This is a genomic window from Variovorax sp. J22R115, assembly GCF_030317005.1.
GTDB lineage: Bacteria > Pseudomonadota > Gammaproteobacteria > Burkholderiales > Burkholderiaceae_C > Variovorax.
In genome coordinates this window covers 457,003-512,531 of the sequence record NZ_JASZYM010000001.1, presented here as the reverse complement: position 1 = coordinate 512,531, position 55,529 = coordinate 457,003, and the positions used below count along the sequence as shown (strand labels likewise).

General features: G+C 65.7%; 58 protein-coding genes (1 of these 58 running past the window's edge). 20 read left to right on the top strand and 38 right to left on the bottom strand.

All coding sequences use genetic code 11. From position 1 onward, the window contains the following. Positions 1–258, top strand: the 3' end of a protein-coding gene (locus QTI04_RS02240; protein WP_286614021.1) for a hemerythrin domain-containing protein. 300 nt of this gene lie to the left of the window's left edge; 258 of the gene's 558 nt are visible here — the last part of the coding sequence; its start codon lies off the left edge, out of view; its stop codon occupies positions 256–258. Between the two features lie 183 nt (positions 259–441). Here QTI04_RS02240 and QTI04_RS02235 read toward each other — a convergent pair whose 3' ends face one another. The 11 genes from QTI04_RS02235 to QTI04_RS02185 form a co-directional block, all read right to left on the bottom strand. Beyond that, positions 442–864, bottom strand: a complete 423-nt coding sequence (locus tag QTI04_RS02235; protein WP_286604534.1) for a universal stress protein — start codon at positions 862–864, stop codon at positions 442–444. Positions 865–982: 118 nt separating this feature from the next. After that, a complete protein-coding gene (locus QTI04_RS02230) occupies positions 983–1,612 on the bottom strand; it encodes a 3'-5' exonuclease (protein WP_286614020.1) in 630 nt (209 codons plus the stop codon). Then, entirely contained in the window at positions 1,609–3,429 is a 1,821-nt protein-coding gene (locus QTI04_RS02225; protein ID WP_286614019.1) for a putative nucleotidyltransferase substrate binding domain-containing protein, read from the bottom strand. Before QTI04_RS02225 ends, QTI04_RS02230 begins: the two co-directional genes overlap by 4 nt. 21 nt (positions 3,430–3,450) lie before the next feature. Further along, a complete protein-coding gene (locus tag QTI04_RS02220; RefSeq protein ID WP_286614150.1) occupies positions 3,451–5,136 on the bottom strand; it encodes a cation acetate symporter in 1,686 nt (561 codons plus the stop codon). A 32-nt stretch (positions 5,137–5,168) separates the two neighbouring features. Then, positions 5,169–5,477 (bottom strand): DUF485 domain-containing protein, encoded by a 309-nt coding sequence (locus tag QTI04_RS02215; RefSeq protein WP_286604538.1) that lies wholly within the window; start codon positions 5,475–5,477, stop codon positions 5,169–5,171. Between the two features lie 2 nt (positions 5,478–5,479). Further along, complete coding sequence (gene acs, locus QTI04_RS02210; RefSeq protein WP_286614018.1) at positions 5,480–7,465, bottom strand: acetate--CoA ligase; 1,986 nt, start codon at positions 7,463–7,465, stop codon at positions 5,480–5,482. Positions 7,466–7,681: 216 nt separating this feature from the next. After that, positions 7,682–8,428: a response regulator transcription factor gene (locus QTI04_RS02205; protein WP_286614017.1), complete on the bottom strand. Its 747-nt coding sequence runs from the start codon at positions 8,426–8,428 to the stop codon at positions 7,682–7,684. Next, the gene (locus QTI04_RS02200; protein ID WP_286614016.1) at positions 8,425–10,398 is read right to left on the bottom strand and encodes a PAS-domain containing protein; all 1,974 of its coding nucleotides are present in this window, start codon (positions 10,396–10,398) and stop codon (positions 8,425–8,427) included. Before QTI04_RS02200 ends, QTI04_RS02205 begins: the two co-directional genes overlap by 4 nt. 153 nt (positions 10,399–10,551) lie before the next feature. Next, positions 10,552–11,451: an NAD(P)H-hydrate dehydratase gene (locus QTI04_RS02195; RefSeq protein ID WP_286614015.1), complete on the bottom strand. Its 900-nt coding sequence runs from the start codon at positions 11,449–11,451 to the stop codon at positions 10,552–10,554. 5 nt (positions 11,452–11,456) lie between these two features. After that, positions 11,457–12,296: a histidine phosphatase family protein gene (locus QTI04_RS02190; protein ID WP_336621867.1), complete on the bottom strand. Its 840-nt coding sequence runs from the start codon at positions 12,294–12,296 to the stop codon at positions 11,457–11,459. Between the two features lie 106 nt (positions 12,297–12,402). Then, on the bottom strand, positions 12,403–12,750 hold the full coding sequence (locus QTI04_RS02185; protein ID WP_286614014.1) for a hypothetical protein: 348 nt from the start codon (positions 12,748–12,750) through the stop codon (positions 12,403–12,405). A 267-nt stretch (positions 12,751–13,017) separates the two neighbouring features. Between QTI04_RS02185 and QTI04_RS02180 the strand changes: the two genes are divergently transcribed. Beyond that, the gene (locus tag QTI04_RS02180; RefSeq protein ID WP_286614013.1) at positions 13,018–14,298 is read left to right on the top strand and encodes an ABC transporter substrate-binding protein; all 1,281 of its coding nucleotides are present in this window, start codon (positions 13,018–13,020) and stop codon (positions 14,296–14,298) included. Between the two features lie 20 nt (positions 14,299–14,318). On the opposite strand, the gene QTI04_RS02175 is transcribed toward QTI04_RS02180, so the two are convergent. Next, on the bottom strand, positions 14,319–15,284 hold the full coding sequence (locus QTI04_RS02175; RefSeq protein WP_286614012.1) for an ABC transporter substrate-binding protein: 966 nt from the start codon (positions 15,282–15,284) through the stop codon (positions 14,319–14,321). Positions 15,285–15,591: 307 nt separating this feature from the next. Here QTI04_RS02175 and QTI04_RS02170 point away from each other — a divergent pair, with 307 nt between their 5' ends. Next, positions 15,592–16,224 (top strand): ankyrin repeat domain-containing protein, encoded by a 633-nt coding sequence (locus tag QTI04_RS02170; protein ID WP_286614011.1) that lies wholly within the window; start codon positions 15,592–15,594, stop codon positions 16,222–16,224. 173 nt (positions 16,225–16,397) lie between these two features. Continuing rightward, complete coding sequence (locus tag QTI04_RS02165; protein WP_286614010.1) at positions 16,398–16,733, top strand: hypothetical protein; 336 nt, start codon at positions 16,398–16,400, stop codon at positions 16,731–16,733. A 53-nt stretch (positions 16,734–16,786) separates the two neighbouring features. Here QTI04_RS02165 and QTI04_RS02160 read toward each other — a convergent pair whose 3' ends face one another. After that, positions 16,787–17,290: a PA2169 family four-helix-bundle protein gene (locus QTI04_RS02160; RefSeq protein ID WP_286614009.1), complete on the bottom strand. Its 504-nt coding sequence runs from the start codon at positions 17,288–17,290 to the stop codon at positions 16,787–16,789. A 410-nt stretch (positions 17,291–17,700) separates the two neighbouring features. On the opposite strand from QTI04_RS02160, the gene QTI04_RS02155 reads away from it, so the two are divergent. From QTI04_RS02155 to QTI04_RS02130, 6 genes are all read left to right on the top strand, one after another. After that, the gene (locus tag QTI04_RS02155) at positions 17,701–18,618 is read left to right on the top strand and encodes a L,D-transpeptidase family protein (protein WP_286604558.1); all 918 of its coding nucleotides are present in this window, start codon (positions 17,701–17,703) and stop codon (positions 18,616–18,618) included. A gap of 36 nt (positions 18,619–18,654) precedes the next feature. Then, positions 18,655–19,167, top strand: coding sequence for a M23 family metallopeptidase (locus QTI04_RS02150; RefSeq protein ID WP_286614008.1), 513 nt, complete (start codon positions 18,655–18,657; stop codon positions 19,165–19,167). Between the two features lie 175 nt (positions 19,168–19,342). Next, the gene (locus QTI04_RS02145) at positions 19,343–19,771 is read left to right on the top strand and encodes a VOC family protein (protein WP_286604562.1); all 429 of its coding nucleotides are present in this window, start codon (positions 19,343–19,345) and stop codon (positions 19,769–19,771) included. Between the two features lie 115 nt (positions 19,772–19,886). After that, positions 19,887–20,555, top strand: a complete 669-nt coding sequence (locus QTI04_RS02140) for a glutathione S-transferase family protein (protein ID WP_286604564.1) — start codon at positions 19,887–19,889, stop codon at positions 20,553–20,555. Between the two features lie 3 nt (positions 20,556–20,558). Next, on the top strand, positions 20,559–21,149 hold the full coding sequence (locus tag QTI04_RS02135; protein WP_286614007.1) for a chemotaxis protein CheB: 591 nt from the start codon (positions 20,559–20,561) through the stop codon (positions 21,147–21,149). A gap of 153 nt (positions 21,150–21,302) precedes the next feature. Next, entirely contained in the window at positions 21,303–21,845 is a 543-nt protein-coding gene (locus QTI04_RS02130; protein WP_286604566.1) for a DUF4256 domain-containing protein, read from the top strand. Between the two features lie 42 nt (positions 21,846–21,887). Here QTI04_RS02130 and QTI04_RS02125 read toward each other — a convergent pair whose 3' ends face one another. Further along, positions 21,888–22,736: a hypothetical protein gene (locus QTI04_RS02125; protein ID WP_286604568.1), complete on the bottom strand. Its 849-nt coding sequence runs from the start codon at positions 22,734–22,736 to the stop codon at positions 21,888–21,890. Between the two features lie 84 nt (positions 22,737–22,820). Here QTI04_RS02125 and QTI04_RS02120 point away from each other — a divergent pair, with 84 nt between their 5' ends. Next, positions 22,821–23,741, top strand: a complete 921-nt coding sequence (locus QTI04_RS02120; protein ID WP_286614006.1) for a DUF3616 domain-containing protein — start codon at positions 22,821–22,823, stop codon at positions 23,739–23,741. Between the two features lie 118 nt (positions 23,742–23,859). Here QTI04_RS02120 and QTI04_RS02115 read toward each other — a convergent pair whose 3' ends face one another. The 8 genes from QTI04_RS02115 to QTI04_RS02080 all read right to left on the bottom strand — a co-directional run bounded on the left by QTI04_RS02115 (position 23,860) and on the right by QTI04_RS02080 (position 33,438). Then, a complete protein-coding gene (locus QTI04_RS02115; RefSeq protein ID WP_286614005.1) occupies positions 23,860–26,277 on the bottom strand; it encodes a DUF6351 family protein in 2,418 nt (805 codons plus the stop codon). Between the two features lie 147 nt (positions 26,278–26,424). Next, positions 26,425–26,676 carry a LuxR C-terminal-related transcriptional regulator gene (locus QTI04_RS02110; protein WP_286614004.1) on the bottom strand — a complete coding sequence of 84 codons (252 nt, stop codon included), beginning with the start codon at positions 26,674–26,676 and terminating at the stop codon, positions 26,425–26,427. A gap of 80 nt (positions 26,677–26,756) precedes the next feature. Then, a complete protein-coding gene (locus QTI04_RS02105) occupies positions 26,757–27,578 on the bottom strand; it encodes a MipA/OmpV family protein (RefSeq protein ID WP_286604574.1) in 822 nt (273 codons plus the stop codon). Between the two features lie 152 nt (positions 27,579–27,730). Beyond that, positions 27,731–28,651: a 5-dehydro-4-deoxyglucarate dehydratase gene (kdgD, locus tag QTI04_RS02100; protein ID WP_286614003.1), complete on the bottom strand. Its 921-nt coding sequence runs from the start codon at positions 28,649–28,651 to the stop codon at positions 27,731–27,733. A 60-nt stretch (positions 28,652–28,711) separates the two neighbouring features. Continuing rightward, positions 28,712–30,301 (bottom strand): galactarate dehydratase, encoded by a 1,590-nt coding sequence (gene garD / locus QTI04_RS02095; RefSeq protein ID WP_286614002.1) that lies wholly within the window; start codon positions 30,299–30,301, stop codon positions 28,712–28,714. Between the two features lie 24 nt (positions 30,302–30,325). Continuing rightward, on the bottom strand, positions 30,326–31,477 hold the full coding sequence (locus QTI04_RS02090) for a mandelate racemase/muconate lactonizing enzyme family protein (protein WP_286614001.1): 1,152 nt from the start codon (positions 31,475–31,477) through the stop codon (positions 30,326–30,328). A gap of 37 nt (positions 31,478–31,514) precedes the next feature. Next, positions 31,515–32,474, bottom strand: a complete 960-nt coding sequence (locus QTI04_RS02085; protein ID WP_286604580.1) for a tripartite tricarboxylate transporter substrate binding protein — start codon at positions 32,472–32,474, stop codon at positions 31,515–31,517. Positions 32,475–32,514: 40 nt separating this feature from the next. Beyond that, a complete protein-coding gene (locus QTI04_RS02080; protein WP_286614148.1) occupies positions 32,515–33,438 on the bottom strand; it encodes a tripartite tricarboxylate transporter substrate binding protein in 924 nt (307 codons plus the stop codon). Positions 33,439–33,855: 417 nt separating this feature from the next. On the opposite strand from QTI04_RS02080, the gene QTI04_RS02075 reads away from it, so the two are divergent. Next, positions 33,856–34,857, top strand: a complete 1,002-nt coding sequence (locus QTI04_RS02075) for a LacI family DNA-binding transcriptional regulator (protein WP_286604584.1) — start codon at positions 33,856–33,858, stop codon at positions 34,855–34,857. Here QTI04_RS02075 and QTI04_RS02070 read toward each other — a convergent pair. Further along, positions 34,854–35,627, bottom strand: a complete 774-nt coding sequence (locus QTI04_RS02070; protein ID WP_286614000.1) for a FadR/GntR family transcriptional regulator — start codon at positions 35,625–35,627, stop codon at positions 34,854–34,856. The two genes, QTI04_RS02075 and QTI04_RS02070, sit on opposite strands and share 4 nt — an antisense overlap. A 149-nt stretch (positions 35,628–35,776) precedes the next feature. Between QTI04_RS02070 and QTI04_RS02065 the strand changes: the two genes are divergently transcribed. Then, on the top strand, positions 35,777–36,175 hold the full coding sequence (locus QTI04_RS02065) for a hypothetical protein (protein WP_286613999.1): 399 nt from the start codon (positions 35,777–35,779) through the stop codon (positions 36,173–36,175). Here the strand turns inward: QTI04_RS02065 and QTI04_RS02060 are convergent. Both QTI04_RS02060 and QTI04_RS02055 read right to left on the bottom strand, forming a co-directional pair. Beyond that, positions 36,168–36,560 carry a DoxX family protein gene (locus tag QTI04_RS02060; RefSeq protein ID WP_286613998.1) on the bottom strand — a complete coding sequence of 131 codons (393 nt, stop codon included), beginning with the start codon at positions 36,558–36,560 and terminating at the stop codon, positions 36,168–36,170. The genes QTI04_RS02065 and QTI04_RS02060 overlap by 8 nt on opposite strands. Next, the gene (locus QTI04_RS02055) at positions 36,557–36,808 is read right to left on the bottom strand and encodes a DUF4287 domain-containing protein (protein WP_286613997.1); all 252 of its coding nucleotides are present in this window, start codon (positions 36,806–36,808) and stop codon (positions 36,557–36,559) included. The genes QTI04_RS02060 and QTI04_RS02055 overlap by 4 nt, the downstream gene beginning before the upstream one ends. 47 nt (positions 36,809–36,855) lie before the next feature. Between QTI04_RS02055 and QTI04_RS02050 the strand changes: the two genes are divergently transcribed. Next, on the top strand, positions 36,856–37,503 hold the full coding sequence (locus QTI04_RS02050) for a TetR/AcrR family transcriptional regulator (RefSeq protein ID WP_286613996.1): 648 nt from the start codon (positions 36,856–36,858) through the stop codon (positions 37,501–37,503). 91 nt (positions 37,504–37,594) lie between these two features. Here QTI04_RS02050 and QTI04_RS02045 read toward each other — a convergent pair whose 3' ends face one another. Next, entirely contained in the window at positions 37,595–38,248 is a 654-nt protein-coding gene (locus tag QTI04_RS02045) for a glutathione S-transferase family protein (protein ID WP_286613995.1), read from the bottom strand. 155 nt (positions 38,249–38,403) lie between these two features. Between QTI04_RS02045 and QTI04_RS02040 the strand changes: the two genes are divergently transcribed. Beyond that, positions 38,404–38,736, top strand: a complete 333-nt coding sequence (locus QTI04_RS02040; protein WP_286613994.1) for a hypothetical protein — start codon at positions 38,404–38,406, stop codon at positions 38,734–38,736. A 67-nt stretch (positions 38,737–38,803) separates the two neighbouring features. On the opposite strand, the gene QTI04_RS02035 is transcribed toward QTI04_RS02040, so the two are convergent. Further along, entirely contained in the window at positions 38,804–39,445 is a 642-nt protein-coding gene (locus QTI04_RS02035) for a hypothetical protein (protein ID WP_286613993.1), read from the bottom strand. Between the two features lie 138 nt (positions 39,446–39,583). Continuing rightward, positions 39,584–40,522, bottom strand: coding sequence for a LysR family transcriptional regulator (locus tag QTI04_RS02030; RefSeq protein WP_286613992.1), 939 nt, complete (start codon positions 40,520–40,522; stop codon positions 39,584–39,586). 103 nt (positions 40,523–40,625) lie between these two features. On the opposite strand from QTI04_RS02030, the gene QTI04_RS02025 reads away from it, so the two are divergent. Further along, a complete protein-coding gene (locus tag QTI04_RS02025) occupies positions 40,626–41,612 on the top strand; it encodes a tripartite tricarboxylate transporter substrate binding protein (RefSeq protein ID WP_286613991.1) in 987 nt (328 codons plus the stop codon). Positions 41,613–41,638: 26 nt separating this feature from the next. Next, a complete protein-coding gene (locus QTI04_RS02020; RefSeq protein WP_286613990.1) occupies positions 41,639–42,658 on the top strand; it encodes a 4-hydroxythreonine-4-phosphate dehydrogenase PdxA in 1,020 nt (339 codons plus the stop codon). Between the two features lie 88 nt (positions 42,659–42,746). On the opposite strand, the gene QTI04_RS02015 is transcribed toward QTI04_RS02020, so the two are convergent. The 9 genes from QTI04_RS02015 to QTI04_RS01975 form a co-directional block, all read right to left on the bottom strand. Further along, a complete protein-coding gene (locus QTI04_RS02015; protein WP_286613989.1) occupies positions 42,747–44,108 on the bottom strand; it encodes a benzoate/H(+) symporter BenE family transporter in 1,362 nt (453 codons plus the stop codon). Between the two features lie 8 nt (positions 44,109–44,116). Next, positions 44,117–45,499: an MFS transporter gene (locus QTI04_RS02010; protein WP_286613988.1), complete on the bottom strand. Its 1,383-nt coding sequence runs from the start codon at positions 45,497–45,499 to the stop codon at positions 44,117–44,119. A 50-nt stretch (positions 45,500–45,549) separates the two neighbouring features. After that, positions 45,550–46,338, bottom strand: coding sequence for a benzoate diol dehydrogenase BenD (gene benD / locus QTI04_RS02005; protein WP_286613987.1), 789 nt, complete (start codon positions 46,336–46,338; stop codon positions 45,550–45,552). Next, positions 46,335–47,351: a benzoate 1,2-dioxygenase electron transfer component BenC gene (gene benC / locus QTI04_RS02000; RefSeq protein ID WP_286613986.1), complete on the bottom strand. Its 1,017-nt coding sequence runs from the start codon at positions 47,349–47,351 to the stop codon at positions 46,335–46,337. The genes benD and benC overlap by 4 nt, the downstream gene beginning before the upstream one ends. 23 nt (positions 47,352–47,374) lie before the next feature. After that, positions 47,375–47,860, bottom strand: a complete 486-nt coding sequence (benB, locus tag QTI04_RS01995) for a benzoate 1,2-dioxygenase small subunit (RefSeq protein WP_286604617.1) — start codon at positions 47,858–47,860, stop codon at positions 47,375–47,377. Next, entirely contained in the window at positions 47,860–49,245 is a 1,386-nt protein-coding gene (gene benA, locus QTI04_RS01990; RefSeq protein ID WP_286613985.1) for a benzoate 1,2-dioxygenase large subunit, read from the bottom strand. Before benA ends, benB begins: the two co-directional genes overlap by 1 nt. A gap of 145 nt (positions 49,246–49,390) precedes the next feature. Continuing rightward, a complete protein-coding gene (locus QTI04_RS01985) occupies positions 49,391–50,311 on the bottom strand; it encodes a dioxygenase (RefSeq protein ID WP_286613984.1) in 921 nt (306 codons plus the stop codon). Positions 50,312–50,359: 48 nt separating this feature from the next. Then, the gene (gene catC, locus QTI04_RS01980) at positions 50,360–50,650 is read right to left on the bottom strand and encodes a muconolactone Delta-isomerase (protein WP_286604623.1); all 291 of its coding nucleotides are present in this window, start codon (positions 50,648–50,650) and stop codon (positions 50,360–50,362) included. A gap of 8 nt (positions 50,651–50,658) precedes the next feature. Further along, positions 50,659–51,813, bottom strand: a complete 1,155-nt coding sequence (locus QTI04_RS01975; RefSeq protein ID WP_286613983.1) for a muconate/chloromuconate family cycloisomerase — start codon at positions 51,811–51,813, stop codon at positions 50,659–50,661. A gap of 122 nt (positions 51,814–51,935) precedes the next feature. On the opposite strand from QTI04_RS01975, the gene QTI04_RS01970 reads away from it, so the two are divergent. Continuing rightward, positions 51,936–52,853: a LysR family transcriptional regulator gene (locus tag QTI04_RS01970; RefSeq protein ID WP_286613982.1), complete on the top strand. Its 918-nt coding sequence runs from the start codon at positions 51,936–51,938 to the stop codon at positions 52,851–52,853. Positions 52,854–52,863: 10 nt separating this feature from the next. Here the strand turns inward: QTI04_RS01970 and QTI04_RS01965 are convergent, their stop codons facing one another. Continuing rightward, on the bottom strand, positions 52,864–53,949 hold the full coding sequence (locus tag QTI04_RS01965) for a LysR family transcriptional regulator (RefSeq protein WP_286613981.1): 1,086 nt from the start codon (positions 53,947–53,949) through the stop codon (positions 52,864–52,866). 111 nt (positions 53,950–54,060) lie between these two features. Between QTI04_RS01965 and QTI04_RS01960 the strand changes: the two genes are divergently transcribed. Together QTI04_RS01960 and QTI04_RS01955 are read left to right on the top strand one after the other, a co-directional pair. Then, positions 54,061–54,573: a nuclear transport factor 2 family protein gene (locus QTI04_RS01960; protein WP_286613980.1), complete on the top strand. Its 513-nt coding sequence runs from the start codon at positions 54,061–54,063 to the stop codon at positions 54,571–54,573. Between the two features lie 221 nt (positions 54,574–54,794). Beyond that, a complete protein-coding gene (locus QTI04_RS01955) occupies positions 54,795–55,295 on the top strand; it encodes a hypothetical protein (RefSeq protein ID WP_286613979.1) in 501 nt (166 codons plus the stop codon). Positions 55,296–55,529 lie beyond the last annotated feature (234 nt).

The window sequence follows — 55,529 nt, the reverse complement described above, 5'->3', positions numbered from 1 at the left end:
GCCATGGCCGAAGGCGTGGTCCTGCGTTCATCGATCGAAGCGTCGGCGGCCCTGTACCTGACCTACTACCGTCACCATCTCGCCACCGAGGAGCGGCAGATCGTCCCGATGGCCGCGCGCCTTCTCACCCCGCAGGACTGGGACGCCGTGGCGAGGTCGAATCCGTCGGGGTCGGACCCGGTGGCCGCGGCGGCGTGCAACGACGCGTACCGGGCGTTGCGCGAGCGGATGGCGACTCGGGCCACGACGACGCCGTGAGGAGCGGCCGCCCGATGGTAGCCATCGGCGGCCGAGCGAGGAAGCAGTCGAAGCGCCGCAACTCAGCGCTGCGAGAGCTCGAACCAACCGATCCGCAGGCCCTGGCCGCCCTCGCCCAGTCCCGCAGCCACCAGGATCACGGTCGCGAGCAGGGTCGCAGCGACGAACAGGATCGCCTTCATTTCAGCGCACCAGCAAGACCGGCACCGCGCATTTCGCGAGCACCTTGGTCGCGACCGAGCCCAACACCAGGTTCTTCAGGGCGCCGACGCCGTGCGACCCCATGACCAGGAGGTCGAACTTTCCCGATTCGGCGTACGACGCGATCTCCTCGGCCGGATGGCCCACCTTGTGAACCGCCTTGGCGTGAATCCCGTGCTCCGCGAGGAGCGCGCGGACCGGTTCGAGAACGACCCGCGCATCATCTTCGTAGTAGCCATGGACGAGGTCCGGCCCGGCGAACGCAGCCGCCCGGTGCGGGACCGGGAGGACCGCGTAGAAGACCGTGAATGAATGGCCCGTCACCCACAAGTCCTTGTGTGCGCCGAGGTAGGAGATCATTCGTTTCGTGTAGTCGCTGCCATCGACGGCAAGAAGAATCTTCATGGTGGTCTCCTGTCGAGAAGTCTGGATGACCCGATGTTCGTCGCTGCCTCGGTGGTCTGGTTTGAGCCAGATCAAGCTCTCGATGAGCCGGCCTGCCGCCACCATCGAACTGAAGTGCTTACAGAAGGCCTCGCAACTTCACGAACGCCAAGCCCGCCATGACGGCATCGTCCAGTGCATCGTGCGCACCGCGAAGCGGCAGCCCCAGGTCATTCATCATCGTCGCGAAGCGCAGGTCGATGGTGCCGCCGCGCAGGGGCGCGGGCAGCTGCCGGTTCTTGTAGTCGTAGTACATGGCCGACACCTCGATCTTCGGCTGCGGCAATCGCAGGCCGAGCAAGGGCCAGATCTCGCGATTGAGCATGGCGACGTCGAACTCCAGGTAGTAGCCCACCAGCGGACGGCTGCCGATGAAGTCCATCAGCCGGCGCATCGCCTGCGCCGCATCGATGCCGAGCGCAACGTCCTGCTCGCGCAGGCGATGCACCCGCACGTTGTCGGCCGTCATCGCCCGCTCGGGCCGCACCAGCAACTCCAGGCGCTCGCTGGTCAACAGCCGGTTGCCGACGATGCGCACCGCGGCGATCGAGATGATGCGATCGTGGCGCACGTCCAGGCCGGTGGTCTCGCAGTCGACCGTCACCCACTCGCCTTCGGGCGGCGCGTCGTACATGAACGCAAAGTGCGGGTCGGCCAGGTGATAGAGCAGCCATTGGCGGCGCAACGCACCCGCCCAACGCAGCCTCATACGCCCCCCAGGTGGAATTGATGCCGCACCAGCGCCTTGAAGCGCTTGACCACTGCGAGCGCATCCTTCAGCAGATCGCGCTCCAGGCTGCTCAAGCGTTCGACCCGCACGCTGCCGCTGACCGCTTGCCCGGCATCCCATTCGGCCAGGCCGGCCTTGAGCTTGAGTCCCATCAGGAAGTGAAGACTGTCGGCCAGGTCGTTGGCCAGTTCGGCCGGCAACCGGCCGTTGGCCACCAGTGCGTCGAGCCGCGCGGTCGTGCCCGTGGCCTGCACGTGATCGCGCAGTGCCAGGCTGCGCACGCCGTGCACGATCGGGAAGATGCCTGCCCTCTTCAGGTCGAGCGACTGCCGCTCGTGCTCGCCGAGAAGCAGCAGGCGGCTCCACCAGCCGCTCGGCGCGTCGGGGAACAGATCGACGGCCGCCGCAAATTGTCCGAGCAGCGCGTCATTGGCCACCACGAGACGATCGATCTCGGCGCGCACCTCGCCGAGCAGCGAAGCGTCGCCGGCGACGGCGTGGGCATCGATGAAGGTGGCCAGCGCCATCAGTCCTTCGGCATCGGGCAGGAGCAGCCAGCGCCGGACCACGGCGCGGAAGTCGCTCGCGCCGTGCCGCCAGGCCGGGTTGCTGACCATGATCCCCCCGGGGCACTCGGGGTAGCCGAAGTCGCGCAGCGCCGCCGAAAAGCGCAGACAGGTCGATTCGACGACGGCATCGCTGACCGGCGTGCCGTCCCGCAGGATCAGCCCATTGTCCTGGTCGGTCTTGAGCAATTGCTCGCCGCGTCCCTCGCTGCCCATGACGAACAGGCAACTGTCGGCCAGCAGCTCAGGGGGCGCGATCAGTTGCCAGGCTCGCTCGAAGAGCTTGGCGTTGAGCGCCTGCACCAGCCTGCCGATCTGGCCGACGCGCGTCCCGCCGCGGTACAGCAATGCGATGAAGTCCGTGATCTTCCCGGCCTCGGAGCGCAACTCGTCGAGACTCTGCGCGCGCACGACCCGCACGGTGATCAGGTACGAATGGTTCGACAGGAAGCTCAACAGATCGAGTTGCTCCAGCAAGCCCACAACGCGCGAGCCATCGGCCACCACGAGCCGGTGGACCTGATGCCGGATCATCAGCGCCAGCGCGTCGAACAGGGGCGCATCCGGCGCGATGCTCACCAGTGCGAAGGTGGCCAGCTCGCGCACCGGCCGCCGGTCCAGCGGCTGGCCCTCGACCACTGCGCGCTGCAGGCCCGTGTTGGTGAAGATGCCGAGCCGCTCGCCGTCGCGGACCAGCACGCTGCTCGAATGCTCGGCGTGCATCAGCCGGGCCACGGTCACGATGTCGGCGGCTCCGTCCACGACGTGCGCCGGTCGCAGGAATGCTTCCTCGACCCGCGACATCGTCAACGCATGCATCTCGCGCTGCTCGTGGCGCTGCGCCAGGGTCTCGAGCTTGTTCGACAGGTCCGCGAACAGGAGCGAGCCGAAGGTCGCGTTGCGGGCGATCAGGGCCATGACGGCGGCCTTGGCCAGCAGGTAGGCGACCACCTCCTCGGCGGCCACGAACCGGCTGCCGGCGCGCCCGGCCATCAGCGAACGGCCGTCGAAGCAATCGTTGGGCCCGTAGCCTGCCACCGCCTCGCCCGCGTCCAACTGCGAGACGTGGCCCTTGATGATGACGAAGAGGTGCGCGGGTTCGACGCCCGGCTCCAGCAGCGCTTCACCCTCGCGAAAGTAGGCGATGTCGACGTGGTCCCGCACCAGCTTGCGCTCGTCCTCGTCCAGGCAGTCGAAGGGCGAGGCCGAGAAGTCGAAGGCGTTGGGCATGGCCGATCGATGCGAAGGGCCTCAGTGTCCGGATGCACCCTCCGCGCCGATGCCGGTCTCCGAACGCACCTGCTGCGCGAGGAACCCCGCCCGGTCCTTGGCCGCGCGCGGGCTCTTGTCGAGGATCGAGAACAGCCAGATTCCGACGAAGCCGATGGTCATGGAGAACAGCGCCGGCGACTGGTAGGGGAACAGGGCCGAGCCCTTGGGGTTGCCCAGCGTCGCCTCCCACACGGCCGGCGACACCACCGTCAGCACCACCGAGGAGACGAGCCCGAGAAACCCGCCGATGACCGCGCCGCGCGTGGTGCAGTCCTTCCACAGCACCGACATCAGCAGCACGGGGAAATTGGCAGACGCGGCGATCGCAAAAGCCAGACTCACCATGAACGCGATGTTCTGCTTCTCGAACACGATCCCGAGCACGACCGCGACGACGCCCAGCGCGACCGTCGTGATGCGCGACACCTTCAGCTCGGCCACGCTGTCCGCCTTGCCCTTCTTGAACACGGTGGCATACAGGTCGTGCGACACCGCCGATGCACCGGACAGGGTGAGGCCCGCCACCACGGCCAGGATGGTCGCGAAGGCCACTGCCGAGATGAAGCCGAGGAACACGTTGCCGCCCACCGCCTTGGCCAGGTGGACCGCTGCCATGTTGCCGCCGCCGAGCAGGCCCCCCTTGGGGTCAAGGAACTGCGGATCGGTCAGCACGAAGGTGATCGCGCCGAAACCGATGATGAAGGTCAGCACGTAGAAGTAGCCGATCCAGGTGGTCGCCCACAGCACGGACTTGCGCGCCTCCTTGGCGTTGGGCACCGTGAAGAAGCGCATCAGGATGTGCGGCAGCCCGGCCGTGCCGAACATCAGCGCCATGCCGAAGCTGATCGCCGAGATCGGATCCTTGATGAAGCCGCCCGGCCCCATGATCGAGAAGCCTTCCGCGGCAGCGGCCTCGGGCGGCTTGCCCGCGGCGGTCGCGATGGCCGTCTTCACTTCGACCGCCTTCGCGAACATCGCTTCGGGGCTGAAGCCGAAGTTCCACAGCACCATGAAGGCCATGAAGGTCGCGCCCGCGAGCAGCAGGCAGGCCTTGATGATCTGCACCCAGGTGGTCGCCGTCATGCCACCGAACAGCACGTACACCATCATCAGCGCGCCGACGATGACGACCGCGATCCAGTACTCCAGCCCGAACAGCAGCTTGATGAGCTGCCCCGCGCCCACCATCTGCGCGATCAGGTAGAAGGCCACGACCACCAGCGTGCCCGACGCCGCGAACACGCGCACCGGCGTCTGCTCGAAGCGGAAGGCCGCGACATCGGCAAAGGTGAACTTGCCCAGGTTGCGCAGCCGCTCCGCCAGCAGGAAGGTCACCACCGGCCAGCCGACCAGGAAGCCGATCGAATAGATCAGGCCATCGAAGCCGCCGACCATCACCGCCGCCGAGATGCCGAGGAACGAGGCGGCCGACATGTAGTCGCCCGCGATCGCCATGCCGTTCTGGAAGCCGGTGATGCCGCCGCCGGCCGTGTAGAAGTCGGCCGCGCTCTTGGTCTTGGCCGCGGCCCATTTGGTGATGAAGAGCGTGCCGACGACAAAGGCGGCAAACATGCCGATCGCCGTCCAATTGGTGGCCTGCTTGTCGAGCTGGCCGAGATCGGCGCCCGCGGCCTGCGCGGCTTGCGCTGCCGCCAGCAGGACCATCAGCCCCAGCGCCTTCGCAACGAGGGAGCGGCTCATTTCAGGACCGCCTTGGCGATCTCGTCGGTCAGCCTGTCGTACTCGCCATTGGCGCGGTGGACGTAAATGCCCGTGATGACGATGGTGAAAACAATGACCCCGAGCCCGAGCGGCATGCCGATCGTCGTGACGCCGCTGCCCAGCCGGGTCGCGAGGAAGGGCTTGTCGAAGGCCACCAGCAGGATGAAGCCGTAGTACACGACCATCATCGCCGCGGTCAGCCACCAGCCGAAGCGCGAGCGCTTCGACTTCAGCGCCTGATAGTTCGGGTCGCGCAGGATCCTCGATGTCAGATCGTTTTCCACTGTCAGTTCCTTTCCATGAGCTGCTCGAGGACGGCCGGGTTCTCCAGCGTCGAGATGTCCTGCGTGATCGCCTCGTCCTTCGCGATCGAGCGAAGCAGGCGTCGCATGATCTTGCCGCTGCGCGTCTTGGGCAGGTTGTCGCCGAAGCGGATGTCCTTCGGCTTGGCGATGGGGCCGATTTCCTTGGCCACCCAGTTGCGCAACTCCGTCGCGATCCTCCTGGCCTCGTCGCCCGTGGGACGCACGCCTTTCAGCACGACGAAGGCGCAGATCGTCTCGCCCGTCGTCTCGTCCGGACGACCCACCACGGCGGCCTCGGCCACCAGCGTCGTGCAGGACACCAGTGCCGATTCGATTTCCATCGTCCCCATGCGGTGGCCTGACACGTTGAGCACGTCGTCGATGCGGCCGGTGATCGTGAAATAACCGGTCTCGGCGTCGCGGATCGATCCGTCGCCCGCCAGGTAGTAGCCCTTGAGCTCCGGCGGAAAGTAGCTGACCTTGAAGCGCTCGGGATCGCCCCAGATGTTGCGGATCATGCCGGGCCAGGGTTTCTTCACCACCAGCAGCCCGCCTTGACCGTTGGGCACATCGTTGCCGGTCTCGTCGACGACCGCGGCCGCGATCCCGGGGAAAGGCAGCGTGCAGGAGCCGGGCACCAGCGGCGTCGCGCCGGGCAAGGGCGTGATCATGTGGCCGCCGGTCTCGGTCTGCCAAAAGGTGTCGACGATGGGGCAACGGCCGCCGCCCACGTGCTGGTGATACCACTCCCAGGCCGCAGGATTGATCGGCTCGCCCACCGACCCCAGGATGCGCAGGCTGCCCAGGTCGTAGCTCTTGGGATGCACCGCGTCATGGGCCTCGGCGGCCTTGATCAGCGAGCGGATCGCGGTGGGCGCGGTGTAGAACACGCTGACCTTGTGATCCTGGATCATCTTCCAGAAGCGGCCCGCATCCGGGTACGTGGGCACGCCTTCGAACACCACCTGCGTCGCGCCGACGGCGAGTGGACCGTAGGTGATGTAGGTGTGACCGGTGACCCAGCCAATGTCGGCGGTGCACCAGAACACATCCTCGTCCTTCAGGTCGAAGGTCCAGGTCGTGCTCACTGCTGCATGCACCAGGTAGCCGCCCGTCGAGTGCTGCACGCCCTTGGGCTTGCCAGTGGAGCCCGAGGTGTAGAGGAGGAACAGCGGGTGCTCGGCACCGACCCATTCGGGTTCGCAGGTGTCGGCCTGCCCTTGCGTTTCGTCATGCATCCAGCGGTCGCGGGAGGGCTCCCACGCGATCTTGCCGCCCGTACGCCGATAGACCATGACATCCTTCACCGACTCGCAACCGCCGAGCGCGATCGCCTCCTCGACGATGGCCTTGAGCGGCAGCTGCTTGCCGCCGCGCAGCTGCTCGTCGGCCGTGATCACCATCACCGCACCCGCTCCCGCGATGCGATCGCGAAGGCTTTGCGCCGAGAAGCCGCCGAACACCACCGAATGCGTCGCGCCGATTCGTGCGCAAGCCTGCATCGCGACCACGCCCTCGACGCTCATCGACATGTAGATGACGACGCGGTCACCCTTCTTGACGCCCCGCGCCTTCAGCGCATTGGCCAGGCGACAGGTGCGCGCCAGCAGGTCGCTGTAGGTGACGCGGCTGACCTGGCCGTCGTCGGCCTCGAAGAGGATGGCCACCTTGTCGCCGCGGCCACTCTCGACATGGCGGTCCAGGCAGTTGTAGGAGGCATTCAACGTGCCGTCCTCGAACCACTTGAAGAAAGGCGCGCCGCTTTCGTCGAGCGACTTCGTGAAAGGCTTCTTCCAGCTCACGAACTCGCGAGCCAGACGCGCCCAGTAGGCGCTGTGGTCTGTGTGGGCCTCTGCCACCAGCTTCTGGTAGGCCGGCATGCCCGATATGTGCGCGCCCTTCATGACAGCGTCCGGCACCGGGTAAATGATCGATTCTTCGCTCACTGATATCTCCTTTGCGTGCATGCCGACAGCCCTACCCTGCGCGCATCGTGTGTTCGAGTCTGTGCGGTAGCACACCAACAGCGGACAGCTGCGTCGGCACGTGTCGTCGGCTGCAGGGACATGCCTTGGGGATGGGGCGACACGATTCTCGATCGCCGCATCCGGCCGCAGGGGGGCATGCAAACATTCGTCACATTGCACGTCCTTCGTCGCGCAGAGCGAATCCCCGCCTGCGTTTCAGTCCCAGGTGACGGCGGCGGCGAACATGTAGCCCGCGCCATAGACGGTCTTGATGATGACCGGGTCGTGAGGGTCGACCTCGATCTTGCGACGCAGGCGCGAGATGCGCACGTCGATGCTGCGGTCGGTCGGCAGCAGGTCCCTCGCTCCGATCAATTGCTCGCGCGTGAGGATCTGATGCGGTCGCTCGATAAAGCAGCGCAGCACCTGCGTCTCGGCGGTGCCGAGCAGGTGTTCCTCGCCATCGGGCGCGCGCAGGATGTGGGCCTCGCAATCGATGCGCCAGCCCAGGAACGAGGCAAAGCGACGCTGCCGCCCGCTGGTCGCCCCTGACGGGGCCATGCGCCTGCGCAGGATGCTGCGCACCCGCGCCACCAACTCCCGCGACTCGAAGGGCTTGGTCACGTAGTCGTCGCCGCCGAGTTCGAGGCCCTTCACGCGATCGGCCGTGTGGCCGCGACCGGTGAGGATCAACACCCCGGCGCTGCAGTGCGCCGTGATGCGGCGCACCAGGTCGATGCCGTCCATGTCCGGAAGCCCGAGATCGACGATGCACAAGTCGGGCTTCTCGGTCTGCATGCGACGCAACACGGCGGCGCCGGTCGGAAAGCCCTGGGCGGTGAATCCGAATTCGGTGAGTGCGTTCAAGACGATCTTCGTGACGGCCGGATCGTCTTCGACCAGGAAGATCAGAGAGGGCGGCGCGCTCTCGTCCAACGACGCACGCGCCGGATGCGTGCTCATGAGCGCGCCTCCTCGATTGCCGACGCCAACCGGGCCGCCGTGAAGGGCTTGGTCAGCCATGGGACGCCCGGCACCATGCGGTCTGCGGCCACGTTGCCGCTCATCAGGACCACGGCGCGCGCCAGATGCAGCTCGCGTGCCGTTCGCGCGACCTCGCAGCCATCGACGCCGCCCGGCATGGACACATCCGACACCAGCAGCGCGATGTCGGGTGTCTGCCGCAGCAAGGCCAGCGCCCCCGCGCCGTCGCTGGCCTCGAGCACGGCATAGCCCAGGTCGAGCAGGTCACGACGAACGACCCGGCGCACCTGAGCGTCGTCGTCCACCAGCAGCGCCAGTCCGCGCTGGCCTGGCAACCCCGGCCCAGCGGCGGGCAAGGGCCGACTCTCGCCGGCGTGGCCCGCGGCCGCCGGCAGCCACAGCGAGATGGTCGTGCCACGATCCGGCGCGCTCCGCACGTCGATGGCGCCGCCCGACTGCTTGATGAAGCCGTAGACCATCGCCATGCCGAGCCCCGTGCCGCTGCCCGGTTGCTTGGTGGTGAAGAAGGGCTCGAACATGTGCGCCAACGTGTGCTCGTCCATGCCAGCGCCGTCATCCTGGACGTCGATGCGCACGCAGTCGCCGGGCGAGGTCTGCAGCATCGTGGCCGTATGGGGGTCGAGCACCGCGGGGCACGCGCGAAGGGTGATGCGCCCGTGCGACGCTATGGCATCACGCGCATTGAGGATCATGTTGATGAGCGCCTGCTCGAGCTGGCCGCCATCGATCCAGGCCTTGGGCCCCGGCGCACCGGCGCCGGCGATGCCGACCGCAAGCTCGATGCGCTCCGGCAAGGAGTGCCTGAGCAGGCTCTCGGCCGCGCGCAACACGGTCCCCACGTCGACCGCGCCGGCTTTGAGCGGCTGGCGGCGCGCGAAGCGCATCAATCCTTCCACCAGGCCCGCGCCGCGGCGCGCTGCATCGAGCGCCGGCTGGATGTATTCGGGCACGATCGGATCGTCGGGCTGCGCCGCCTTCAAGGCGGCGAGATTCCCGATCACGACCGTCAGGATGTTGTTGAAATCGTGCGCCAGGCCGCCGGTCAAGTGGCCCAACGCCTCGAGCTTCTGGGCGCGCGCGATCAGCTCCTGGGATCGCCTCTGCCCGGTGATGTCGAAGGTCAGTTCGAAGCAGCCGGCCACCGTCCCGTCGCCCGCACGCTCGGGGACGAGCGAGGTGCGCACCCAGCGCCGCTCGCCGGTGTGGATGACCAGTTCGTATTCGAAGTCCACCGATTCGCCGGCCACGGCCCGCCTCACATTCGGCTTGACCAGCGCATAGACCTCGTCGCCCAGAAAGGCGCGCGCACTGACGCCTTCCGGACGCGAAGTGTCGGTGCGAAACCAATCGTGGTAGCCACGGTTGAGATAGCGATAGACGCGCCGCCGGTCGAAGTAAGCCACCAACGCCGGAATCGAGTCCATCACCAGTCGCACGCGCTGCTCGCTGCTCACCAGTTCGGCGGTCCGTGCCGCGACACGATGCTCGAGATCGGCGTTCTGTTCGCGGATCGTGCGCTCGGCGCGACGCTGCGCGGTGACGTCGGAATAGAGCGTGACGAACCCGTGGCCCGGCAGCGGCTCCCCGCGGATGTGCAGCACGCGCCCGTCGGGACGGGTCCGCTCGATGTCGTGCGGCTCGAAAGTGCGCGCCGCAGCCACCCGCTCGGCCACCAGCGCCTCCGGCTCGCCCGCCCCGTATTCGCCGCGCCGTGCGTTGTAGCGTATGAACGTCTCGAACGGGGTGCCGACGTGCGCCATGCCCTCCGGAAAATCGAGCAGCCGCTCGTAGGCGCGATTCCATGCGACGAGCCGCAGGTCGGCATCGAAGATCGAAAGCCCCTGGTCGAGCAGGTCCAGCCCGGCCTGGAGGGTCTGATACCGCCCCAGCGGGGCTGCATTCGCGGCGGCAGCGGCGTCGTCTCTCAAAGCGTCTCCCACAGGCTCGCGTCAGGGGGTCGTTCCCACGCACTTTATAGCTTGGGGAGGGCTGAGCGAGCTTGATCGGGCGCAAGCATTCGATGGATGGCGCGTTGATCGCGAGCGATCGATGGTCGAGCGCTCAGGTCCGAGGCGGAGTTTTCAGTTCGCGCCCCGGCGCTTGCCGAGCGCGTGCAAGCGAGCGGGCAACTCGCCGGCCAACTCGCGCGCCAGGTACCCCAGAGGACCGTGCGAGCGCGACAGTGCCGCTCCGGCACTGGCGTGGGCCACGACACCCCAGGCGCACGCCGCCAGGGGCGGCAGTCCGCGCGCGGCCAAACCCCCCATCAACCCTGCCAGCGTGTCGCCGGAGCCAGACGTTGCCAGTCCGGCCGATCCACCATCGAACTGCCAGAGGCCGCCGTCCGGCGAAGCAATGATGGTGCGGCCCCCCTTCAGCGCCACGCACGCGTTCCAGCGGGTGGCGGCCTCGCGCGCCGCGCCGACCGGATCCTCGCAGACCGCCTCCTTGGTGCTTCCGCTCAGGTAGGCCATTTCTCCGGCATGCGGCGTCAGCACCGCCGGCTGGTCCACCGCACCGGTGCGCACCAGCGACATGGCCAACGCGTCCAGCACCACCGTCGCGTGGCCGAACAGCGGCATCAGCGCACGGACGAAGCCGACGACAGCGCGTTCCTGTTGCATGCCGGGTCCGACGACCAGGGCGCTGACGAGGTGCGCGGTCGCCGCAAGCGACTCGGTCCCGCGCACGAGCAGGCCACCACTGCGGGCCTGCGGAAGGCCGATCACGCGCGACTCGGGAATCGCGAACGCCAGCCCCGGCGCGATGGCTGCCGGTGCCGCGATCGTGAGTTTTCCGGCGCCCGCCCGCAGCGCGGCCACCGCGGCCAGCAGTGCCGCACCCGGCATCTCGTCGCTGCCCGCGACCACCAGCACATGGCCGCGAACCTCCTTGTCCGCGTCTTCGGGCGGTTTCGGCAACGGCCAGCGGGCCAGCACGGCGGGTGTCAGGCGCCCTGGACGAGAAGCTGCTCTTTCCATTGACGTCAAGGCTTGGCCGCCGCCGGCACGTCCGGTGCGGTGGTCACCGGCGTGGCCGCTTCGCGCAGCGGCGCGAGGAAATTGACGAGGTCCAGTTGCAGCACGTCGTCGTCCTCCTTGCCGCGCACAGCCCGGTAAGAGGTGATCGCGCAGTTGGGGACGTCGCCCTGCCGGTCGATCTCGAGGATCTGCTTCTCGTCGAGGTGCTCCAGCAGATAGCGCATGCAGTTCACGATCACCTGGTGCGCCACCACGAGCACGCGTCGCTGCGAATACTCCCGCGTGATCATCTCGATGAGGCTGCGCAGGCGCAGGATCACGTCACACCAACTCTCGCCGCCCGGTGGCCTGAAGTAGAACTTGCCCACGTGCGTGCGTTGCTCGTGCAGATCCGGATGCTTCTGCTGGATGCCGAATTTGGTGAGACGGTCGAGGATGCCGAATTCCTTCTCGCGCAGCCGCTCGTCCAGGCGCAGCGTCGCGGACGAACTGGCCCAGCGCGCGCGTTCGGCGACCAGCTGCGCGGTCTGGCGCGCGCGTTCGTACGGCGAGCAAAGAATCACCTCGGGTTGATCATTCGGTGCGAGGCTGGCGAACCAGTCCCCCACGGCGATGGATTGCTCGACGCCGAGTTCCGACAACGGCACATCGATGTCGCGCCAGGCCAGCTCGATGACGGCCAGGCCTCCGGACTCCGCGGCGTCGCGCGCCACGTTGCCTGCGCTCTGGCCGTGCCGCACGATCCACAGTTGTGCCGGCCAAGCGGTGCCCACGGGGCTGTCACTTCGCGCATCGGCTGCCTTCGGGTTCCGCGCCGCCACGACCGCGCTGTCTCTGTCCATCATCGCGCGCCTTTCCTGAGAGTCGTGCCATGTTGGCCGGCCATGCATCGGCTCCAGTCGGCCGTGTCCTCTCGTTCAGGTAGTCCGCTTCCTCATCCGTGCAGCGCAGTCAGGCGCAGCGTGCGTAGACCAGTGCCAGATAGTCGGAATGTTTGCGGATCGCTTCCAGTTGCTGGAGCGTCGTGCCCGTCACGCGATCGGAGGGGTCGAATTTCAGGCTGCCGTCGGGCAGCAGGATGAAATGCGTCGTGCCGTGGGGCACGCCGCGGCCGGTGCCCGCGTTGACAAACCCGCACCCGGCCCCGGTCGCCCGGTTGTACTTCACATTGGAAAAGGTCGCGGAAGTTGTCGGCAGTTTCCCCCGTACTTGCGCCTCCACTTTCCAGATCGGCCAGTAGAACCACCACGCGGCAAGACAGCCGACAAAAAGCGCGAGCCCGACCAGGATGGATGCCACTGCTCTCATGCGTTCGCTCCGTCTGCAGGAGCGTCCCATCATAGTGCACATGAGTACTTTGGTTTGTCGTTTTTTTCAGCACGCGGTCCGGCGCGCGAAGGCGGTGGCGGCGCGTCGCGATAGGGGCCTGAAGTGCGAAATTTCGCACGGAAACGCGGGCCTCCCTCGCTCCGCTAGGGATATGTACGGGTCCGTCTACTAAAGCGGACGATGACGATGCGCGGCGCCTTCCATTGCCCCCTCCAACAAAGACAGGTCCCGCCCGCAATGACAAAAACCAGATTCCTCCTCGCCGCCGCTTGGGCGCTCGCAACCGGCAGCGCCCTGGCGCAAGCGGCGCCCTCCAATCCCTCCGTCCAGGGCCCCGTCACGCCCACCGCCGCTGCGGCCGGCACGATCAAGATCGGGCTCATCGGCCCGCTGACCGGCCCGTCCTCCGACTTCGGGCTCCCGATGCTCAATGGGGTCAAGCTCGCCATCGACGAGATCAATTCGTTCGGCGGCTACCTGGGCCGTCCGCTCGAGCTCGTGATCAAGGACGACCAAGCCAATCCCGAGCTCGGCCTCAAGCTGTCACTGGAGCTCGTCAAGGAAAAGGTCATCGCGACGATCGGGTTCTGCAACACGGGCGTCGCGATGAAGTCGATCGAGGTCTTCCAGGCCAACCAACTGCCGCTGCTCGTGCCGTGCACGACCGGGACGCCGGTCACGACCAAGTTTGCGCCGGCGGACAGCTTCATCTTCCGCAATGCGCCGGCCGACGCGATCCAGGCACCGTTCATGGTGGACGAGATCGTGGCCCGCAAGTTGACGAAGGTGGCGGTCTTCGCAGACAACACGGGTTACGGCGAAGCCGGCCTGAAGGATGTGCAGAAGGCGCTCGAGCGGAGGAACCTGAAGCCCGTCTACGTGGGCCGCTTCGACCTTGGCGTCAAGGACGTGACGGAGCAGTTGAAGGAAGCTCGCAACGCCGGCGCGGACGTGCTGTTCATCTACACCATCGCACCCCAGAACGCCGTCGTGGCCAAGGGCCGTCATGCGCTCGGGTGGAAGGTGCCGCAGGTCGGCGCCTGGGCCCTCTCGTTTCCCCTGTTCATCGATGGCGCGAAGGAAGCCGCCGAAGGATCGTTGATGGCGTTGAGCTTCGTGGCCGAACCGACCAACGAGCGGCGCGCAACCTTCCTGGCCAGCTACGCGCGGAAGTTCAATGCCGCCAGGATTCCCGTCCCCATGGCGGCAGCCCAGGCCTACGACGCGACCTATCTGCTCGCGCACGCCGTGCTGAGCCTGCCGAGCGACAAGCTCAGCGGACCCCACATCAAGCAGGCGCTGGAGCAACCCAAGCGCGCGTACTACGGCGTCGTGACCACCTACGAAAAGCCTTTCCGCAACGACAGGGAAGCACTCTCGCAGAACATGCTGGTGGTCGGCACGGTGAAGAACGGCCTGGTGACCTTCGCCCATCCCGAAGACGCGATGCGCAACCACGTGGTCCAGCGCAAGCGGATTGCGGATGCCGATCGGAGCGCGAGAGGCAACGGGTCGTGAGGCGGCGAAGGACACCTGGCCTATGAAATGACGACATTCGCATAGCGCACCAGGGCTCGCGGGAAACGCACCCCGAGCGTCCTGGCTGTCTTGATGTTCAGGGCCAGAACGTACCGGGTGCTCTGTTCCACCGGCAGATCCGCGGGCCGCGCGCCGTCGAGGATCCTGGCGACGAAGGAGGCGGCCCGGCGAATGCCTTCGCCGCCGTCCGCGCCATAGGCCATGAAACCTCCGAGCCAGGCGAAACCGGCATAGCCCGCGACAGAAGGCAGCCTGTGCGCCAGAGACATCTCGGCCACCCGTCCCAGATGAACGCTGGTGCGCGGCTCCGTGAGGACCGTCAGTGCCGTCGCGCCGGCTCTCTTGCATTCGAGGAACGCGTCGTCAAGATCTGCCAATCCGTTCAAGTTCATCTCGACCAGCTGCACGCCCAGTTTCTGGGCCGCGGCCTGCGTGTTTCTCGCTTCGACCCGCGCTCGAGAGTCCGCAAAGTTGAACACCGCGATGCGCGTGGTGGCCGGAACCGCGTCGCGCAACAATGCCAATCGCTTACCGGCGTGCTCGGCCGTGGGCATGTAGATGCCGGTCAGATTGCCTCCCGGACGGGCCAGACTGTCGATCAGTCCGAATTCCACCGGGTCACCGAACACGACAAACACAACGGGGAGCGCGCCGGTCACGTGCCTGGCGGCCAGGGCGATCGGCGACCCCATGGCCACGAGGGCATCGACCCGCGTCGCGAGCAGGTCCTGCACGCTGCGCACCGGGTCGACGCCGTCGCCCACGTAGCGAGTCTCGACGGCCAGATTCCGGCCCTCGACCCAGCCGAGCTGGCGCAAGGTGTCGCGCAAGAGCACTTCCCTGGAGGTCGGCCCGAACGTGGTGGACGCCGCGCCCAGCCACAGGACGCCGATCCGCCGCGAAGCGGCCGCTTTCGTCCGCTGCGCCGATACCCCTCCGGGCGCGAACAAGGCAGGCAGTGCCAATACGCTGCGTCGTGTCAGACACCGGCCGGTCATCGGGCTACCTTCGCATTGGGCGACGCGTTTCACGGGCCGCTAGGTTGGCACGCTTCAGGCGGGGCGAAGCGTTCTCGATTGTTACTTCCCCTTGGGTTTGCAACCGCGGCAGCGATGCGCATGTTCGATGCGCAGGGGAACGACACGGCGCTCACGTCGGGGTCGTGCCCCAGTCCTGTCCTTCATACTGGGAGCCGAGCGTTCGCGTTCGCGTTCGCACTCGACCTCGGCCACGAGCCGAGATCCCGGCCGCGACCACAAAGAGGAGACCTGCATGCGTCAGCCGTCCAAGACGTCACTCTTCGCTGCGGCGAAGCGCTGGGATGCGGCTTCGGTCGCGGAGTCCTTGTCCAGGATGCCCCGGCTGGTCGATGCGACCGACGCCCGAGGCCGTACGGCGCTGCATCTGGCGTGTTCCGTGAAGCCCGGCAGCGCCCCACTCGGGGAGGCTCACGGGCTCCAGACAGTGTCCGCGCTGCTCGACGCTGGCGCCAACCTCGAGGGCGAGGTGCCCATGGACGAGGACGAAGGTGACTTTCGGGCGACGCCCCTCTGGTATGCCGTTGCGCGCGGCGAGAACGTGCCTCTGGTCACCTTCCTCGTGAAGCGTGGGGCGAATGCAAGCTACTCCCTATGGGCAGCGGTTTGGCGTGACGACGACGCGATGTGCCGAATCCTGCTCGGGGCGACACCCGAGCTCGACCTGCGAGCGCACGGCGAAACCCCTCTGTTCTATGCGGCCCGGCTGAAGCGGCTGAAGACGCTGGAACTCCTGATCGAGGCCGGGGCCAACGCCTCCATTGCCGACTCCAAAGGTCGGGACGCGGTCGACATCGCGCAGGCGCGACGCTTGCCGGAGCACCTCATCAGTCGCCTGGAGCGCCTGAGAAAGAAGCGCCTCGGCTAGGCAAGGCAAAGCGGTCAAGCCGCTCAAAGGGAAACGCCGACCCGGGGGCAACTTGCAACGTCACGCCAAGGCGCCGGGCGGGCGAGCGATGTGTCTTATGAGGTGGTCCGGCCGAGCCGATGGGTGCACCATGGCCCCACCGCTTTTCCAGATCTCCGTTTCCAGATCTCTCCATGCGACCGGTCCTCACGTTGCCCTCCCCGCCCCGCGCCATTGGATCGCTTCTTGCGGCTGCGGGTCTGTCCTTCGCGGGTGCTGCGCCCCCACTGACCGCGGAGCAGCCCAAGGTTTGTGACGAACTCGCCAACGTCAGCGTCGAGATGAACAGGGCGCGCAAGCAAGGAATTCCTCAAGCCCGGGTGGCGGCCGCTGCTGCGGCCGGGGCAACCGGTGCCGGGACTAGCAAGGCGATGGAAGAGATCGCCCAGGCCGTCTATGACATGCGCAACGACAATGACGAAACGGTCCGGGCGCGCGTGGCAGGTGAATGCAGAAGGACCCATCGCTAGGAGCGGCGCTGCAACACCAACGCGCGATCCCCGGCGTCGCTCACCGCCGCGCCTCAATCCTTCGCGCGAGCGGCGTTGCGCAGGTCGCGGATCTGGTCGTGGTTGCGCTGGGCGCCCGCAGCCTGCCGCTCCACCACGCTGCGTACGTCCGCAGGCAGGTTCTGCTTGAGCGCCTTGCGATAGCGCGCCACGGCCGTGTCCTCTCCGCGCTCGCAGGATTCGAGGATCGAGAGCTCGCTGTTCGCGCCGAGCGACCCCTTCACATGGACCCAACCACGATGGACCGCGCCGGCGGCGGTGCCGCCATCGGCCGGCTTGCCCCCATAGGACGTGATCAGTTGCAGCAATTCGCTCTCCGCCTGGCGACATCCCTCTGCTCGGCTCGCGAACAACTGCTTGGCGGCCGGCGATTCGACCTCTTCGGCGCAGGCCAGAAAGCCGTAGCCGCCGTCGCGCGTGTTCTCGAGCAGGTCGTTGAGGATGTCGACCACCTCGTCCTTGGTCAGGGGTTCGGCGTTGCGATCGCCCAGGTCGAGCATGTCTTTGTCGAGTGCCATGGTGAAAATCCTTTCAAGGGCCTTCCAGGAAGGCCGGTTTGAGAACCCGGCTTGTTTCCCCGGGACATGAGCCACCTTCGTCGCGATGACGGCTGCGAGCCGTCAGCGGCGGGACTGGCCGCGTGTAGGGATTGACGCGCATGACGCTGTCAGGCAGCGCAGCGCAACGCCTCGGTCTTGGATGCGTGCGCCAGCCGCCGAGGTCTTTTGTCTGCTTGCGACTACAGGCCTCGCCCGGTCACCCACCCTATGGTCCGACGGACTTCACTGCACTACCTGCCACCGCCATGATGAATTTTCCGCGCCGATCCTTCCTCCGCACCGCGGCCTGCTTCGTTGTCGGCGCTTCGGGCGCCTCGCCATGGCTCTCGCATGCCGCAACGCCAAGCGACCGGAAAGCGCCCGCCGGTGTGTCCGGGCCCGCCGCGCTCGACAGGCTCAATGCGGCCAGCGAAACGCCGGTGCTCGCGCAAGGCTCCCGCGGTGCCGCGGTCATGCGCGCGCAGATCCTGCTCGACCGCGCCTGGTTCTCTCCCGGCGAGATCGACGGGGGCTTCGGCGCCAACATGCGCCGCGTGGTGACGGCCTACCAGAAATCGAACGGCCTTGACGCGAGCGGCAAGGTCGATGCCGCGACGTGGGCCGCGCTCCAGGCCGACACGGCCCCGCTGTTCGCCGCCTACGCCATCACCGAGAAGGACGTGGCCGGGCCTTACGCGCCGACGCCGAAAGAAATGACCGATCGCGCCAAGCTCAAGTCGATGAGCTACGAGAACCTGCGCGAAGCGATCTCGGAGAGGCACCACATGTCGCCCAAGGCCCTGGCCGACCTGAATCGCGGCGCGAAATACCAGGCCGGCGACGAGATCGTGGTCGTCAACGTCACGGGCGCGGCGGATGCCGGCGTCGTCAAGGCCGCGAAGTCGATCGAGATCGACAAGAGCGAACACATGCTGTTCGTTCTCGATGGCTCAGGCAAGCCACTCGCGGGCTTCCCGATCAGCATCGGCGGGCCGCTCGACCCGCTGCCGCTCGGCACGATGAAGATCATCAACGAGGTCAAGGACCCGACCTTCACCTACAACCCGGCGATCCTCAAGAAAGTGCCCGCCGGCGCCACCAAGGTCGACGTCCCGGCGGGGCCGAACAACCCGATCGGCAATGTGTGGATGGGGCTGTCAAAGCCGCACTGGGGCATCCACGGCACGCCGGCGCCCGATCGCGTGGGGCATGACGAGACCAATGGCTGCATCCACCTGACCAACTGGGACGCGGCGCGCGTCTCCCAGCTGGCGAAGGCGGGCTTCGCCGTCGAGGTGAAGGCCTAAGGGAGGGCCGTGCGCCTGTCGCGACGACACCTGGGAATGGCTGCCGCATGCCTGGTCGCGCCACGCTGGGCGACGGCGCAGGTCGACATCGAGCACGCCGGGGCGGCGCTGCTCGCCGCGCGTGCGTTGCGGTTCCCGGTCGACGGCATCCGGCCCGAGACCGTGCGCGACACCTTCGACGACGGCCGCCCCGATCACCGCCACGAGGCGCTCGACATCATGGCCCCGCGCGGCACGCCGGTGCGCGCCGTGGACGACGGCAAGCTCGTCAAGCTGTTCGACAGCAAGCCGGGCGGGCTCACCGTCTATCAGTTCGACCCCGCGAGCCAGCTCGCCTACTACTACGCGCACCTCGACCGCTATGCCGAAGGCCTGCACGAGGGCATGCAGCTTCGGCGCGGCGACCTGATCGGCTACGTCGGCACGACCGGGAACGCTGCACCAAACGCGCCGCACCTGCACTTCGCGGTGTTCCTGCTCGGGCCGGAAAAACAGTGGTGGAAGGGCCAGGCGCTCAACCCGTACAACGCCTTGCGCGCGGCCCGATGACGCGATCCGCCGTGCTCGCCCTCGGTTGCGCCGAGCCGGCCCATGGTCCTACATCGCGTGTCTTGGCCAGCTCACACGCGCCGGCGTGGCCGCGCGCAAGCTGATCGCAAAAGCGTATGCGACGACACGACGACTGACGACATCGGCGGCGTCGCCCTATCGAAGGAGTTCATGCATGGAAACGCAAGAGTTGCATCGCGGGCGCTTGATCGATCACATCCAACTCGTGGTGCGCGATCTCGCCGCCAGCCAGGCGTTCTACGAGGCCGTGTTCGAGGTGCTGAAGGTCCCGGTGGGTGGCACCGGCGAGGGCTACTTCTGGGCGGATGAACTGTTTGTTTCGACGGCGGACAGCGAGGCCGCCCAGGGGCAACTCACCGGGCGCCACCATCTGGCGTTCCAGGCCCAGGACCCAGCGATGGTCGACGCGTTCCACAAGGCCGCGCTCGCGAATGGCGGTACCGACAATGGCCCCCCCGGCGAACGGCCCTACCACCCGGGTTACTACGCCGCCTTTGTGCTCGATCCCGACGGCAACAACATCGAGGCCGTGTTCCACGGCAAGGCCCAGCGCAGCGCCCCCTCGGTCAAGCTGACGTTCTGAAGCTGCGCGCGCGGGTGCACGCGATCGGCGAATCTCTTTACGGCGAGCACCTACAACCATCCGTCGCTTGGAAGCGTAGGCTGGCCCGGAGACAAGGAGGCCCTTGCGTTCGATCATGGCCCCGCTACCTTTCGTCCTCTACGGCGCGCCAGGCTCAGGTGCCACGCCCGTCCACGCGGCGCTGATATTGATCGGGGCGCCGGTCAAGGTCATGGATTTCGCGCCGTGGCAAGGCGACATCGAACGCACCAGGCTGGCTTCGGCCCGACCCATGCGGCAAGTGCCCATGCTGGTCCATCCTTCCGGCGAGATCATGGCGGAGAGCGCTGCGATGCTGATCTGGCTCGCGGATCGCTACCCTGACGCGGGGCTGGCACCCCGGTTCGACGACCCGGCGCGCGCGCCCTATCTGCGATGGATGAGCTTTGTTTCGTCGACCATCCACTCGCTGTACTGGATGCAAGACGACGCGTGCGGACGCGCCGGGACCGCGCAGGCGAAAGCCATCATGCTGGACCAGACCGCCGAGAAAATCGCGCAGCGTTGGCGCTTCATGGATGCGCAAGTGCCGCGTGGCGGTCGCTATTTGCTTGGAGAGAGCCTCACGGTGCTGGATCTCTACGTCACGGTGGTCTCCCGTTGGGAGCCGCGGCGCCTGCGCTTCTATCGCGAAGCCCCACGCATGGCGGAAGTGGTGAGGCGCGTGGACACCGAGCCTCGCCTGCTGGCGCACTGGTCAGCCCGCTACCCATTTGCCGCGGCTTGGGAAAGCGAAGGACCTTGAGGTATGCGAGATCTCGTCGTCATCGGTGGCTCGCTCGTCGGCCTGAAAACGCTCTGCAACCTCATCGACGAGTTGCCTTCGCCATTCCAAGCTCCCATCCTCGCTGTTGTGCATGCCTCACCCGGCGTTTCCGAATCGCCCGCCACGACGCTGGGGAACTGCACCGAGATGCCGGTGACTTACGGCGCCGAGGGGGACCTCCTCGTCGCGGGACACGTCTATCTGGCCCCGCCCGATCGACACCTCATCGTCACCTCGCCCGGGGTGCTCGGCGTCGCTGAAGGCGCAAGGTTGCGCCGCCCGCACCCGGCCGCGGATTGCCTGTTCGAGTCTGCTGCCCGCGTCTACGGGCCACGCGTGATCGGCGTTGTTCTGGGCGGAGGAGGCGACGACGGAACGGACGGATTGCGCGCCATCAATGCTGCGGGGGGAATCGGGGTGCTGCAGGAAGCCAAGGAAGCCGTCTTCTCGGACGCGCCGCCCGGTGCGTTGCGCACCCCGCGCGCCGACGATGCGCACTATCGCCTTCCACTCGAAGACATTGCCGGACTTCTGCGAAACCTGATCGACCACGCCGAGTTGCAGCCTGAGTGAATGCGGGGGAGTTCCGAATCGGGTCTTCCCTTCCGGCGCATCGCACCTGTTGCGTGGCGCCAGGTCGGGACCTGAACGCTGTAAGCTGCGTTCCCGAACAGGAGGTCCTGAACGAGGGCCTCGACCCGAAGGGCCCGCAAGCACGCGAACATGATGGCAGATCCACTCGAAATCCTCATCCATGCGTTGAAGTCGCGGTTCGAGCAGAACATGCACCGACACGCAGAAGCCGGCTGGGCCGATGTCTTGGGTCGCTTGCAAGACAGACCCGACAAGCTGACGTCGCTTCGTGAGATGGAGAGAACGGGAGGCGAACCCGATGTCATCGGCGCAGCGGACGATGAAGGCGCCTACCTGTTCTGCGATTGCGCCGCTGAAAGTCCGCAGGGACGCAGGAGCCTGTGCTACGACGCACAAGCCTTGAATTCCCGAAAGGAGAACAAGCCGGAGAGCAACGCCATCGACATGGCCACGGCGATGGGCGTCTCGCTGCTGACAGAGGCGCAATACCGCAAGCTTCAGCAGTACGGGGAGTTCGACATGAAGACGTCCAGCTGGGTGGCAACGCCCCCCGAGGTCAGAAAGCTCGGCGGGGCGCTGTTTTGCGACAGGCGCTACGGCCAGGTCTTCGTGTACCACAACGGGGCCCAGTCCTACTATGCCGCGCGGGGGTTCAGAGGCTCGCTCAGAGTCTGACGGTCGTGATGGTGGCGCGGGACATGCGGGCGCCGGACGCGGCTATGCGCGCGATGCTTCGGTCGGTGTTTGCGTGTGGCGTTGCCCTCTCAGGCTGCCCAATGGCGTGCTGCCGAGAATGCGCGCCAGTTCATTTCGCAGCCACGCGCTCGCATCGTCCAGTGGCGCTTCGAACTGGATGCGGTAGTCATTGGCCGGACCGATGAAATCGGCAAGTCGCGGCAACTCGGAAAGCGAATTCCAGACAAAGACCGGAAGCTCCGGCGGCGTCTGCCGGCTCGGGTCTTCGGCGAACTGCTTCAACAGCGCCTCGGCGCGTTTCTCGTAGCCGCGCTGCTGATCCGACAGGCGCTTGTAATTGTCGCGGAACTCGCAAGTCAGGCCTTCGAGAAAGTCGTCCATGCGGCGCACCAGCCGCGTCACTTCCGAGCGTGTCTCTTCGTCCACACCGTCGGCTCTGCGCTCCAGTGCCCGTACCACGTTGCGAAGCTGCACGCGCGCGGTGATCAAGGCGCGCATCTCGTCGCCGTAGGTCGCGACCGACTGATGGGCTGGAATCAGGATTCTTGCCCGCGCGACCTGGTCGAACACCCCCTTGAGGTCCGCCAGAACGTTCGTGACGAACGAGGCGGCGTCCTCGCGCTTTCGCTTGAATGCTGCAACCTCATCGAGCTGCACCTTGAGCAAACCACCGAAAAGTCCGGCAAACACGAGCGTGATCGCCGCCGCGTACAGCGTCTTGCGAAGTTCGATGTCACTGACCGACCACCCGATTCCGATGGCCAGCGCGGCGGGAACGCACACCAGCAGGCACGCTGCGATCAGCGTGCGCCTCCTGCCCGACGCCTCGAAGCTCCTTGCATCCATGCGCGAGTTTGTGCGCCGGTTCACGCCGCCCGTCAACCCTCGCCGGGAGGGCGTCCAGGCTTGCAACTGCCTCTGGGATCATGCGACTCATGGGTAGACAATGCGCCGGTGACACACCAGGAACCCCCTGCTTTCCGGCCCCTGACGGGGGTCTATGAGCCGTCGGCGATCCGGCAATTGCCGGACGGGCGCCTTCTTGTCATCGAGGACGAGAAGGACCACCCCTTCAGCCTGGTCACGATCGACGCAGGCCGTGTCGACAGCGTCGCACTCACCGCCACCCTGCTCCAGACCTTCAGCGACTTCTGGAAGCTGGACGATCTCGAAGGGCTTGCCCTGGACCGATCGGGCTTCGTCTACGCCATCACCTCCCATTCCCGAGACGACGAAGGTCGCGCAAAGAAGTCGCGCGAGCGACTCGTACGCTTCCGGGTCGACGGGAATCGGGTCGTCGACCCCAAGGTCGTCGAGGGATTGAAGAAGGCCATGACGACGCAGCATCCCCTGCTGGCTTCGGCGGCGAAAGTCCGGCAGGTCAAGGCCGCTGGCGGACTCAACATCGAAGCACTGGAAATCGACCCGTTCGAGCATCATCTGCTGATCGGCTTTCGCAGCCCGCTGCGCGAAGGCCGCGCGATCATTGCCAGCCTCGTCAATCCGACGGCCGTCTTCGAGGCGGACGAGGAGCCCCAGCTGTCGCCCGATCTCGATGAACTGGATCTGGACGGCCACGGAATTCGCGCATTGTCTTTCCTTCCCGCGCTCGGACAGTACCTGGTCGTCGGCGGGCCCGTTTCGAGCGGGCCCGCCGAGTTCTCGCTCTGGCTTTGGAATGGCCGGCGAAGCAACTCCGTGCGCCGCGTCGCGGTTCCGGGTCTGCGGGACCTGGCGCGTACAGAAGGAGTGAGCCCGGCGACCATCGACGGGGCGGCAGGCATCCTCATGGTCAGCGACGACGGCGACCGCAAGGCCGGACGGTCGGCCAGCTATCTATGGCTCGGTCTCGATCAGCTGCAGATGGCGTCTTGATCGAAGTTGGCGTCGAGCGCCGGGCTGCGTTGGCGCTTCCTTGAGCGATGACGCACGGGCCCTGCGCGAAGAAAAAAGCCACCGCATGCGGTGGCTCGCGCAGGAATCCGGCAAAGGATCAAGGGGTGCCTTGACCGGGCTTGCTGTAGTCGCAGACACCTTCGGGGAAGATGGCCTGGAGCTTCTGGATGTCCGCCGGGGACGGCACCCAAGAGCCGTAGGTGCCATCGGCCAGTGCCGTGTCCAGCGGCTTCAGCGCGCACTTGAAGATGCCGCCTTCGATGGGCCCCCCGGCGACGATGCGCGAGGTGCTGTACATCGGGAAGGCCTGGGTGCAGGCGCCTTTGGGCTTGGCATCGAGCACGCCGTCCCAAACCTCCGCGCCCCTGGCCATCAGCGTTCCGGCGTTATCGAAGCAACTGTCCCTTGCGCGCTCGGGCCGGTTGTCGGCCACACTGCGGCTTGGATTGGCGCGGATCTTGGCGATCCACTCGTCGATCACTTCGAACGCCATCGGCGACTGGTCGAAGGGCGTTGCGGCTCCGCGCGTCTCGGTGAACCAGACGACCTGGTGGTCGGAGTTGCCCATCTTGTTGCGGATGCGCTTCCGGATAGCAAAGGACTGGTGCACGTTGTGCATGTCGAGCTTGTGCTCCAGGTACGGGCGCCAGTCGATGGTCGGGATGTCCGACTGCCCGGTGAAGATCAGGCCCGAGCGCAAGGTCGCCTTGATGCCTTCCATGTCGCCGTGCGTGCGTGGAGCGGGAACATTGGGCGCGGCCGGGTTCCATTGATTCATGTTCCGCGCACCCCATGGATCGAAGTACCCCGCGATCGTGGCAGCCTTCTGCTGTTCGGCTGCGCCGGTCCCGTTGAAGGGGAAGCCTTCGGGCACCATTTCGCTCGCCCGCTTCCAGCCGCCGACCTTGAAGTTCAGGTCGAGGAACTCGGCGCTGGAGATCTTTCCTTCCTTCATCGACTGCAGGCCGTATTGCACGCCCACGTTGTCCCAGTTGGAGCGCGCGTAGCCATCGGCAGCGATCCCGTAGGTGTTGCGCACGTCGTCGTAGTGGCTGAACGCGATGGGGCCGAAGGCCGCCATGTTCATCCGTGCCGCACCCCTGGCCATGATGCCGTCGGCATCGAAGGTCGGGTTCATGGCGCCGGCCGTCAGCCCCATCCAGGCCTTGCGGCATTCGGTGGAACCGGTGGCCATCTTCACGTTCGGCAGGTAGGGTTGGAGCCCGAGGAACGGATTGGCGACCGTCTCTTCGCCGTTCATGCCCACCAGCCAGCTGCGGTTCTTGATGGAGCTGGTCCACTTGCCATTGGCGCGGTCGGTCACATCCATGTAGTACTCGAGCAGCTCGCAATCGCCCACGTGCGGAATCTGTCCCACCATGTCGGGATAGGCCTGCTGCGGGATCGCCGCGTCGAGCAGGCCGGGGTGGTTCTGCGGGTACAGGTACTGTTGAATGCCGCCGCCCGAGCCGCCGAGTCCTACGGTGTACGTGGGTACGCCGTAGCGCTTGATGAAGCCTTCCTTGGTCATCAGCGCGGTCTCACCGCCGAGGATCATGTCGTAGTGCTCGCCGGTGCGTGTGCCGGTGGAGTGGATCGCGGCATAGCCTTTGCCGATCTGCTCGATCGCGCCGACGCGCGTGTCCGGGCCGCCCTGGTAGTGGCCGAAGCCGACGCCTCCCTGGAAGACGTAGACCAGCCGCTTGTTCCACAGGCTCAGGTCTGGCTTGGTCGGGTCTTCGCCGAAGGGCGCAAGCATCACGTACTGGTAGATGAAGCGGTTGATCGTGCCGCGTTCCCAGCGCACGATGAAGTCGACTTCACGTCCGTCCATGAGCGTGGTCTTGGCGATGTTGGAAGGACGCGAGCCGTCGGCCGGCATCGGCAGGTAGTTCTTGTGGCTGGTGCCGCCGACTGGCAGGTAGTAGTACTTCACATAGGAGTCGATCGAGCAATCGCGGCTGTAGCCGACGGTGCCGCCGGCGCCGTCCTTGACCGCGAAATACTTGGTGTCGGCGGTGTCGACGAGCGGCTCCTTCCCGAGCTCGCTGACCACCGAGCAGACGAAGGGCTCCTGCTTGGCGCCTGCAAACATCGGGCCCGTGATCGGATGGTTGGTCAGCGTCAGCGTGTCGAGCTTGCCGCGCACCTTATGACGCACTTCCAGCTTGTTGGGGCCGACCGCGAGGCCGGCTACCAGGCCTTCCAGCCGGTCGGCGCTCGAGGCAAGCGCGGGCTCGATCTTGGTGTCGTTGAGCCACAACTCGATCTGGGCATGGTCATCCTGAGGCGCCAGTACGGCAATGCGCGCGTCCCCGCCCGACACGTACTCCGGCTTGCTGGATAGCACCTTGAGTGAAATCTTCGACGACGCCGGTGGCGGGTCAGAAGGCGGTGGATTGGACGATGGCGGGTTGGATGGCGGAATGAACGGGGTGCCGTTGCCGCCGCCGCCGCACGCGGCGATCACGATCGCGCCGGCCGTGCAGGCCGCGATCTGCTTCCATGAACTCATTTGGGTCTCCTCGATTGTTTTTCTGATCCCGGGAAGGCCGTTTTGCCCTCACCAAGCCAGGCCGAGGTGATGCTAGGGGGCCGCCCGCAGCGCCACAAGTCAGCGACCCGGGCGTCGCCTGTCAGATATCGATGACGGGGGAAACGCTCAGTCCACCAGCCGATGGTGGATGGCGTACTGGACCCGCGGGGCGTTCGAGGCCAGCCCCATCCTCTCGAGGATGCGCCGCCGGCAGGTGCTCACGGTCTTGACGTTGATCGCCAGTCGCTCGGCGGTGGTGGTCAGCGATTCGCCGCCCACGATCATGCGCAGGATGTCCTGCCGCCGACCCCGGTCACGATGCGGACGGCCGCCATGAGATCGACGGCTGGCTGGTGGCGCAGGCAATCCAGAGGTCACTCCGTGGCTCCGCTAAGCGTCGCCGAGTCAAGCCGTTCACCGAAGTACTCCAGCGCTCGAGATCGCCCGCGCTCGCATCGTCAAAATCGGTACGAGGCGAAGATGCCGTAAGTATTCTGCGACTTGTCCTCCGTGATCGGACTGTTCTCGGCGTCGCCTTGCAACCAAGCGGCCGTGACGCTTGCGCCAAGACTCCACTGTGGACTCAGCTGGTACTGGGCGCCGACGGAGAAGCGGACGGTGTTGAGGCCGCTTCCCGCCGAGTACGGGGGAATTCCGGCAATGAGGCTCTGTCTCGCGCTGATTCCAAAGAAGGTCTGGGTGTACTTGCCGTTCGCCCAAGTGAGGCCGGGTCCAGCAGACAAGGTGAGCCTTTCACTGAGCTGGTATTTTCCTTCGAGGTCGAGTGCGAAACGCGTACCTTGATCGTTGCCCCCGATGTCGGAAACGAGAAAACCGCGAACGGTCAGCCAATCGAGGGAGTAGGCAGCGAACACGCTGCCCAGCGCCGTCTCAGAAATGTCGCCCCAGCCATTGAGGATCGGCGCATCCGTCGCCTTCCGCGGCTTGGTGAGTTCTCCACCCAAAGCCACGCCGAAGCGCCAGTTGTCGTCCTGAATGAGATTGAAGCCCACTCCAAACGGGAAACCGGCCCCCGGAGTGCCCCCTATGAAATAGCGGCCGAAGTTGGCGGTGACAAGGGGCACCGCCACGACCTGGGTATCGCCGCTGCCGGGATACTTGGGGCGACTGAAGACTCCGAGCCCCGCGGAAAAGCGCCAGCTGTCGTCTGTCACCTGTTCCAAGCGTGCCTGGGCCAGCGCATCCTGCGCGGTGAGCGTGGCAGCGAGCGTCGCGCCCGCGAGGATGAGATGTACGCCATGCTTGCGAGTGTGGATCATGAGAAGCGCTTCCGGATGAATGAGGACGGCGGGGCGCTCGAATCAACCTGGGACTTCGAGACCCGCTCTTCTGAATCGTCCGGCATTAGACAGCCAGCATGTCGTTGGTTGCAACACGGGCAAACAGTCCGTGTTGCTGCCTGCGACCGCTTTCAGAGGCCCTGGGGGCCCAACTGGTCGATCAGCAGCTTCAGCGCCTCCATCTCGTCCGGCTTCAGGTCGGTCAGTGGAGCGCGAACCGGGCCTGCATCGTGACCGACAATCTTTGCGCCGGCCTTGACGATGCTCACGGCGTAGCCCTGCATGCGGTTGCGGATCTCCAGGTACGGCATGAAGAAGTCCTTCAGCAGCCGGTGCTGCGTCTTCAGGTCGTCGGCGGCGACCGCGCGATAGAAATCCATCGCGGTCTTCGGGATGAAGTTGAAGACGGCCGACGAATACACCGGCGTGCCCATGGCCTTGTAGGCGGCGGCATAGACCTCGGCGGTCGGCAGGCCGCCGAGGTAGGCGAAGCGATCGCCCATCCTCTGGTAGACCGCGACCATGGCCTCGATGTCGCCCACCCCGTCCTTGAAGCCGACGAGGTTCGAGTTGCGATCGGCCAGGGCAGCCAGCGTGTCCGGCTTGAAGCGCGTGGCGCCACCGCGGTTGTAGACGACGACGCCGAAGTCGACGCTCTTGCACACCGCGTCGACGTGCGCGGCCAGACCTTCCTGGCCCGCCTCGGTCAGGTAGTGGGGCAACAGCAGGATGCCGTGCGCGCCGGCCTTCTCGGCGGCCTGTGCGCACTGGATCGCGAATCGTGTCGGGCCACCTGCTCCAGCGATGATCGGCACCACGCCGCGGCAGGTGTCGACGGCGGTTTGGATGATGCCGGGATACTCGTCACCCGTCAGCGAGAAGAACTCGCCCGTGCCGCCGGCGGCGAACAGCGCCGAGGCGCCGTACGGCGCCAGCCATTCCAGGCGCTTCTCGTAGCCCTTCTTGTGGAAGTCGCCGTTGCTGTCGAAGTCGGTCAGCGGAAACGAAAGCAGGCCGGAGCCCATGATGGTCTTGAGTTCTTGCGGATTCACAGGGGGTTCTCTCTGGTCGGGGACACGGGGTGGATGGAATGGCGTGCGAGCCCTTCGGGCTCAGGTCACGGGGGCGGGGTTGAACAGCACCAGCGCGTTGTGCAGCTTCCAGTGCTCGGCCCAGGTCTTCTTCCGCCCGCTCGCGACGTCGAGCATCAGATGGAACATCTCCCAGCCAACATCGGCAATGGTCTTCTCGCCCGTGGCGATCGTCCCGGCGTTGATGTCCATCAGGTCGTGCCAGCGGCGGGCCAGGTCGCTGCGCGTGGCGACCTTGATCACCGGCACCTCGGCCAGCCCGTAGGGCGTGCCCCGGCCGGTGGTGAACACGTGCAGGTTGATGCCCGCAGCCAGCTGCAGCGTGCCGCAGATGAAATCGCTGGCCGGCGTCGCCGCGTAGATCAGGCCCTTCTGCCGGACCTTCTCGCCGGGCGCGATCACGCCCGAGATCGGTGACTTGCCCGACTTCACGATCGAGCCCATCGCCTTCTCGACGATGTTGGACAGCCCGCCCTTCTTGTTGCCGGGCGTGGTGTTGGCGCTGCGGTCGACCCGCCCCTTGTCCAGGTAGGCGTCATACCAGGCCATCTCGCGGATCATCGCCTCGGCCACCTCGGGCGTGGTGGCGCGCGAGGTCAACTGGTCGATGCCGTCGCGCACTTCGGTGACTTCCGAGAACATCACGGTCGCACCGGCACGCACCAGCAGGTCGGTGCAGAAGCCCACCGCCGGATTGGCCGTGACGCCCGAGAAGGCGTCGCTGCCGCCGCACTGCACGCCGACCACGAGTTCGCTCGCGGGCACGGTCTCGCGACGGCGGGCGTTCAGGCGCTCCAGATGCTCTTCGGCCTGCCGCATGATCGAATCGACCATCGACATGAAGCCGACGTGCGCGTCGTCCTGCAGGCACACGACGTCGAGCTGGCTCTCCGCGTTGTCGCCGACGTCGGCCACGTTGCGCTCGTCGATCAGCGGGATGGTGCCGGGCGGCATCAGGCGCTCGGGCTGGAGCTTCTCGCAGCCCAGGCTCACCACCATCACCTCGCCGCCAAAGTTGGGGTTCAGGCTGATGTTGCGCAGCGTGCGGATCGGGATGATGGCGTCCGGCGCATCGATGGCCACGCCGCAGCCGTAGCCGTGTTCGAGCGCCACGACATCGTCGACGTGGGGGTACTTCGGCAGCAGCTCGGACTTGATGCGCTGGACGGCAAACTCCGTCACCCCGGCCACGCACTGCACGGTCTGCGTGATCGCCAGGATGTTGCGCGAGCCGACCGAGCCGTCCGGGTTGCGGTAGCCCTCGAAGGTGTAGCCCTCCAGGGGGGGCTGCGGCTCGGGCTTGACCGTGGCGATCGGCAGGCCGGTGAGTTCGCGCGCCGCGGGCATCTTGAGCAGCCGCTCGTGCACCCAGCTGCCGGCGGCGATCGCCTTGAGCGCATAGCCGATCACGACGTTGTAGCGACGGACCTCGCCGCCTTCGGGGATGTCCACCAGCGCGACCTTGTGCGCCTGGGGAACCTTGTCCACCAGCGTCAGGCCCGAGGGGAACACGGTGCCGGCCGGCAGCCCGCCGTCATTGGCGACGATCGCGACGTTGTCGCGGTCGTCCATGCTGATGCACAGCGGCGAGAGAGAGCGGGTTTCAGTCATCACGGGCACTTCAGACATGCCGGCTCAGGCGCGCTGGCCCACTTCGACTTCTTCGCGCGTCCAGCCTCTGGCTTGCTCGCTGAGGCTGAGGCCGAGGCCGGGCCGCGTCGGCACCAGCATCCGGCCGTTCCTGATTTCGAGGCGCTCGTTGAACAGCGGCTCGAGCCAGTCGAAATGCTCCACCCACGGTTCGGTCTGGTAGACGGCGCCGAGGTGCACGTGCAGTTCCATGGCGAAGTGCGGGCCGAGGCTCAGGCCCGCCTGCTCGGCCTGGGCGGCGATCTTCAGGAACGGCGTGATGCCCCCGACGCGGGGCGCGTCGGGCATCAGGTAGTCGGCGGCGCGGTGGCGGATCAGCTCGCCGTGTTCGGCCGCGCTGGTCAGCATCTCGCCGGTGGCGATCGGCGTGTCGAACTGCGACGCGAGCGCCGCGTGGCCTTCGAAGTCGTAGGCGTCCAGCGGCTCTTCGATCCAGATCAGGTTGAATTGCTCGAAGATGCGGCACATGCGCTGCGCGGTCGGACGATCCCACTGCTGGTTGGCGTCGACCATGAGGGGCATGTCGTCGCCCAGGTGCTTGCGAACCGCTTCGACGCGCCGGATGTCGAGCGCGCGGTCGGGCTGGCCGACCTTGAGCTTGATGCCGCCGATGCCGCGCTCGCGCGATGCCGCGGCGTTGACCAGCAGTTGGTCGAGCGGCGTGTGCAGGAAGCCGCCCGAGGTGTTGTAGCACTGGACCGAATCCCGCTGGGAGCCCAGCAGCTTGGACAGCGAGAGGCCGGCGCGCCGGGCCTTCAGGTCATAGAGCGCGACGTCGAACGCGCCGATCGCCTGGACCGCCATGCCGCTGCGCCCGACGGACGCGCCGGCCCAGCACAGCTTGGTCCACAGCTTCGAGATGTCGCTCGGGTCTTCGCCGATCAGCGCCGGAGCAATCTCCTTGGCGTGGGCGAACTGGCCAGGACCGCCGGCTCGCTTGGAATAGCTGAAACCCAGACCCCGGTGGCCGTCCCTGGTCTCGATTTCGGCGAACAGCATCGCGATCTCGGTCATCGGCTTCTGACGGCCGGTCAGCACCTTCGCGTCGCTGATCGGGTTGGCCAGCGGCAGGTAGCACGAAGAGACGCGGATCCAGGCGATGCTGTCGCCGGCCGGGGACGGAGGGGTGGTGGTCATGGTCAGTTGGCTTTCAGGAGATTCGTGTGGCGCCCGGTCAGTCGATCGTGATCTTTCCGGTCTCGATCACGTTCTTCCAGCGTGCGTACTCCTTCTGCTGGAACTCGGCGAACTGCGCCGGGGAATTGGCGACCATCTCGAAACCGATCGAGGTGAACTGGTCCTTGACCTTCGGATCGTTGAGGGCCTCGACGAAGGCGGCGTGCGCCTTGTCCCGCACGGCGGGAGACAGGCCCTTGGGCGCCACGATGGCCTGCCACGAAGCCACCTCGACGTTCTTGACGCCGGCTTCCGCCAGCGTCGGCACGTCCGGCAGGACGGGCGAGCGCTTCGGGCTGGTGACGGCCAACGCGCGCATCTTGCCGCCCTTGATGTACTGCACCACCGAGTTGATGTTCTGGAAGGACGCGTTCACCTGGCCGCCCATCAGGTCGGTATGCGCCGGCGATCCGCCCTTGTAGGGAACGTGGATGCCCATGGTGCCGGTCTGCTGCCAGAACAGTTCGGCCGTCAGGTGGTCGCTGGAGCCGTTGCCGGCCGAGGCGAAAGTCATCTTGCCGGGATTGGCCTTCTGGTACGCGATGACGTCCGCCACGCTCTTGTGCGGCGAGTTCGCGGGCACCACCAGCACATTGGGCGAAGCCACCGCCACGGTGATCAGGTCGAAGTCCTTCAGCGCGTCGTACTGGAGGCCCTTGACCAGATGCGGAACGATGACGAGCGGACCGAGCGAGGTGACGAGAAAGGTCGCGCCATCGGGCGCCGCGCGCTTGACGAAGGTCGCACCGATGGTGCCGGTGGCCCCGGCCTTGTTGTCGACGAGGAAGGATTGCTTGAACTTGTCGGTGAGCCGCGGCGCGATGGCGCGCGCCACCTGGTCGGTCGAGCCGCCCGGCGGGAACGGCACGACGAGGGTCACGGTCTTCTCGGGCCAGTTCTGTGCGTTGCAAGCAAAGGCGGCGAGGCCCAGTGCGATCAGGGTCAGGTATTTCTTCATGCGTTGTCTCTCTGTGGGGATGTGGATGTGACTCTGGATGTCAGTCGAGCTTCAGTCCGGCCTTGGCGACGACGGCCGCCCAGCCCTTGCGCTCTTTCTCGAAGAAGCTGGACATTTCGGCCGGCGGCATCGTGGAGATGTCGGCGCCCTGCGCGATCAACTGCTCGCGCACGGCCGGCAGATGGATGATGCGAAGCAGTTCGGCCGAGAGCCGTTCGAGCTGTGGCGCCGGCAAGCCCGCAGGCGCCATCACCCCTTGCCAGGTGCCCGACTCGAAGCCCTTGACGGTGTCGCCGATGGTCGGGACGCCCGGGAGTTGCGCCATCGGCTTGGGCGACGAGACCGCGATGATCTTGAGCCGCTTGGATTGCACGAAGGGCAGCGTCGCCAGCATGCCGTTCATGAGGACTTCGGCCTGCCCGGCGATGGTGTCGTTGATCGCCTGCGAGCCGCCCTTGTAGGGGATGTACTCCCACTTGGCGCCGGTCTTCTCCTGCAGCTGGATGCCGGCGAGATGCGGAGCGCTGGCCAAGGCCGTGACCGCAAAGGAAAGGGGCTTCTTCTTCGAAAGTTCGACCAGTTCAGGCAGCGTGTTCGCCGCAACGGAAGGATGGACGACCAGCAGGTGCGGCGAGTAGGCCAGCATCGCCACCGGCTGCAGGTTCTTCGAAGGATCGAACGGCAGCTGCGTGTACAGCGACGGGCTGATGGCCAGCGCGCGCACGTCGCACATCAGCAGCGTGAGACCGTTGGGCGCCGACTTCGCGACGAAGTCCGCGCCGATGTTGCCGTTTGCGCCCACCTTGTTGTCGACGACGACCGTGGCCTTGAGCGCCTCGGCGAGCGGCGTCGAGATGGCGCGGGCAATGATGTCCGAGGAGCCGCCCGCGGTGAACGGAACGATGATCTTGATCGTCTTGCCGGCAAATGCATCGGCGGGCGCATCGGCCGCGCGGCTTGGCATCGACACGCCGGCCACGGCCATGGCCACGGCACTGAGTCCGGCCCATTGAAGGATTCGGCGACGCGGGAAATGTGCGATCTGCATGGTGACTCCAGTATGGTTGGTAACGTTGTCATTCGCGGCTTTGTTTTCGGAGGCCCGGCGCCATGGTGAGCCGCCTTCAAGTCCCTGTCGTGCTGCCGCTGCAAGAAGTGTCGAAGCGGAAGAAATGATATCGTTGTCATTTAGGACGGTCAATCGACTTCTTGTCAGGGTTTTCCCGCGCCGCTGCGCTCGAGTCAACGGCCCGTTTCCCACTCGAACTCCCCTCCCCGTCGTTGTCCTTGCGCGCAATCTGGCACCGACAGTCGGCTTCTGCTAACGTTGTCATCCTTGCCACCTCCCACCCAGGCGACCCCGCCGGACAGCCCGAATCGAATGAATGCCGTATCTCCCTTCAAGGCCGCCACGCTCCATGACGTGGCCAAGGCCGCGGGTGTGTCGCTGATCACCGCATCGCGTGCGCTGAGCAATCCGGGCGTGGTCTCGAAAAAGACCATCGAGAAGGTGCAGGCGGCGGTCGAGTCGACTGGCTACATCCCGAACCTGCTCGCCGGCGGCCTCAAGTCCAAGCGCAGCCTGATGGTGGGCGGCATCGTGCCGGCGCTGTCGGTGGCCCAGTTCCTGCCGACCGTGCAGGCACTGACGACCGAGCTGGCTTCGGCGGGCTATCAGCTGATCCTCGGACAAACCTCCTACGACGCCGGTCAGGAAGAATCGGTGCTCAACACGATGATCGGCCGGCAGCCCGATGGCATCGTCATGACCGGCCTGGTGCAGTCGCAGAAGGCCAGGGACCGGCTGCGTCGCTCGGGCATTCCGGTCGTCGAGACATGGGACCTCAGCGATCGGCCCGTCGACATGCTGGTGGGCTTCTCTCACGTCAAGGTTGGCGGCGCGGTGGGCGGCTACTTTCTGAGCAAGGGCTGGAAGCACATCGGCATCGCGACCGGTGACGACCATCGTGCCCGCATGCGGCGCGATGGATTCCAGACCACGCTCGGCCGCGAGGTACCGACGGCCGTCGTTCCGGCACCGAGCAGCCTGGCACTGGGCCGCCGTGCGCTCGCGGAACTGCTGGAAAAGGAACCGCGGCTCGAAGCGGTCTGCTGCAGCTCGGACCAGTTGGCGCAAGGCGTGATGGTGGAAGCGCTCGCACGCGGCCTGCGTGTTCCGCAGGATCTGGCGATCTGCGGCTTCGGCAATGCGGATTTCGGCGCGCACACGGTCCCTTCGATCTCCACCGTGCACGTGGATGGCGCCGAGATCGGCCGGCTTGCCGCGCGATTGATCGTTGCCCGCTGCCGGGGTGAATCGGTCGCGCAACCCGTCGTCGATGTCGGGTTCCGCATGATCGAGCGGCAATCGTCGGCCACCTAGGGCGGCAAGACCCCCCGCGGCCGTTCGCAGGCGCGCCGTCTCTCTCGTCCGTTCACCAGATGGGTTCGCATGGCGGCGCGCGCCGCCTCCACGTCGTGCTGCGCGATGGCGTCGAAGATGCTTCGATGCTCATGCCGGACCTGGCTCGCCCACGCAGCGCTCAGTTCTTCACCCGCGGCAGCTTCCAGGAAAGCAGTCGGTACGCAGGTGGGCCCCAGCGCCTCCAGCACCGCGGCGAAATGCGGGCTGTGCGACGCGCGCGCGATCTCGAGGTGGAACTGGAAGTCGGGGACGGCGGTGTCCATGCCCTGATCCATCGCGGCATTGAACGCGTGAAGAGCGCCCTTCAGGGCGTCCAGGTCGCCGGGGGTGCGGCGTTGCGCTGCCAGCGCGGCCGCCTCGGACTCCAGGCCGATGCGCAATTCGATCAGCGCGAGCGCCTGCGCGAGGCTGTCGTCCGGACTGCTGTCGACCTGGAACGGCTTGGCCCGCGAGGCGCCCACCACGAAAGTGCCGACGCCCTGCCGCGTCCGGACTATGCCCGCCGCCTGCAACTTCGAAAGCGCCTCCCTGACCACCGTGCGGCTGACCCCGAACTCTTCCCTGATCGCGGCCTCGGTCGGCAACTGGTCGCCCGCGCGCAGAGGGCCGATGCGCATCCGCCTGCTCAACTCGTCGACGACCCCGGCGCTCAGGCGCCGCGATCGGGGTCGTCCAACGGGCTGCAATGATGTCGTTGTCAACCCGTACTCCTTGAAGTTGTCGCGCATCAGGGCTTGCTTCTCGCGCGAGTTGGTCACGTGGGAATGAAACTGCGAAGACTATTTAATGCAGGAGAAAGTTCTCGCTTCTTCGATGCGATTGCCGCTTCTGTCCTTTGCACCGCACAATTTGCGAGTCGGCGCCCATACGATGACGCATGAACTGCACCACCAGCGTTGAGGCCGAGTTGGACCTCTTCTACGCTTGGCTTGCTCAGTTTGAAGCGGACATTCCTCGAATGCGGCATGTCATCACGCGCTGGTACGCCAGCCCGGCACTTCAAGCCTACACAGGCTACTCGTGGTTCAAGCCCTCGACGCCTGGCGAACCTGCGTTGTGCCTCGCAACCCTCTTGGTATCTGAAGACCTTCGAGGCCAAGGCTACCTCACTCGATTCGTCGAGCGCTTCCTTGCCGGCAAGCATGGCTTGGAAGCGCGCGTTCTCTACATCGAAAACATTGCGAGCCCGCGGTTCGAGGGTTGGCTTCTCCGAGCGGGCTTCCAGCGGTGCACACACGGCACGGGAGAGTTCTCCGCGTACTACCTGATCAGATAGCCTGCATGCCCGGCCTGGAAAAAGCGGCCTTGAAAAAGGTCGGATAGCGCAACGCCAGGCCCGCCCACATCACGAGCCCGACGTAGACCCCGAACAGCACGTGCGTGGCCAAGGGCGACCCGACGCGGTAATGGGTCGCCACCGCGCCGCCCAGGAACCCGGTCAGATAGATCGCGCCGAGCACACTCGTGCGCGGCACGGCGTACAGCACGGCGCCCAACAGCAGCAGCACACCAAGTGGCACGACCGCGCTTACCGGCCAGCCGAGCTCTTGGGTGCTTCGCAACACCGGCTCCATCTTGAGCAGCTTGCCCGTGGCGTCCAAGATAAAGAACAGCGTGGCAAGGCCCGAGAGGCCGACGCCGATGCGTCGCATCCAGTTCATGGCCTGCCCCTCTTGGCAGACGCCGCGGGTGCTTCGGACAAGGGGACCCATCCATTGCGCTTGAACGCCTCCCAAACCGCCATGGCATGCCCGTGGCCAAGCCCCGAGCTGTTCTTGAGCCAGGCGACGAACTCCATCGTCTTGGTGTCCGGGCGCAGGATCCCCGCTTGAACGGCTTGCTCGAAGAAGTCCTTCGGCTCCTTGCCGGTCTTGGTCCGGATGTTGGTCATGTAGGCTTCGAACGTCATGCGCGAGTCCCATACGTCGATATTGGATGTAGCACACTATAGTCAATATGAAAGCTCAGGACAAGCGGCCCTACCGCTCAGAAACCCGCTCGGAAGCGGCGGAGCGCACCCGAGCCAGGATCCTGGACGCGGGGAAGTTTCTGTTCTCTCGCAAGGGGATCGACGCGACCACCATTGCCCAGATCGCCGAGCGAGCGCGCGTGTCGGAGCCGACCGTGTATGCGGTGGTGAAATCCAAAGCCGGGCTGTTGCACGCTCTGATGCATGACGCGATCTTTGGCCCGCGGTTCAAGGAAGCCCACCAGAAGCTCGAAGGGCTGAGCGACCCAGTCCAGCGCATCGTGATGAGCGCCCATGTGGCGCGAGCGATCTACGAGGGCGAAAGCGCCGAGCTCGGCCTGCTGATGAAATCGGCGGCGTTCTCGCCAGAGCTTCGCAAGACGAACCAGTCCTTCGAAGCCTTGCGGCGGGAGATGCAGCGCGAGCGGATCGACGCACTGTTCGCGGCGAAGCGCGCGCGCAAAGGCCTGACGAAAGAGGCGGCAGCGACTGTGCTGTGGATGCTTACCAGTCGCGAGGTTTATCACAAGCTCGTGCACGAGTCGGGTTGGGCACCCGACGTGTTTCAAGCTTGGCTCGAGCAAGCGCTGCTGGAGGCTTTGACGGACGGGCTCGGTTCTGATTGCGACGCCTAACCCTGCATCGCTCCGTCCCTTGCCCTCGGCGGGACTGCGCCATCGCAGTAGCGGATGGCCGCTCGGCGGCCGGAGCCCAAAGTGGACCTTGTCAGGCGGTCGGATGGCTTGCAGTGAAAACCGACAGTTGATCTTCAAAAGCACGTTTGTAGGCTGGCCGCGCCTCGCCACGGGCGACATAGGCACAGAGATTCGGATGCTCCTCCAGGACACCCGATCCGCTCAACCTACGCAGCACGGTCACCATCAGGAGGTCGCCGGCGCTGAACGCCGCGTCGAGCCAGTCTGAGTCGCCGAGACGACTTGAAAGTTGGCCCAGCCGCACATGGACGCGATCCTCGAGGATCAATAAACGCTCCGCGTACCAGATCTTGTCGCGCTCGACCAGCGTTGCGATTTCGCGATCAAGGATGGGCGGCTCGACAGTATTCAGCGCAGCAAACATCCACGTGATCGCGCGCGCCCTTGCGTTCGCATCGTCCGGCAGCAAGCCAGGGTGGCTCTCGGCGACATGGAACACAATCGCCCCTGACTCGAACAGGGCGAGATCGCCTTCTTCATAGGTCGGGATCTGCCCGAACGGATGAATCGTGCGATGTGCGGGTTCCTTCATCTCAACGAACGAAACGAGCTGAACCTCGTAAGGCTGGCCCACCTCTTCGAGCGCCCAGCGAACGCGCATGTCCCGTGCCAACCCCCTGCCGCGATCGGGCGACCGTGCAAAGGCGGTGATGGTGGGCATCATTTGAAGTCTCCGGCTGCTCGCAGGAGGCCATTGTCCGCCTCTGGCCGGGACCGCCTGTTCTCAAGGCCGCATTGAAGACCCGTCGGGCAGAATGCGGCCCAGGAGCAGACACTTGATCGCCGCCCTCAAGGCCCACGCTACCTCCAAGAGTTGCAATGAAACTGATGTCCTCAAAGTTCGCACGTCCTCGGACCCTGCCAGCAGCTGCGACGGGCGCGCACGCCATCGGTACCGCTGCACTAGGCTCTATCGCGATTGGCGCCGTAGCCGTCGGTGCTTTGGCGATTGGTGCCTTGTCTATCGGCCGGCTCTTTGTTGGCCGAGTTCGAATCCGACGGTTGGAGATTGACGAGCTTGTTGTTCGCCGCGTCCGTGTTACAGAGCAGCTCATGACGCCGTCAACGTCAGACCCTGGTGGCGTCATCGATGAGACGAAGTCAGCTGCCGTGACGCCGTTCATCGACGGGGCCGCGGCGTCGAAGCAGTAGGCAGATACGCGAGAGCAGCGCGGTGGCTCCGGTGACCCGCGCCACTTCGGCGTGGCTTCCAGCGTCGCTATCTCCCCAGGGCCGCGAGCTTCCTCCTGGCGCTCTGGAGGAGACCTCCGCGCTCGATGGGCGCCTTGGCCTTGGTATCGCCCTCGGCGACGACTTCAATTGCAAAGGGAGCCGCCAGCTTCAAGGTGAGGTTGTCACGCGCCGTGAGGGCCGCGTACCGAGTGCTGGAAATCACGTGCACATCAAGGTGCCGGCCGATAGATGTCGACAGCTTCCGGCACGCCGCGGCCATTTCCGATTCATCCGGCACCCGCTGCCCGTGAACCACAAGAAGCTCGACTGTGGCGTCCTTGTCCTCCCCAAGCACGAATGCACGCAGAACTGAATCCTTGAACTTTGAACGCAGCATCGCGCGGATGGGCTCCGCGGCGGCGAACGACTTGAGCGCGATCGTCCTGAGCTCGTTGTAGAAGACGAACGAGGTGTTCGCGCTGACTGCTTCTTGCTCGTCGGCCTTCGACTTGTGACGGGACAAGATACCGCTTTGAAGGAGATGCTCCTGGGTCTGTTCTATCAGTTCAGGATTGAGTTTGGTCCGCTTCGCGAGTTCTGCCACCGAGAACCTGTTCATCGGCTCGGCAAACACGACCTTCAACAGCTTTTGGACTTCTGGCGCTAGGAGGAAATCTGCGGCACTCATTCAGGCTTGTGGCAACGGGTATTGGGCACTATGGCGACTCTCCGCCTCCCGCGGGCCTGGGCCTGAAGCGGCGGTGACGGGACGTTGCCTGTTGAGAAATCTTCCATGAGCAAAAGGCACGCACTCTCGACTGCCCGTCTATGAAGCGGGCCGCAACAGCGCCACAAACTCCGCCGCCGCGGGGGACAGGCTGTGCGCGCGTCGAGTGATCAGGTAGATGGGAGGCACGCGTATCGGCAACTTCATCGGCAGGACGCTCAGCACGCCCAGCCTGGCATAGTGGGCCGCCTGCGACGCCGGCATCACGGCGGCCATGTCTGAATGTTCCAGGAGTGCGGTCATCGCGATCGGCGAGGCCGTCTCCGTGACCCGCAAACGTTGCTGGATGCCGGCCTCGTGCAGCGCCGCCTCGAAGCGTCCACGCTGCGGCGAACCCGGCGGCTGCAGCAGCCACGGCCATTCGACCAGCTCTCGCAGCGTCACCGACTTGCGTTTGAGCAGCGGATGCGCTTTGCGCACCACCACCACCTGGGGCTCGCCAAGCAGCAACACGCAGTCGAAGGCCTCGGCACTGTGGTCCTCGGTGAGTCGCCCGAGCATCAGGTCGACCTCACCGCGCGCCAGCTGGCGCAGCATCACGTCGCTGGTATCGACCACCACGCTCACAGCCACGCGCTCGTGCTTCTGCTGGTAGGCCACGAGCGCCGGCGCCAGCAACTCCGGCACCGCACCGGGCACGCTTCCAACACGCAGCGCGCCACTGAGTCCGGAGCGCAGCGCCTCGATCTCTTCGCACACTGCGCCGAAGTCGGTCAGCACCCAGCGCGCATGGCGCACCAGCGCCTCACCGTATGGCGTTGGCGTCATCCCGCGCGCCACGCGGGTAAACAGAGGCACGGCGAAAGTCTCCTCGAGCTGTTGCAGCAGCTTGGTCGCCGCGGGCTGGCTGATGCTCATCGCCGCTGAAGCCCGACCCAGGTGCCGGTGCTGGTCGAGCAGCGCAAGCAGCACCCATTGACGCGTGCGCAGGCGCAGCAACAGGCGCCAGGGCGGAAGATCGATGGAGGGTTGGCTCATATACAGATGTATATGAATTCTTCAGGAATATCGATTGGATTGGAATGGCAAACATCCCTAAGCTGCATCCGTCAGCCTCGAAGAAAAAACGGAGACACGCCCCATGCCATTCCAATCCTTGCGGTGCCGCGCAGTCAGCGCCCTCGCCGCCTTGCTGTTGATCGCGGCGCCGCCCACGGCCTCCGCGCAGACTGCGTATCCGGACAAGCCCCTTCGCATCATGGTCGGCGCCTCCCCCGGCGGCGGCACCGACATCCTCGCGCGCCTGCTCGCCGACAAGTTCGGCGCCGCGCTCAAGCAACCCGTCGTTGTCGAGAACCGGCCCGGTGCGTCGAACACCATCGCGGCCGAACTCACCGCACGCGCCGCAAGCGATGGCAGCACGCTGCTCCTGGCCACCAACACGGGTCAAGCGGTCGCGCCTCACCTGCTCAAGCTCAAGTACGACCCACTCAAGGACCTGCAACCCGTGGGCTTGGTGGCCGTGATGCCGAACGTTCTTGTCGTGCCTGCGACCTCGCCCTACCAGAACGTCAGCGAACTCATCGCCGCGATGCGTGCCAAACCGGGCTCCTTCAAGTACGCGTCCTCGGGCATCGGCAGCACGCAGCACGTGGGCGGCGAAGCCTTCGCACTGGCCACCGGCACCAAGGCCATCCATGTGCCGTACCGCGGCAGTTCGCAGGCGCACATCGACATCATCGGTGGGCAGGTGGAGATGATGTTCGACAGCACCTCCTCGGCCATGCAGCAGATCAAGGCCGGCAAGTTGCGCCCGCTCGCCGTCGCGGCGGCCAAGCGCACACCGGAACTGCCCGAGGTCCCGACGCTCGCTGAGGCCGGCGTCACCGGCGCCGACGTCAACACCTGGTACGGCCTTTTCGTCACCGCCGGCACGCCGCGCGCAGCCGTGGAGCGACTCAACGCCGAACTTGCGCAAAGCCTGCGGTCGGCCGACGTACAGGACCGCATCAAGGCGCTCGGCGGAGAGATCTCGGCCACGAGCATCGAGGCCTTTGCAGAGATGAACCGCCATGAGTTCGAGCGCTACGGCAAGCTGGTCAAGGACACCGGCATGCGTGCCGAGTGACTCGAAAAGACAAGGAAAGGAATTCGATGAAACCCAGAATCGCAGTGCTGCCCGGCGACCCGAGCGGCATCGGTCCGGAGATGATGGTGAAGCTGCTCTCGCGCGCGCCCAATCTCGAGGCGGCCGATCTGTTGCTCGTCGCCGACCCGCTGGTGCTCGAAAGCGGCCAGCGCATCGCTGGCGGCGCCACGCTCGACCCCCTCCGCCTCCAGAGTCTGGACGGGCTGCGATTCGAGCCCGGCCGGCCGAGCCTGCTGGTTCAGGCCACGATGGGCGGTGTTCCCCCGGTGCTCGGCGAATCGAACGTGCATTCCGGCATCGCCTCCTTCGAGGCGATGCAGCTGGCCACCGAGGCCGTTCGCCGAGGTCTGGTCGATGGCATCGTCTTCGCGCCGCTCAACAAGCATTCACTGCGCCTCGGCGGATTGCAGCATGAAGACGAGCTGCGCTACATGCAGGAGCGATTCCGCGTGCCGGGCTTCGTCTGCGAGTTCAACATCACCGGCAAGCTCTGGACCTCGCGCGTCACCTCGCATGTGCCGCTGAAGGACGTCGCAGCCCTCATCACTGGCGACGCCGTGAAGGACGCGGTGCACATCATTCGCGACGCCCTCATCAGTGCCGGCGTCCAGGCGCCACGCATCGCGGTCTCGGGCCTCAATCCGCACGCGGGCGACGGCGGCTCCATCGGCAGCGAAGAGATTGAGATCATCGCGCCGGCCGTGCGCGCGCTGCAGGCGCAAGGGATCGACGCCCGTGGTCCCTATTCGCCCGATACCGTCTTCATCGGCGCGCGCCGCGGGGACTTCGACGCCGTCGTCTCGATGTACCACGATCAGGGCCAGATCGCGATGAAGCTCATGGGCTTCGAGCAGGGCGTGACGCTGCACGGCGGCCTGCCGGTGCCGGTGGCGACCTCGGCGAGCGGCAGCGCCTTCGACATCGCTGGCCGGGGCGTGGCGACCATCGAGGGCTTGCAACACGCCTTCGACCTGTGCGTGCGGATGGCCCGCGAGCGGAAGGCGCGATCAGCTCGGGCGAACTGACGCAGCGCGGACTGCGATGTCGGGTGCACAGGCTCTTGCCGACACCGGAACGGCCGACGATGTTCGGGCACTCACGAAGCGACGGTCCTCATTCGCCGTCGCGGGCTTGTTCCGAACGGTGCTTGACCGGAGGTGTCGCATCGTCGATCAGCGCGCCCGAGGCCACAACGAGGCGATGCAGGGAGGCGGCCATCGCGCGCAGTCGCTCGGCTGGGGCGAAGGAAGCGGACTGCGGTGAAAAGTCGCGCCGCTCGAGGCACCACGACACGCCAAAGCCCATCGCCAATCCCCAGAACGCGGCTCCGATGTTGAAGATGGCGAGATCCGCTGCGGTGACCAAAAAGGCCACCAGCGCGCCAAGCGTGAACCGCTCCTTGAACGCCGTCATGAAGGCGGACTGCAAGACACGCAGCATCGCCAAGCCGGCCAGCACCATGACGAAGGCCTTGGGCAGATGGAGCATCAGCCGCGTGAATGCGGGCGACATCAGGCCGAAGACCATCGCCAGAATGCCGGTAAAGATGCCGGCACTGTATTGGCGGGAACGCTCTCCCGAACCACTGATGATTGCGTTCGTGGGACCGGTGAGGCAGGTGCTGACGGCACCGACCGCCGCGCTCATCATGGCTCCAATGCCGCAGGCCACCGTCACGGCGTTCACCGGTGGCTCATGCCCAGCTGCCTTCGACACGGCGATGCCCTGGCCGTTCTGGACGACCAGCACCGTGATGGCGAGCGGCACCACGAGCTCCACCATTGCAGACCACGACCACACGGGCATTCGCACCACCGGACGAATCAGTTCAATGGATCCCAGCGCGGCGACGTCCATGCGCGTGAGAAACGCTGTCATGGCCGCGCCCACCAGCAGGGCCCCGATCAACGGCGGCAGTCGGCGCCCGAGCGCAGGGACCGCCGTCAGCGCCAGCCATGCGATGACCATCGGACCCGCGATCGCCACGTCATCGTGCAACGATCGCACGAGGTCCAATCCAAACCTCAGGAACACCGCGGCCACCATGCCCATCACGATCGGCATCGGAATCGCCGCCATCGCACGGCGGACCCAGCCCGTGCAGCCCAGCACCAAGATGAGCGCGCCAGTGGCGTAGTACGCCCCGAGCACCTCGGCGAAGCTGAGATGCATCAGCGCAGGCCCGACCAGCACGGTACCGGGAATGGTCCAGAAGAAGGCCAGCGGCTGGCGGTACAGCCAGCACATCCCTACGCTGATGAGGCCATTGACGAAGAAGACGCCGAAGAGCCACGAAGCCAGCTCGGCCTCGCTCAAGCCACCGCCGGTGCCGACCGACAGAATGATCGCGACCGGGGCGGTGGCCGCGAAGACAAATCCGATGAACCCGTTGGCTGCGTAGGTGGGGCCGAAATCGGCCACCACCCGGCGCCAGCCCAGCAGCGGCCGCGGCGGCGGCTCGAGGTGGTGCCACATGGCCGCTGCTACTTCGCGGGCACCGCGGCCTTCGAGCCAACCATCGAACTCTCGCGAATCGCACCCGAAGCATCTGCACGTTGGGCCCCTGTCGAACGACCATGGTTGATCAAGGCCACCGCGATGGCCGCAATCACCGCGGGGATCGCAATCGCCATGAAGTTCTGCTGCAGCGGGAGTGCCAGGCCGACAAGGCTGCCGATCACGATCGGCGCGAGGATCGCGCCGCTTCGCCCCACGCCCGAGGCCCAGCCGATGCCCGTGGCACGCACTGCCATCGGATAGAACTGCCCCACGTAGGCGTAGGTCACGATCTGCGTCCCGATGGTCGACGCGCCCGCCAGTCCGACCAGCAGGAACAGCACTTCCGTTGGCGCGCGATAGCCCAGCAAGGTGATCGACACCGCCGCCAACGCATACATGCCCACCAGCACGTACTTGATGTGGAAGCGGTCGGCGAGCCAGCCTCCGCCTACCGCGCCGATCATGGCGCCGAAGTTCAGCACGAGCACGAAGGTCAAGGCGGAACCCAGGCTGTAACCAGCGCTGGCCATCAGCCGGGTCAGCCACGAGCTGAGGGCGTACACCATGAACAGGCACATGAAGAACGCGATCCAGAACATCACGGTGCTGAAGCCGCGACCTTCCTGGAACAGGCGACCGATCGGCGCGCTCGCGGCCTTGTCTTCGCGCGGCAGCGCGAAGCTGTCGCCAGACTCGGGCCGGTAGCTGGGATCGAGGCGCGACGCGAGGCGTTGCAACTCGTCGAGTCGGTTCGCCTTGATGAGAAAGGGCATCGACTCGGGCATCGATTTCAGGATCGCGGGGATCAGCAATACCGGCAAGCCCGCTGCAAGAAACACCGACGACCAGCCATAGGCTTCGATCAGTCCCTTGCCGAGCAGCGCGGCCAGCATTCCGCCAACGGCGTAGCCGCTGAACATCAGCGTCACCATCGTGCTGCGGATCTTGCGCGGTGAGTACTCGGTCATCTGCGCGACCACGTTCGGCATCACGCCGCCAATGCCAAGCCCCGCCAGGAAGCGCATCACGCTGAAGCTGATCGGCTCGTGGGTGAGGCCCGCGGCCGCGGTGAAGATGCTGAACAGCGCAATGCAGATGACAATCGCGCGTCGCCGACCGATCTTGTCCGCGATGGTGCCCAGGAAGATGGCGCCGAACATCATGCCGAACAGCGCGGAGCTGACCATGAAGCCCGCATTCGTCGGGCTCACGCCCATCTCCTTCATGATCGAAGGCAGCGCGATGCCGGCCACCGCGAGGTCGTAGCCGTCGAAGATGATGATCAGGGCGCACCAGAAGAGAACCAACCCGTGGAAGCGATTGAAGCGGGCCTCGTCGGCCAGCTTGTGGAGATCGATGTTGCGCATGGTGTTGTCTCGATGTGTCGTGGGTGTTTGGAATGAAGTCCGTGGCAGCGTCAACCGAGATCGCCGCCACCGACCGGTACGACCGTTCCCGTGATGTAGGAAGCGTCGTCGGATGCCAGGAACAGGATGGGCGCGACCTGCTCGTCGATCGTCCCGTAGCGGTGCATGAGGCTCGAATCGACCGTCTGGTCGACCACGCCCTGGTACCAGGCGGTGTCGCGGGCAGTCGGCTTGGCCCGGGACTGGTTGCGCGGCACGCGACGCGGTGGTGCGTCGGTGCCGCCGGGCGCCGTGGCGTTGATGCGGATGCCGTTGCGCGTGTGCTCCATCGCCAGCGACGCGGTCAGCGCGTTCACGCCGCCCTTCGCTGCCGAGTAGGGAACACGATGCACGCCGCGCGTCGCGACCGACGAGACGTTGACGATGACACCGCGCTTCTTCTTGACCATGAACGGCAGCGCAGCGCGGCAGGACCACAAGGTCGGGAACAGCGAGCGCCGGATCTCGGCCTCGATCTGCGCCTCTTCGTAGTGCTCGTAGGGCTTGGCCCAGATCGTGCCGCCGACGTTGTTGATGAGCACATCGACGCGCTTGAACCGGGCCAGGCAATCCGCCACCATGGCCTGCGCACCCGCGAAGGTTTCGAGATCGGCCTGGAAGGCTGCAGCGGTGCCGCCGCCCTCCTCGATCTCCGCAACCACCTCTTTGACGATGTCGGCGCGGTCGACCGCCAGCACCGTGCCGCCTTCCGCCGCCACCCGCAGCGCGACGCCCCGGCCGATGCCTTGCGCGGCGCCGGTGACGATGACGACCTTGTTGTCGAAGCGATCTGCGCTCATGCCGCCACCGCCTCGTTGGCCGAAGAGAACTTCTCGAAATGAAAGTTCCTGGGCGTCACGCCGACACCGGACATCCACTTGCGCACCCCTTCCACCATCGGCGGCGGCCCGCACACGTACACGTCGACATTGCCGTCATGCAGGTCATCGCCCGAGAGGTGATTCGTCACGTAGCCTTGCCTGGGATGCCCGCTTTCCTGGTCCACCACGCAAGTGAAGAACTCGAAGTTCGGCAAGTTCGACTTCAGTTCGTCCAGCGTCTCGAGTTCGACCAGGTCGTCGTTGGTGTTCACGCCGTAGGCCAGGCGGATCGGCTGGTCGGTCGGGTTCTCCTTGAGCCACAGCAACATCGACAGGAATGGCGCAAGGCCGGTACCGCCCGCAAGCATCAGGATCGGGCGCACGGCAGGACGCAGGTAGAAGCTGCCGTACGGTCCCGTGAACATCATGAAGTCCTCGGGCTGCGCCTTCTGGCGCATGTAGGTGCTCATCAGTCCGTCGGGCACGTCGCGAATCAGGAAGGCCAGTTCGGACTTGTTCGGTGCGGAGCTGAAGGAATACGAACGGGTCTCCTTGCTGCCGGGCACCATGAGGTTCACGTACTGGCCGGGCAGGAAGGCAAGAGGCCGTTCCGCCTCCAGCAGGAAGGACACGGTCGTGGACGAATCCCGCTGGATCTTCGTCAGCTTGCCGCCATGCGCGCCGACTTCCGTCTTGCAGGCCGCGGACGAAGCGGGCACGCGCACCACGCAGTCGGAGGTGGGCTTCATCTGGCAGGTCAGCACGTAGCCGCTCGCGGCCTCGTCATCGGCGAGCGCATCGTCGATGTAGTCCCCCATCGTGTAGCTGCCACTCTCGCAATGGCACTTGCAGGTGCCGCAGGCGCCGTCGCGGCAGTCGAGCGGAATGTTGATCTTCGCGCGGTACGCGGCGTCGGCGATCAGTTCGTTGGGCTCGCACGGGATGATGCGCGAGACCCCGTCCTCGAACTGCAGGGCGATGTTGTATGACATGGCTTGTCTCCTTGTCCCTTGGATCAGATGTGATAGATGTCGAGCAGGTGGTGGATGTAGTCGTTCTTCAGGACGACGTACTTGCGCTTGATCAGCGGCTTGCCGCCACTCGTGTCCAGCGTGTACTGGGAGCTCCCGAAGTACACGTCGACGATGTCGTAGCGGAAACTGTGCGTGGTCCAGTTGAAGGACACCACGCATTGCTTCTCGTCCTGCGACAGCACCTCGAGGTTGTTGATCGCATGGCCCGTGCGCGTGTCGGGCATCGTGGCGCTCGATCGATCGGTCTGGATGCGAAAGACGCGGTCCTCGAGACCTTGCTTGTCGGGGTAGTAGATCAGCGAGACTTCGTTGTGCGGGTCCGTCGTCAGCTTGTCGTCGTCATCCCACGAAGGCATGAAGAATTCGGCGTCGTCGGCGTAGCAGGCGAGCCAGTCGGCCCAGCGGTGTTCGTCGAGCGCGCGAGCTTCCGCGTAGACGAAGGCCTGGAGTTCCTGGTAGGACAACATCACTGGCCTCCCGTCGAGTGTTCTGCGTGCTCGGCGACGACAGCCTTCTTCATGGTGTCGAGCCAGTATTCGTGCTGGCCGATGTAGAGGCCTTCGTCCTCGGTCTTGACGCAACTCATGTCCGGCTTCAGGTCGATCAGGTCGGCCGTCGCGTCGGGCCCCTTGATCCAGTGGGTGGCGCCGCGGCTCATGTCGTTCCACTTCACGGCCCGCGCGCCGTAGCCGTGCTGACAGGAGCGGAACTCCTCCAGGTCGTCGGGCGTGGCCATGCCGGTCGCGTTGAAGAAGTCCTCGTACTGACGCAAGCGACGCGTGCGTGCTTCCGGCGCCTCGCCCTTCGGCGCGATGCAGTAAATCGTCACTTCCGTCTTGTTGACCGAGATCGGCCGCACGATGCGGATCTGCGAACTGAACTGGTCCATCAGGTAGACGTTGGGGTAGAGGCACAGGTTGCGGGACTTGCCCAGCATCCAGTCGGTGCGCGCTTCGCCGAACTTGCCGATCCACTCGTCGCGCTTCGAATACAGCGGGCGGTCTTCCGGGTTCGACCAGTTGGTCCACAGCAGCAGATGGCCGTGCTTGAAGGTGTAGGAGCCACCGCCCTGCTGCGCCCACTTGCCGGCGTTCATGGCCTTGACGGTGTCGACCTTGCCGTCGACGCTGCGCCGGCTGGTGGTGGCCGCATAGTTCCAGTGCACCGACGAGACGTGGTAGCCGTCGGCGCCGTTCTCCGCGCCGAGCTTCCAGTTGCCGTCGAAGGTGTAGGTCGATGCACCGCGCAGCACTTCGAGACCGTCGGGCGACTGGTCGACGATCATGTCGATGATCTTGGCCGCCTCGCCCAGGTGCTCCTTCAGCGGAACGACGTCGGGGTTGACGCTGCCGAACAGGAAGCCGCGGTAGTTCTCGAACGCGCCGAGCCTGGCCAGGTCGTGGCTGCCTTCGCAGTTGAAACTCGACGGGTAGCCGGCCTCGGTGCTGTTGTCCTTGACCTTCAGCAGCTTGCCCGCGTTGTTGAAAGTCCAGCCGTGGAACGGACAGGTGAAGCTCGACTTGTTGCCCTTTTTGTGGCGGCACAGGATGGCGCCGCGGTGCGTGCAGGTGTTGGCCAGCGCATTCAGCTTGCCGTCCTTGCTGCGCGTGATGACCACCGGCTGGCGGCCGACATACACGGTCAGGTAGTCGTTGACGTTGGCGATCTGGCTCTCGTGCGCCAGGTAGACCCAGTTGCCTTCGAAGATGTGCTTCATCTCCAGGTCGAACAGCTGTTCGTCGGTGAAGACGGAACGGTCCAGGCGGTACTTGTGCTCGACCGGATCGTCCTCGAGCAAGGCATCCAGCTTGGCGAGGTTCGGCGTCGACGGGACGGGATAGATGGGGATCATGCGTGTCTCCTCGGAGGTAGGCGAATGGCGATTCACTGAAAGGGGGTCGTCGCAAAGCCGAAGCACGCTGCTTCACCCATCGACGATCGGTATGGAAATGGACTCCTGGCCGGCCTCTTGCCGACTCAGGAGCGGCAGCGTCGGATCAGCCGACGGCGCGCGCCACGCGGGCCTGAGGCGAGGCCTCGCTCTCGTCAACCGCCGGCTGCATCACGAAGTCGAATGGCACGCGGGTGAACGGCTCTTTCACGCCGAGCGACTCGTAACCCTTGGCGGACGTGTTCTTCTCGAGCTGCAGGATCAACCCGTCGCGCGTGGCGAACGCGAAGTCATCGTCGATGAAGCTGTCGCCCGGCACATTGACTTGCGTCGTCAGTGTGCGCAGGCCCGGTGCGACCACGAGGAAGTGGATGTGCGCCGGACGGTTGCCGTGGCGGCCGAGCGCGCCGAACAACTCCGAGGTCGGGCTGTTCGGGGGAATCGCATAGCCCGGCGGCAGGAAGCTGCGGAAGCGATAGCGGCCTTCGGCATCGGTCTCGATGCGGCGGCGCAGGGCGTACTCGGCCTGGTCCGGGTCGAAGTGCGAATAACGACCCAGCTCGTTGGCGTGCCACACATCGACGATGGCACCGGCCACGGGCTTGCCGTGGATGTCGAGCACGCGCCCTTCCATCACCATCGTCTCGCCGCGCTTCGCGTCGCCTTCCTCATCGACGCGCACTTCGTACTTCGCAAGCGGCGCGCCGGCGATGTAGAGCGGGCCTTCGATGGCTCGCGGCGTGCCGGCATTGCGGCCCGCGCGTTCATCGGCTTCGTCGAGGCGGATGTCCAGCAGGCGATCGAAGCCCAGGCCGGCGGTGATCAGACCGGCCTGGCCACTGGATGCCAGGCGCGAAAGCCAGTCGACGCCAGCCCAGAACTCGTCGGGCTGGACGTCCAGGTCATCGATCGCGCGAAAGAGATCGCCGATGATGCGCGCCGCAATCTTTTGCACGCGTGGGTTGCCGTTGGGCCGGTTCGAGTGGGTCACTTTTTCCAGCAGCTGGGTCTTGCTCATTTCGTTCATGGCTTTGTCTCCGTGGGTTCGTGGGGGTTGGGTTGAGGAAAATGAAAATCAGCGGTCGTCGTCATGGATGGACGAGGCGTGACGGCAGAGCGGTCGCACCTCGATGTCCATGTAGGGGAACAAGGGCAGCGTCATCAGGGTGTCGTGCAACGCGGCGTTGTCGGCGACGTCGAAGATGCTGACGTTGGCGTAGCGTCCGGCAATGCGCCACAGGTGGCGCCAGACACCGTCGCGCTGCAGGCCCTGTGCAATCTCCTTCTCGCGCGCCTTGAGCTGGTCGGCCTGCGCCGGCGGCATGTCGTGCGGAAGGCAAACGGTCATTTCGACGTGGAACAGCATGGTGGTCCTCAGGCGGTGACGGCAACCGCCTGCGACGCGCGGTCACGGCGATAGAAGGCGAGCTTGTCGAGGTCGAGCTGCACGCCGAGGCCAGGCACGTGCGGCAATTGCAGTTCGAAGTCGCGGTAGTCGGGACGCTGGACGACGATGTCGTCCTTGAGCAGCAGCGGGCCGAACAGTTCGGTGCCCCAGGCGAGCGTTGGGCAGGCGGCAAAGACATGGGCCGCGGCGATGCTGCCGATGCTGCCTTCCAGCAGCGTGCCGCCGTAGACGCCGACGCCGCCAGCGTCGGCGACGGAAGCAGCCCGCAACGTGGGCCACAGGCCGCCGGCCTGGGAGATCTTGAGCGCGTAGACGTCGGCAGCGGCATCGGCGGCCAGGTCGAAGGCATCGGTGGCGTCGTGCACCGCCTCGTCGGCCATGATGGCCACATCGAAGCGGGCGGCGAGCCGCTTCAGTGCGCGACGATTGCGGCGTGCCACCGGTTGTTCGATGAGGCTGACCCCGATCGCTTCGAGCGCGGCGATGCCTTGGACGGCGGTGGTCTCGTCCCAGGCCTGGTTCACGTCGACAGTGAGCATCACGTCGTCACCCAGGCCGCGGCGGATCGCCTGCACGTGAGCGATGTCATCGGCCAGCGCATGACTGCCGATCTTCAGCTTGAAGACCTTGTGGCGGCGCGCCTCGATCAGGGCAAGCGCCTCATCGACGTCGCGCGTAGCGTCACCGCTCGCGAGGGTCCAGAGCACCGGCAGCGCGTCGCGCATGGCGCCGCCCAGCAGCGCGTGGACCGGAAGGCCGAGGCGTTGGCCCTGCGCATCGAGCAGTGCGATCTCAACCGCCGACTTCGCGAACGAGTTGCCTTGCACGGAAGCGGATACGCGCTGCATCGCAACGTTGACGCTTGTCGCGTCCGTGCCGATGAGCAGCGGCGCGAGGTAGTTGTCGATCGCGCTCTTGATGCTCTCGGGGCTTTGGTCGCCGTAGGCCAGGCCGCCGATGGTGGTGGCCTCGCCGATGCCGGTCAGGCCGTCGCTGCAGATCAACTGCACGATCACGAGCGTCTGACGCATCATGGTCGTCATCGCCAGCTTGTGAGCGCGGATGGTCGGCAGGTCGACCAGGACGGCTTCGATGGATTGAATGGAGGGGCTCGTGTTCATGGGTTGAATGTTCGTCTTCATGAGCCCTGGGGTCCAATATCGATTGGGTCCGGCAAAATACCTTCAAGGTATAGTGACATCGGGTTTTCACTGACCCGCGCGATCCGCCAACAGGAGACGCCATGCACCTCGAATTGCGCCATCTGCGCTACTTCTGCGCGGTCGCCCGCGAACTGAGCTTCAGCCGCGCGGCCGAGCAGCTGCACATTGCCCAACCGCCGCTGAGCCGGCAGATCCGCACCCTCGAAGACGAGCTTGGCGCCGAACTGCTGGACCGTGGGTCGCGTCCGCTGCGGCTCACGCCGGCCGGGCGCTTCTTTCAGATCCAGGCGCAGCAGATGCTCGACCGAATGTCGGAAGTGCAGGCCGCAACCGCACGCATCGCCGGCGGGAGGCGCACCTGGTACGCGATCGGGTTTGCGCCCTCCACGCTGTACGGCAAGTTGCCCGACGTGATCCGGCAATTCCGCCAGGAACAACCGACGGTCGATCTGAGTCTTTACGAGATGACGACGGTGCAGCAGGTGGAGGGCCTCAAGGCGGGCCGGATCGACATGGGCTTCGGTCGCCTCAACTTCGACGACGACGAGGTCGTCGGGGAACTGGTCCGCGAGGAGTCGGTGATGGTGGCATTGCCCGTGAACCATCGCCTGGTCAAGCACAAGACGATCAGCCTGGCCAAGTTGGCGACAGAGCCGCTCCTGCTGTATCCCGCGAAGCCACGGCCGAGCTATGCCGACCAGGTGCTGGAGATGTTCCAGTCGCGCGGCCTGAAGCCCGTGATCGCACTGGAGTCGAACGAGGTGCAAACTGCTATCGGGCTCGTGGTCGCCGGCCTCGGCTACGCACTGGTGCCGCAGTCGGTGCAGAACCTGCATCGAGAAGGCGTGCTTTACCTGCCCCTGAGCGACGCCGGCGTGACCACGCCGGTGGTCATGAACCGCCGTCGAAACGACGAATCCGAATTGACGAGCTACTTGGCCGAGATGGTCCGGTCATTGCCAACGTCCGTACGCAGCATGGCCAGGCGGGGCGAATAAGGCGTCCGACTCAATCGCGGAGGGCGACACGCCTCGTTCCTGCTGCGACGCCCAACGGCCGCGCTCGCCCGCGCTGCTCCCGGATCGGAGCCGCTGGGGGAGCAGTTGTAGGGCGCCATGCCTTGGTCGTGCCTTGCCGGGTGCGCTTCCGCGCAGCAGTGCCTGCTGTCCCAATCACGTCAAAGAGCCACGCCAGTCCCTCGTCTTGCAAGGCCACCTTCGGTGCAATGGCTCGAATCCGGAAGCGATCCAGCCGCATTGGCGCTTCCACGGCAGCGACGCCAAATCGCGCTCCCTGCATGGCGACGAATGTCCTCGGCAACGCGGCGACCAGATCCGTCTCGGCGATGACGGCGAGGGCAAACATGAAATTCGGAACGGTCAGCGCGATGCGTCGCGACAGCCCCTGCTCCGCCAGGAGCCGATCGATGAAACCGAAGGCATCTCCGGTATGCGACACGAGAAGATGCTGGAAGGCGAGGAACCGGTCGACGGTCAGCTTGCCCGCGAACGAGTGGCCGACGCGCATCGCGATGACGAAGTCCTCTTCGTAGAGAACCCGCTCGGCAAAGCGCGCCGGGGCATCGTCCGTGGGAATGATGGCGATGTCCATCGCGCGCGCCTCGAGGTCGGCGAATGCGGCGCGCCATGCACGCTCGGGCGACGCTTCCCCTTGCGCGGGAAGCAACTGGCGCACGCTGATGTCAATGCCGGGGGCGCGCTCGCGCAGCACGGTCAGAAGCGGCGGCAGGAATACCGCCGAAGCCCCGTCAGGTGCGCCGATCGTGAACCGACGCGTGGACGTCGCGGGATCGAACTTCTCCGCGGTCGAGATCACGCTTCTGACGCGTGCAAGGACGTCCCGGATGGGAGCGGCCAATTGCTCCGCGCGGGCCGTGGGCACCACGCCTTTCGGCGTCTTGAGAAAGAGCGGATCGTTGAGTAGCCGGCGCAGCCTGCCGAGGCCATGACTGATCGCCGACGGCGACAGGTTCAGTCGTTCCGCCGCCCGGCCCACGTGCCGAGTCTCCAGGACCACCTCGAAGAGAAACAGCAGGTTCAGGTCGGCGCGCGCGAGATCAATCTCGTTCAGCATATTGCTGAAATCGTATCACTTGATTCAGGAGCTGGGCAGTGCGATCTTGTGGCTCCAGGAGGCCACGCACGGTGGCTTTGCGACGAACGAACCTGATCAGGAGCGACCCACATGCCAGCCACGCCACATCCAGAACTCGCCGCCGAAGTCGCCGAACTCCTCCGGCAATCGCAGCAGGCCAACGCAGCCCTCATGCGCGGGGACATTCACCACTACCTCGGACTGATCACCCACTCGGACGACTACACGCTGATGTCCCCGTTCGGAGGAACGCCGACACACGGCCCACAGATCACGAGCGAACGCTGGGAGGACATCGGACGATTCTTCAGCAACGGCTCCTTGACGCAGGAACTCGTCCAGTCATACGCCTCGACCGACATGGTCGTTCTTGCGACGATCGAACGAGCACACGTCGAAGTCGGCGGTTTGCCGGCGCAGGCGTGGTCGCTGCGCGTCACCTTGGTCTATTGCCGCGAAGGGAGCGGATGGCGTCTGGCGCATCGGCATGCCGACCCGCTCGTCAACGGCATCAGCCTCGAGCACGCGGCCGCGCTCGCCCGGGATCCCGAAACTTGCACTGCGCCGGAACACGCAAGCCCTGGCGTGGCCCTGGAGGTCTGAAGCGGCCGACGCCGGCGTGGTGCCAGTGATGTGGCCGGCCGCCGGTCCCCGGCCTTCCCGGCCGCTAGAGCCTCTATCGGTGCGGCCTGTTCTATCGTTGCTTCTGCCCGGATTAGGTTTAGGCTGCCTCGCTGCATGTGCGGGCTGCGCTCTCGCCATGGAGCAGGCTCCGCTGCGCCGTCAGGGTGACGGCTGACAATCGCGTGTGAAGTGAAGGGCCAATGTCTTGCACTATCCGCTCTGTCGGTGACCTCGCGCAGTTGCCTGACGACGAACTGCTCGCGTGTCTCGGACAGTTGCGCGCTGCGATTCACGAGGCAAAGCGCAAGCATGCGGCCGCACGACGCGAGGCACGAATTCCTGCAGACAAGGCGTTTGAGTTTCACACGTTCGAATGGCGCCCTAAAGGTCCCCAGCGTCTTGCGGCCCCGAGCAAACTCAGCCCACCAACTCCAATCGAAGAAATTCCCGTTCGCGCTAGTGCCCGTGAGGCTCTGTCCGAACTCAACATCTTCTGCGTCGAGGACCTGTCAGCCATCAGCGAGCAAGAGCTCATGATGAAGCAAGCAATCGGTGCGAAGACTCTGAATCGCCTGCGCGAAGTGCTGGCGTGTGTCGGCCTGGATTTTCTGCCGAATCCCACCGACCAGTTGACTGCATGCGCAGGACGCCGAAGGTCCGTCGATGCGCCAGGCAACGTGGGTGCAACGAGCAATGAGTGAATGCGTCGATTGGGTGGCGCTGTATGCCTATCCGTCACACCTCCTGAAGCTACAGCCCGGGGACGCTGGCAACTTTGTTTGTCCGCCGGCCTGGAGAGGACGGCTGAGCACTGTGTGCGGAGTCTGGCTCAAAGGCCATACCGACTGGGCCTCTTACTTTCCAATTGGCACTCCCTGGAAGCATGTGTTCTGGACCGAGGCCGATGCGGAGGGCCTGAGGGTGGTGCGTGCACC

Coding starts and splice junctions, on each gene's coding strand:
- QTI04_RS01985 (WP_286613984.1), bottom strand. CDS start 50,311: ATGAACGAAATGAGCAAGACCCAGCTGCTGGAAAAAGTGACCCACTCG.
- QTI04_RS02205 (WP_286614017.1), bottom strand. CDS start 8,428: ATGAGCACGCATCCGGCGCGTGCGTCGTTGGACGAGAGCGCGCCGCCC.
- QTI04_RS01955 (WP_286613979.1), top strand. CDS start 54,795: ATGTCTTGCACTATCCGCTCTGTCGGTGACCTCGCGCAGTTGCCTGAC.
- QTI04_RS02060 (WP_286613998.1), bottom strand. CDS start 36,560: ATGAACTGGATGCGACGCATCGGCGTCGGCCTCTCGGGCCTTGCCACG.
- QTI04_RS01975 (WP_286613983.1), bottom strand. CDS start 51,813: ATGAACACGAGCCCCTCCATTCAATCCATCGAAGCCGTCCTGGTCGAC.
- QTI04_RS02015 (WP_286613989.1), bottom strand. CDS start 44,108: ATGTGGCACCACCTCGAGCCGCCGCCGCGGCCGCTGCTGGGCTGGCGC.
- QTI04_RS02130 (WP_286604566.1), top strand. CDS start 21,303: ATGGCAGATCCACTCGAAATCCTCATCCATGCGTTGAAGTCGCGGTTC.
- QTI04_RS02230 (WP_286614020.1), bottom strand. CDS start 1,612: ATGAGGCTGCGTTGGGCGGGTGCGTTGCGCCGCCAATGGCTGCTCTAT.
- QTI04_RS02165 (WP_286614010.1), top strand. CDS start 16,398: ATGCGACCGGTCCTCACGTTGCCCTCCCCGCCCCGCGCCATTGGATCG.
- QTI04_RS02220 (WP_286614150.1), bottom strand. CDS start 5,136: ATGGTCCTGCTGGCGGCAGCGCAAGCCGCGCAGGCCGCGGGCGCCGAT.
- QTI04_RS02225 (WP_286614019.1), bottom strand. CDS start 3,429: ATGCCCAACGCCTTCGACTTCTCGGCCTCGCCCTTCGACTGCCTGGAC.
- QTI04_RS02170 (WP_286614011.1), top strand. CDS start 15,592: ATGCGTCAGCCGTCCAAGACGTCACTCTTCGCTGCGGCGAAGCGCTGG.
- benC (WP_286613986.1), bottom strand. CDS start 47,351: ATGTCATACAACATCGCCCTGCAGTTCGAGGACGGGGTCTCGCGCATC.
- QTI04_RS02180 (WP_286614013.1), top strand. CDS start 13,018: ATGACAAAAACCAGATTCCTCCTCGCCGCCGCTTGGGCGCTCGCAACC.
- QTI04_RS02040 (WP_286613994.1), top strand. CDS start 38,404: ATGAAACTGATGTCCTCAAAGTTCGCACGTCCTCGGACCCTGCCAGCA.
- QTI04_RS02150 (WP_286614008.1), top strand. CDS start 18,655: ATGGCTGCCGCATGCCTGGTCGCGCCACGCTGGGCGACGGCGCAGGTC.
- QTI04_RS02195 (WP_286614015.1), bottom strand. CDS start 11,451: ATGGAAAGAGCAGCTTCTCGTCCAGGGCGCCTGACACCCGCCGTGCTG.
- QTI04_RS02105 (WP_286604574.1), bottom strand. CDS start 27,578: ATGATCCACACTCGCAAGCATGGCGTACATCTCATCCTCGCGGGCGCG.
- QTI04_RS01970 (WP_286613982.1), top strand. CDS start 51,936: ATGCACCTCGAATTGCGCCATCTGCGCTACTTCTGCGCGGTCGCCCGC.
- QTI04_RS02070 (WP_286614000.1), bottom strand. CDS start 35,627: ATGCGCGACAACTTCAAGGAGTACGGGTTGACAACGACATCATTGCAG.
- benD (WP_286613987.1), bottom strand. CDS start 46,338: ATGAGCGCAGATCGCTTCGACAACAAGGTCGTCATCGTCACCGGCGCC.
- acs (WP_286614018.1), bottom strand. CDS start 7,465: ATGCACGCAAAGGAGATATCAGTGAGCGAAGAATCGATCATTTACCCG.
- QTI04_RS02190 (WP_336621867.1), bottom strand. CDS start 12,296: ATGATGGACAGAGACAGCGCGGTCGTGGCGGCGCGGAACCCGAAGGCA.
- QTI04_RS02045 (WP_286613995.1), bottom strand. CDS start 38,248: ATGATGCCCACCATCACCGCCTTTGCACGGTCGCCCGATCGCGGCAGG.
- benB (WP_286604617.1), bottom strand. CDS start 47,860: ATGTTGTCCTACCAGGAACTCCAGGCCTTCGTCTACGCGGAAGCTCGC.
- benA (WP_286613985.1), bottom strand. CDS start 49,245: ATGATCCCCATCTATCCCGTCCCGTCGACGCCGAACCTCGCCAAGCTG.
- QTI04_RS01965 (WP_286613981.1), bottom strand. CDS start 53,949: ATGCTGAACGAGATTGATCTCGCGCGCGCCGACCTGAACCTGCTGTTT.
- QTI04_RS02115 (WP_286614005.1), bottom strand. CDS start 26,277: ATGAGTTCATGGAAGCAGATCGCGGCCTGCACGGCCGGCGCGATCGTG.
- QTI04_RS02010 (WP_286613988.1), bottom strand. CDS start 45,499: ATGCGCAACATCGATCTCCACAAGCTGGCCGACGAGGCCCGCTTCAAT.
- QTI04_RS02145 (WP_286604562.1), top strand. CDS start 19,343: ATGGAAACGCAAGAGTTGCATCGCGGGCGCTTGATCGATCACATCCAA.
- QTI04_RS02085 (WP_286604580.1), bottom strand. CDS start 32,474: ATGAAGAAATACCTGACCCTGATCGCACTGGGCCTCGCCGCCTTTGCT.
- QTI04_RS02050 (WP_286613996.1), top strand. CDS start 36,856: ATGAAAGCTCAGGACAAGCGGCCCTACCGCTCAGAAACCCGCTCGGAA.
- garD (WP_286614002.1), bottom strand. CDS start 30,301: ATGACTGAAACCCGCTCTCTCTCGCCGCTGTGCATCAGCATGGACGAC.
- QTI04_RS02160 (WP_286614009.1), bottom strand. CDS start 17,290: ATGGCACTCGACAAAGACATGCTCGACCTGGGCGATCGCAACGCCGAA.
- QTI04_RS02025 (WP_286613991.1), top strand. CDS start 40,626: ATGCCATTCCAATCCTTGCGGTGCCGCGCAGTCAGCGCCCTCGCCGCC.
- QTI04_RS02080 (WP_286614148.1), bottom strand. CDS start 33,438: ATGCCAAGCCGCGCGGCCGATGCGCCCGCCGATGCATTTGCCGGCAAG.
- QTI04_RS02235 (WP_286604534.1), bottom strand. CDS start 864: ATGAAGATTCTTCTTGCCGTCGATGGCAGCGACTACACGAAACGAATG.
- QTI04_RS02135 (WP_286614007.1), top strand. CDS start 20,559: ATGCGAGATCTCGTCGTCATCGGTGGCTCGCTCGTCGGCCTGAAAACG.
- QTI04_RS02065 (WP_286613999.1), top strand. CDS start 35,777: ATGAACTGCACCACCAGCGTTGAGGCCGAGTTGGACCTCTTCTACGCT.
- QTI04_RS02090 (WP_286614001.1), bottom strand. CDS start 31,477: ATGACCACCACCCCTCCGTCCCCGGCCGGCGACAGCATCGCCTGGATC.
- QTI04_RS02055 (WP_286613997.1), bottom strand. CDS start 36,808: ATGACGTTCGAAGCCTACATGACCAACATCCGGACCAAGACCGGCAAG.
- QTI04_RS02035 (WP_286613993.1), bottom strand. CDS start 39,445: ATGAGTGCCGCAGATTTCCTCCTAGCGCCAGAAGTCCAAAAGCTGTTG.
- QTI04_RS01960 (WP_286613980.1), top strand. CDS start 54,061: ATGCCAGCCACGCCACATCCAGAACTCGCCGCCGAAGTCGCCGAACTC.
- catC (WP_286604623.1), bottom strand. CDS start 50,650: ATGCTGTTCCACGTCGAAATGACCGTTTGCCTTCCGCACGACATGCCG.
- QTI04_RS02030 (WP_286613992.1), bottom strand. CDS start 40,522: ATGAGCCAACCCTCCATCGATCTTCCGCCCTGGCGCCTGTTGCTGCGC.
- QTI04_RS02020 (WP_286613990.1), top strand. CDS start 41,639: ATGAAACCCAGAATCGCAGTGCTGCCCGGCGACCCGAGCGGCATCGGT.
- QTI04_RS02140 (WP_286604564.1), top strand. CDS start 19,887: ATGGCCCCGCTACCTTTCGTCCTCTACGGCGCGCCAGGCTCAGGTGCC.
- QTI04_RS02075 (WP_286604584.1), top strand. CDS start 33,856: ATGAATGCCGTATCTCCCTTCAAGGCCGCCACGCTCCATGACGTGGCC.